This window comes from Roseateles sp. T103 (genome assembly GCF_057219915.1).
In genome coordinates this window covers 1-57,671 of the sequence record NZ_JBXVVS010000003.1, presented here as the reverse complement: position 1 = coordinate 57,671, position 57,671 = coordinate 1, and the positions used below count along the sequence as shown (strand labels likewise).

Sequence of the window (57,671 nt, the reverse complement as noted above, 5' to 3'; positions counted from 1 at the left end):
AGCGAGCGGCAGGCGCCGATCATCACGTGCGCGAAATCCTGGCACACGCCGTGGCGCGCTGCCAGCGCCTCCAGCGCGCGCGTCGTCACATTGGTGCTGGCCGGCTGGTAGCGGAACTCCTTGTGGATCAGCGCCATCAGCGCCAGCGCCCCATCGGCCAACGGACGCCCCGGCGTGAAGGCGCGGCGTCCGAAGGCGGCCAGTGCGGCGGCACGCGGCGCCAGCGGCGACGAGAGGCTGAACTCCACCGCCTCGCTGCGCACCTCGCCGGCGTGGTAGCGCAGCGCATCGGCCACCTCCTCCCAGGGCGGGCTGCCTTTCGGGTCTATCGTCGGCGGCGTCGCCAGCCCCACCGCGAAGCTGCTGCGCACCGCCAGCTGCTCGTGCACGCGGGTGTGGCTGAACACCAGCCGCGCATTGCCCCAGGCGTCCTGGCTGAACTGGCCCGCCTCGGCCAGCGCCGTGGCCCAGCCGTCGGGCTCGGGCGTGATGCTCAAGCGCCAGTCACGCAGCGTCTGCCAGGGCGTCTCGCGCGGTGCCAGGCAGGCCACATGGTGGGCCAGCTCCACCGGCGTGTCGTAGTCGTAGATGGTGTCGTGCTGCACATGCAGCCAGCGCAGCGCCTCGGCCTTGACCGTCGGACCCGGCTTGACCGCGCTCATTGCCACACCATGCGGTCGGCGCTGCCCACATGGGCGAAGAGCCGGCGGTCAAGTTCGACCGACAGCGCCTGCGCCTGCTCGCTGCAGCCCTGCAGCAGCGTCACCAGCTCGCCATAGCGGCCCTCGGCATCGGGCGTGCACAGGCTGGCCAGCGGCCAGCGTTCGGGCTCGGGCAGCGAGGCGGCCACGCGCGCGGTCCACTCGGGATCGTGGCGCGACAGCTTGACGAAGCGGCCCGCCATCGTGCGCGCCACCCAGGCCAGCGAGCGCGGGTTGTCGGTGTCGTGCACCAGCAGATGCAGCAACGGCGGCAGCTCGCGGCGCGCCTGGAACTTGGCGCGGTAGGTCATCGTCGAATCGAACAGGCCCAGCAGCAGCGCGAAGCCCTCCTCGCTGTGCTGCACACCGTGCTCGAAGGCCAGCGCCAGTGCGCCGGCCAGGAAGTCCAGCCGCTCGATCTGCCGGCCCACGCTGAGCAGGCGCCAGCCGTCGTCGCGCGTCATGCGGTCGGTCTGCGCGCCGGTGATCGCCGCCAGCTGCGTGGCCACGCGCGACAGCGTGTCCAGCACGTGTCGGCGCGCCTCGGTGCCGGCGCCTTCCAGCACCGGCTGCAGGCGCAGGCGGAACTGGTCGCCGGCCTCGTGGATCAGCTTCCAGTGCTCGGCCGAGAGCCGCTCGCGCAGGCTGGCCGCGCAGTTCTGCAAGGCCTGCAGATTGAAGCCCACGCTGTAGGCGCCGAAGGCATCGCCCAGCGCATGCACCAGCGCGCGCTCGAACACGCGCGGCGCCTGCTCGGCCGAGGGCACGGCCTCGCCGACCAGACCATGCTGGCGCGCCAGCGCATCCAGCAGACCCAGCACGCCTTCGCCGCCGGCCTCGCCGCGCGCCGCAGCGCCCAGCGCCTCCAGCGTCAGCTGCGCCAGGCGCACGGTGTTCTCGGCGCGCTCGCTGTAGCGGCCCAGCCAGAACAGGTTCTCCGCCGCACGGCTGGTCACGGTCCAGTGCGCGCCGGTCAGGTCGGCCGCGGTCAGCGGCTTGGGCAGCAGGCTGGTGCTGTCCACCTCGCCTTCGGTGCGCACCCAGGTGTCGACGCTGGCGCTGCCGCGGCGCATCGAGACCCAGGCATGGTCGCTGCCTTCGCGGCCGCTGGCCACGCGGGTCAGTCCGCCGGGCAGCACGTTCCAGCCGCCGTCGCCATCGGCGATCGCAAAGACGCGCAGCACCGCCGCACGCGGCTCGAGCTGGCCATGGCGCCACACCGGCGTCTCCGACGGGCGCTGGCGCGTCTGCAAGGTGTAGGCGCCGGGATCGGCGGCGATGCGCTCCAGCAGCTGCGCACGCGCAGGAGCCGACAGGCCCTTGACCGCCACCGGCGCAAAGTCCGGCGTCGTCGCGCTGGGCGGGAAGGTCGGCGAGACCACGTACTGCTCCAGCTCGTCGAGCCGCTCGCGCCACACCGCTTCCTCGCCACACCACCAGGCGGTGGCCGCGGGCAGCAGCAGCTCCTCGCCGAGCAGCGCCTCGGCCACGCCGGGCCAGAAGGCGGTCAGGCCCGGGCTCTCCAGCCAGCCCGCGCCGGGTGCATTGGCCAGCACCACCTGGCCGGCGCGCAGCGCCTGCAGCAGGCCCGGCACGCCCTGCGTGGAGTCAGGGCGCAGCTCCAGCGGGTCCAGCGCGTCGTCGTCGACGCGGCGCAACAGCACATGCACGCGCTCCAGGCCGCGCAAGGTCTTCAGGAAGACGCGGTCGCCGCGCACCGTCAGGTCGCCACCCTCGACCAGGCTGATGCCCAGATAGCGCGCCAGGAAGGCGTGCTCGAAATAGGTGTCGTCGCGCGGCCCCGGCGTCAGCAGCGCGACGCGCGCGCCCTCGCGTTCCTCGGCCGGCACCAGGCGCAGCAGACCCTGCAGCAGGCGCTGGTAGCTGGCCGCCAGGCGCTGCACCTTCAACGCGCGGAAGGCTTCGGGGAACTGCTGCCCGACGAGCATGCGGTTCTCCAGCACATAGCCCAGACCGGCCGGCGACTGCGTGCGCTGGCCCACCAGCCACCACAGGCCGTCGGCACAGCGCGCCAGGTCCATCGCCACCACATGCAGATGCACGCCGCCGGGCGGCACGCAGCCGTGCATCGGCCGCAGGTACTGCGGATGCGCCAGCACCAGCGAGGGCGGCAGCAGGCCGGCGTCGAGCAGATGGCGCTTGCCGTAGACATCGGCCAGCGTGGCATTGAGCAGGCGCGCCCGCTGCGCGACGCCGCGCTCGATCTGCGTCCATTCGCCGGCGTCGACCAGCATCGGCAGCAGCTCCAGCGGCCACAGCCGTTCGCCATGGGAAGCGGCGCTGCTGTGCAGGTTGTAGCTGGCGCCGTCCTCCTGCAGGCGGCGGTGCAGCTGGGCCGAGCGCGCCGCCAGGTCCTGCCAGCCGGCCGCGCCGTTGGCGGCGAAGAACTGCTGCCACTGCGGCGCCAGGCCCTGGGTGCGCGGCAGCGGATTGAGCGCGCCGCGCAGCTCGTCATAGTGGCCGTCGCGGCCACGCAGCGCGGCCGCTGCAGCCAGCTGCAGCAGGTCTTGGGGATCCTCGGGCAGCAGGCTGGGCTGCACGGGACCGGAGGCATTCAGCACGGACATCCCCGCATCATCGCCGACGCCGCCCCGCACGCGCATCCGGCCTCACCGGCCCACACGGCGCAGGTCCAGCGTGAAGGGGAACTCCAGGCTGCGCTGCGGCTCGGCCGCGACCACACGGCCTGGCGTGTGCGCCAACAGCGTGAAGCGCGCCAGGCGGCGGCTCTCGGCCTCGTAGGCATTGACCGGGAAGGTGGCGTAGTTGCGCCCGCCCGGATGCGCCACGTGGTAGCGCGCGCCGCCCAGCGAGCGCTGCATCCAGGTATCGACCAGGTCGAAGGTCAGCGGCGCATGCACGCCGATGCTGGGGTGCAGGGCCGACGGCGGATTCCAGGCGCGGAAGCGCACGCCGGCCACGTACTCGCCGACGCGGCCGGTCGGCTGCAGCGGCAGCGTCACGCCATTGACGGTGATGCGATGGCGCGGGTCCACCAGGCCACTGACGCGCACCTCGACGCGCTCCAGCGACGAATCCACATAGCGCACCGTGCCGCCCGCAGCGCCCTCCTCGCCCATCACATGCCAGGGCTCCAGCGCATTGCGCAGCGTCACATGCACGCCAGCCACCGCGAACTCGCCGACCTTGGGGAAGCGGAACTCGAAATGCGGCGCGAACCAGCCGGGGTCGAAGGCATAGCCGGCCTGCGCCATTTCCAGCAGCACGTCGGCGAAGTCCATCTGCACGAAGCAGGGCAGCATGTAGCGGTCGTGCAGGCCGGTGTCCCAGCGCACCAGCGGCGCGCGATAGGGCTGGGTCCAGAAGCGCGCCACCAGCGCGCGCAGCAGCAGCTGCTGCACGATGCTCATGCGCGCATGCGGCGGCATCTCGAAGGCGCGCAGCTCCAGCAGGCCCAGGCGGCCGGTGCTGCTGTCGGGCGAGTAGAGCTTGTCGATGCAGAACTCGCTGCGATGCGTGTTGCCGGTGACATCCACCAGGATGTTGCGCAGCGAACGGTCGACCAGCCAGGGCGGCATGAAGAACTCGCCCCCACGCTCGCCTTCCGGCGAGCTGCCCCCCGAGGGGGCGCTCGCGCCTTGGGACGGCCCGGCGGCGCTCGTGCCGTACACGCCCTTGCTGCGCGCTATCTCGCCCAGCGCGATCTCCAGCTCGCGCAGCTGGTCGTTGCGCGCCTCGTCCACCCGCGGCGCCTGGCTGGTCGGGCCGATGAAGAGGCCCGAGAACAAATAGCTCAAGGAGGGATGGTTGTGCCAGTAGGCCAGCAGCGAGGCCAGCAGGTCGGGTCGGCGCAGGAAGGGGCTGTCCGCCGGCGTCGCGCCGCCGAGCACGAAGTGGTTGCCGCCGCCGGTGCCGGTGTGGCGGCCGTCGAGCATGAATTTCTCGCTGGACAGGCGCGACTGCCAGGCCGCGTCGTAGAGGAACTCGGTGTGCTGCACCAGCTCCTTCCAGTCGTGCGCCGGATGGATGTTGACTTCGATGACGCCGGGATCGGGCGTGACCTGCAGCAGCTTCAGGCGCGGGTCGCGCGGCGGCGGATAGCCTTCGAGCACGATCTTCACACCGAGCTCGGCCGCGGTGGCTTCGACTGCGGCGAGCAGCTCCAGGTAATGCTCCAGCTGCTGCAGCGGCGGCATGAAGACATAGAGCACGCCGCTGGCGCTGCCCACGGCCTCGGCCTTCGGGCCATTGGCGCGCCGCGGATCGCGCGCCTCCACGCACAGCGCGGTGCGCGTGATCCAGTGCGCGCTCTGGAAGCGCTCGGGGCGCTGCTCCAAGGGCAGGCCCTCGCCGGTGCCAGTGCCGGTGCCGCTGTTCTGCAGCGCCACCGTGCCGCCTTCGGCGAAGCCGCCGCCGGCCGCATGGGCCTGGTAGCCGGGCGCCGCATGGGCCGCCTCGCCGGGGCGCTGCAGCAGCAGCCGCGTTTCGGCCGGCAGCGCGTCGCGCGGCGCGAACGGGTCCTGTTCGATGTGATACGGGTAGTCGGAGCCGCTCACCCAGGGCAGCGAGTCCAGCGGCAGGCGGTAGCCCATCGGCGAGTCGCCGGGGAACAGGTACATGCGCTCGTCGCGGAAGAACCAGGGGCCGGTGACCCAGGGCGTGCCGCCCAGGGCCGGACCATCGCCACGGCGTATCGGCAGCACATAGCCGACCTCGTGGGCCAGGCCCTGCTCGAACACGCGGCGCAGCCGGCTGCGTTCCATCTCGTCGTCCAGCCGCGACTCGAAGGGATCGACGTTGACCGGCAGCCGGCGCTCGCGCCACAGGTAGTACCAGGTGTCTTCGAAGCCGGGGCGCACGAACTGCGTGTCCAGGCCCAGGCGCTGCGTCAGCGCGGCGATGAAGCGCTTGGCGTCGGCGCTGGTGTAGGCATGGCCTTCGCGCTCGTCGGCGAACAGGCTCGGGTCTTGCCAGCAGGGCTTGCCGTCGGTACGCCAGTAGATCGACAGCGCCCAGCGCGGCAGCTGCTCGCCCGGGTACCACTTGCCCTGCCCGAAATGCAGGAAGCCGCCCTGGCCGTATTCGTCGCGCAGGCGCTGCACCAGCTCCTGCGCGTAGATGCGCTTGGTCGGGCCCAGCGCGTCGGTGTTCCACTCGGCGCCGTCACGGTCATCCACCGAGACGAAGGTGGGCTCGCCGCCCATGGTCAGGCGCACGTCGCCGGCGACGAGATCGGCATCGACCTTGTCGCCGAGCTTCAGCACCTCGGCCCACTGCTGCTCGGTATAGGGCTTGGTGACGCGCGGCGATTCCCAGATGCGCGTGACGCCCATCTCGTGGCCGAACTCGACCTCGCACTCGTCCACCGCACCGCTGATCGGCGCGGCGCTGGAAGGCTGCGGCGTGCAGGCCAGCGGGATATGGCCTTCGCCGGCCAGCAGGCCCGAGGTCGGGTCCAGGCCTATCCAGCCGGCGCCGGGCAGGAAGACCTCGCACCAGGCATGCAGGTCCGTGAAGTCCACCTCGGTGCCGCTGGGGCCGTCCAGCGCCTTCTGGTCCGGCGCCAGCTGGATCAGGTAGCCGGAGACGAAGCGCGCCGCCAGGCCCAGATGGCGCAGCAGCTGCACCAGCAGCCAGCCGGTGTCGCGGCAGGAACCGGAGCCCTTTTCCAGCGTCTGCTCGGGCGTCTGCACGCCGGGCTCCAGGCGGATCAGGTAGGAGATGTCGCCCTGCAGGCGCTGGTTGATACCGACGAGGAAATCGATCGTCGCCACCGGCTCGCGCCGCACCGTGGCCAGATAGGCCGCGAAGCGCGGCGTCAGCGCCTCCTTGACCAGATAGGGCGCGAGTTCGGCCTGCTGTGCCTCTTCATAGGCGAAGGGGAACTTCTGCGCATGCGGCTCGAGGAAGAAGTCAAACGGGTTGTAGACCGCCATCTCGGCGACCAGGTCCACGGTGACGGTGAACTCGGTGGTCTTCTCCGGGAAGACCAGGCGCGCCAGGTAGTTGGAGAACGGGTCTTGCTGCCAGTTGATGAAGTGCTGCGCGGGCTCGACCGTCAGCGAATACGACAGGATCGGCGTGCGGCAGTGCGGCGCCGGACGCAGGCGCACGACCTGCGGCGACAGCGCAACGCGGCGGTCGTAGCGGTAGCGGGTGACATGCTTGAGCGCGACGTGGATGGACACGGTCTGGCCTCGCTTGTTTTCTTGTTTCAGTGCACGGGCACGAGGAAGTCGCGGCTGATGTCCAGGCCCAGCTGGCCGACGCGGCTGAGGAAGCGGTCCAGGTACTCGTGCAGGCCGCCGGCGAGGATCTCGTCGATGCTGGCGTAGCTGAGCTCGGCGCTGAGCCGGCCGGCCTGGCGCAGCGTCTCGCCCGACTGCTCGTTGGCGACGCGGCGCAGGTTCTCGACCACGCGCTGCATCGAGTGCGCCAGCGAGCGCGGCATCGCGCTGCGCAGGATCAAGAGCTCGGCCACCTTGTCCGGCTGGATCACATTGCTGTAGACCTTGCGGTAGATCTCGAAGCCGGAGACCGAGCGCAGCAGCGCCGACCAGTGATAGAAGTCCTGCGCGCTGCCGCCGCTGTCCGGGGTGTAGAACTTCACGTCCAGCAGCCGCGCGGTGTTGTCGGCGCGCTCGAGGAAGGAACCGATGCGCAGGAAGTTGAAAGCCTCGTCCTGCAGCATCGTGCCGACGGTGACGCCGCGCGACAGGTGCGAGCGGAACTTGACCCACTCGAACAGCGCCGCCGGGTCGCGATCGAGCAGGCCGTCAGCCAACAGGCGCTGGAACTCCAGCCAGGTCTGGTTGCTGGTCTCCCAGACCTCGGTGGTCAGCGCGCCGCGCACCGCGCGGGCGTTCTCGCGCGCGGCGCGCAGGCAGTTGTAGATCGACGAGGGGTTGCGCTCGTCGCGCACGACGAACTCGATCACGCGGCGCGCGTCGATGCGGCCGTAGCGCGACTCGTAGTCGGGCGTCAGCTCGGAGATCGACAGCAGGCTGCGCCAGCTCTGCTCGGCGACGGCGGCCTGCTGGGGCATCAGCGAGGTCTGGTAGTTGACGTCGAGCATGCGCGCGGTGTTCTCGGCGCGTTCGATGTAGCGCGAGAGCCAGAACAGATGGTCAGCGGTACGTGAAAGCATGGCGGGCAGCCTCGTTCGGGGATCGTCTTCGGTGCGGGCGGTGGGGTGGTGCGACGGCAGTGCTCAGTCTTCGAGCACCCAGGTGTCCTTGGTGCCGCCGCCCTGGCTGCTGTTCACCACCAGCGAGCCTTCCTTGAGCGCGACGCGGGTCAGCCCGCCGGGCACCATGCGCACCTCGCTGCCCGAGAGCACGAAGGGCCGCAGGTCGATGTGGCGCGGCGCCAGGCCCGACTCGACATAGGTGGGACAGGTGGACAGGCTCAGCGTCGGCTGCGCGATGTAGTTGTCCGGCCGCGCGATCAGCTGCGCGCGGAAGTCCTCGACTTCCTGCTTGCTCGCCGCCGGGCCGACCAGCATGCCGTAGCCGCCGGCGCCGTGCACCTCCTTGACGACCAGCTCGTCCAGGTGCGCCAGCACATGCGGGAGCTCGTCCGGATTGCGGCACTGCCAGGTCGGCACGTTGTGCAGGATGGGCGTCTCGCCGAGATAGAACTCGACCATCTTCGGCACATAGGGGTAGATGGACTTGTCGTCGGCGATGCCGGTGCCCACCGCATTGGACAGCGTGACGTTGCCGGCCTTGTAGGCCTCCAGCAGGCCGGCGCAGCCCAGCACCGAGTCCGGGCGGAACACCGTGGGGTCGAGGAAGTCGTCGTCGATGCGGCGGTAGATCACGTCCACGCGCCGCGGCCCGCGCGTCGTGCGCATGTAGACGAAGCCGCCGTCAACGAACAGGTCCTGGCCCTCGACCAGCTCGACGCCCATCTGCTGCGCGAGGAAGGCGTGCTCGAAGTAGGCCGAGTTGTACATGCCCGGCGTCAGCACGACGACGGTGGGCTCGGACGCTCCCTGCGGCGCGACGCTGCGCAATGTATCCAGCAGCAGGTCGGGGTAATGCGCCACCGGCGCGATGCGGTGCTGCGCGAAGAGCTCGGGGAAGAGCCGCATCATCATCTTGCGGTTCTCCAGCATGTAGCTCACGCCCGAGGGCACGCGCAGGTTGTCCTCCAGCACGTAGTAGCGGCCGCTGCCGTCGGGCTGGGCGGCACGCACGATGTCCACGCCGGCGATGTGCGAGTAGATGTCCTTGGGCACGCTGACGCCGCGCATCTGCGGGCGGAACTGCGCATTGCCCAGGATCTGCTCGGCCGGCACGATGCCGGCGCGCAGGATCTCCTGCTCGTGATAGATGTCGTGGATGAAGCGGTTCAGCGCGGTGACGCGCTGGCGCAGCCCGGCTTCGAGCTCGCGCCATTCGTGGGCCGGGATGACCCGCGGCACCAGGTCGAAGGGAATCAGCCGCTCGGTGCCCTCGCCGCCGCCGTTGTTGCCGTATACGGCGAAGGTGATGCCGACGCGGCGGAAGATCAGCTCGGCCTCCTCGCGCCGGGCCTTCATCGCCGCCTCGGGCTGCTGCGCCAGCCAGGCGGCGTAGTCGCGGTAGTGCTCGCGCACCGGCTGCATTCCGGTACCGCCGCTCTGGGCGAGATGCATTTCATCGAAGCGGGACAGCATGTTTGGCTCCTTTGCACCAGAGCACTGCAATAACTGCACCAGCCTGGGCGACTACCAGACAAGCCGCCCGCGCACCAAACCAAGGCGCAACGCGCGGGCGGCGCACCAGGCCGGGGCTACGCCCGCGCGGAGGACCTCGCTTCAGCGGCCGCCACTCGCCGTGCCCAGCACCACGCCTCGCTCGCCCAGCAGCCAGACGGTGGACTTGTCGATCACGGCCAGGGCCTTGATGGCATGTGCCGTGGGCACCGGCTGACGGCGCCAGGTCTGGCCACCGTCCTGCGTCGCCAGCACCGTGCCATATAGGCCGACGATCCAGCCGTTCGAGGCATCGGCAAAGGCGATGGCAAAAAGGTGATCGGTGGTGCCGCTCGCAACCGCTGTCCAGCTGGCGCCACCATCGCTGCTGCGCCGAATGGTCCCAAAGTGGCTGACCACCCAAAGCGTGCCTGCATTGCTCGTCACCGCGTTGAACTCCCTGACCCCCGAAACGGCAGTGCAGCGTCCCCAACTCGCACCACCATCGCTGCTGAGTGCAATGCATTCTCCCGAATCTGTCCAGGACACCGCGAGGCCGTGCGAAGCATCGCTGAAGTAGAGTTGCTTGACACCGAAGCCGGCACTGCCAATGGTGGTCCAGCTTGCGCCACCATCGCTGCTGGCAAGCACGCGATTACCCGAGCTGCTGACGGACCAGCCGCGCGATTCGTCCAGAAAGAAATGGGCCTTTTCAAGGATGCCGCCCTTCAGCAGAGCCCACGTCCGGCCGCCATCGTCGCTGCGGTAGAGGTCATAGGCACTGCCGTTCCAATCGGTCACCCAGCCACGCTTAGCCGACGCTGAGGCGATCGCTTGCGGCGACTTGAAACCAGCGCTCGTGTTCGCCACCCAGGTCTTGCCACCATCTTCAGTGCCCAGCAAGCCCGAGCTGGATACCGCCACGCCGCGCCGGCCATCGACAAACCAGGCACCGCTGAAATCCGGTAAGGCCACCACTGGTGCGCGCAACAGCGTCCAGGTCTTGCCCGCATCGTCGCTCCGATAGAGCCCGCCGCCGTTGCGCTTCTGCAGCCAGCTGGCATCGTTGATGCGCGCCAGTGGTCCGTCGAACTGCAGGCGCTGGTCATCGCTGAGCTTGCCGACCCAGTTCAAGCCGCCGTCCATGCTGTAGAAATAGCGCTCTGGCACGGCCGACAGCAGCGGCGGCTGCCACAGCCCCAGCGTATCCGCATGACGGCCGACAAAGAACAGGTTGCGCTCCCACTTTATAGGCAACGAGACCGCTTCCCAAGGCGCTCCGGGTTGCCGAGCGCGAAGCACCTGCTGCTGCGAATCCAGCTTTGCCTCGGCGATGGCCTGCCCGTCGGCGAACAGCCAGAACCGGTCAGAGTCGTCGTAGTAGCTGCGCGCCTGCTCATAGCTTGAGTCATAGCTCGAGCGCAGGCGCGCATCGACGGCGTAGGCCGTCCAGCTCAAGCCTCCATCGAGGCTGGCGCAGGCCCGCCGCGTGACGAGGTTTGGATCTTCCGCAACCCGTTCATAACCGAGCAGCAGCAGGCGCTGCTCACCATAGACCTGCAGGCTCCTATAGGGCAGCCAGCCGTTGCGACAGGCCGCGGGAAGAGCAGGCAGGCTCTGGTAGCTCAGCCCCAGGTCCGTGGACAGCTCCACTGAGGCGACGCCGAGGCGCCACAGACGCGAAGAAGAACGGATTAGGCCAACGCGGCGCCCATCCTCCTGGAGGTAGATGGTCGCGCCGCCGCTGTAGCTGCTCGGCTGCCATGTCGCGCCGCCATCCGTGCTGATCTGCGCTTCGGTATCGCCGTCGGTGGCCAACAGGCCGGCCGTGCCAAGCACATACACCGCATAGGAGGGACGGCCCTCGCTTGGGCTTTGCGGCAGGGAGGCCAGGCTCTGGAAGCTCGCACCGCCGTCCCGCGTGCGCAGCGGTACCAAGCCCTCGCCCGACACGAAGCGAAATACCATTACCCATCCGTTGCTGGCATCGGAAAAACTGAGTTCTTCAAGCGCCATCTGCAATCCCGGAAGCGTGCGCTGCCAACTCGCACCGCCATCAAGCGTCTTCACGACATCGCCGCTGGCCGTGACGGCAAAGCCTCGCTGGCTGTCGATGAAGGAGAAGGCCGAAAGCTCCTGCTCATCCAGCGTGGGCTTGAGCTTGCACCAGCCGCCCGCAGCGCCAGAGGTGCAGGCCGCGCCATACAGATGCGACCAGTTGGCCACGCTGAGTTGCAGCTGTGCCTGACGGCTGAGGCCGGCGGCATTGCTGACCTTCAGCTGCACCTGATAGCTGCCCGCCTTGGTGTACAGATGCTTGGGCGCTGCTTCGGTGCTGGTCGTGCCGTCGCCGAAATTCCATTCAAAGCTCAGGCCGGCGAGCGCGGCTGCGCTGCTGCTGAACTGCACTTCGCTGGCCAGGCCCGCGTCGGCCGGTGCTGACACCGTCAGCGTCTCGGGGATCGGTGTCGCCGGCGCGGCATCGCTGCTGCTGCCGCCGCCACAAGCCGTCAGCAGGGCACCTGCCATGCAGAGCACAACGCTAAGGTGTCTGACATTCATCTCTGCACCCTCCCTTGGGTTTGCTGCTTGTCTGTGCTGTTTCATCTGCAGGAACGAACGCAGCATACTAGCGATTCAGCTACGCGCACCGGAGCCGTCCCGCGCTCGGCCACGCATGGGCGGGGCAAAATCCCGCCCATGCCTGAGGCCACGCCTGCCCCACCCAAGCCCAGCAAATCCGCGCCGCAAAAGGCGATGGAAAAGCTCGGCCTGCTGCGCGACATCGACCTGGCGCTGCACATTCCGCTGCGCTACGAGGACGAGACCCGGCTCACGCCGATCGCCGCCGGACGCGATGGCGAGACGGTGCAGTGCGAAGGCCTGGTCAGCGAATGCCGCGTCGAGCTGCGTGGCCGCCGCCAGCTGATCGTGCGGATCGAAGATGACAGCGATGTGCTGATCCTGCGCTTCCTGCACTTCTACCCGTCGCAGCAGAAGGCGATGGCGCTGGGCAAGCGGCTGCGCGTGCGCGGCGAGATCCGCCATGGCTTCTTCGGCCGCGAGATGGTCCACCCGCAGGTGAAGGCGGTGGACGAGGACACGCCGCTGGCGCAGAGCCTGACGCCGGTCTATCCGGCCAGCGCCGGCCTGCCGCAGGCCTATCTGCGCAAGGCCATCGCGTCGGCAATGAAGCGTGCGCCGCTGGACGAGCTGCTGCCCGCCGGCACCGTGCCGCGGACGCTGCCGCCGCTGCGCGAGGCGCTGGAGTTCTTGCACCACCCTCCCCCCAGCGCCAGTCTGGCCACGCTGGAGGACCACAGCCACCCGGCCTGGCAGCGGCTGAAGTTCGAGGAGCTGCTGGCCCAACAGCTCAGCCAGCTGCAGGCGCAGCGCGAGCGCGCGCGACTGGTGGCGCCGGCGCTGCGCGGCACGCGTGGCGGCCTGCACGAGCGGCTGCTGGCGGCCCTGCCCTTTGCCTTGACCGGCGCGCAGCAGCGCGTGGTCGAGGAGATCGCGCAAGACCTGGCCCTGCCGCAACCGATGCACCGCCTGCTGCAGGGCGATGTGGGCTCGGGCAAGACCGTGGTGGCGGCGCTGGCCGCGGCGGTGTGCATGGATGCCGGCTGGCAGTGCGCGCTGATGGCGCCCACCGAGATCCTGGCCGAGCAGCATTTCCGCAAGCTGGTGCAGTGGCTGGAGCCGCTGGGCATCAAGGTCGCCTGGCTGACCGGTTCGGTGAAGGGCCGTGCGCGCCAGCAGATGCTGGACGCGGTGGCCGACGGCAGCGCCGGCCTGGTGGTGGGCACGCATGCGGTGATCGAGGACAAGGTGCAGTTCAAGCAGCTGGGCCTGGCCATCGTCGACGAGCAGCACCGCTTCGGCGTCGCGCAGCGGCTGGCCTTGCGCAAGAAGCTCGAGGCGCAGGCCTCGCGCGGCCGCGGCCAAAGCATGGAGCCGCACATGCTGATGATGAGCGCGACGCCGATCCCACGGACCTTGGCGATGACCTACTTCGCCGACCTCGCCGTCTCCACCATCGACGAGCTGCCGCCCGGCCGCAGCCCCATCGTCACCAAGGTGTTCGCCGACACGAAACGGCTGGAGGTGATCGCCAAGATCGCCGACGCGGTTGAGCAGGGTCGCCAGGTCTACTGGGTCTGCCCGCTGATCGAGGAATCAGAGACCCTCGACCTGAAGAACGCGACCGAGACCCATGCGGAGCTCAGCGCCGCGCTGGCCGGCCATGGCGTGGGCCTGCTGCACGGCCGCATGCCGCCCGCCGAGAAGGCCGCGGTGATGGCCGAGTTCAGCGCCAATCGCCTGAGCGTGCTGGTCGCGACCACGGTGATCGAGGTGGGCGTGGACGTGCCCAATGCCAGCCTGATGGTGATCGAGCATGCCGAGCGCTTCGGCCTCAGCCAGCTGCACCAGCTGCGCGGGCGCGTCGGTCGCGGGGCGGTGGCCAGCGTCTGCGTGCTGCTCTACACCGGCCCGCTGTCGATCACCGGCAAGGACCGGCTGCGCGCGATGGCCGAGACCACCGACGGCTTCGAGATCGCGCGCCGCGACCTGGACATCCGCGGCCCAGGCGAGTTCATGGGCGCGCGCCAGAGCGGCGCCGAGCTGCTGCGTTTTGCCGACCTGCAGGAAGACGCGCCGCTGCTGAAGGCCGCGCGCGCGCTGGCGCCGCAGCTGCTCGACGAACACCCGGCCGCCGCGCAGGCCCAGGTGGCGCGCTGGCTGGGCAGCAAGGTGGAGTTCCTGAAAGCGTGAGCCGGACAGACGGCAAGGCCTGCGCCTTGACGGCTGCCTGCGAACGAGTGCCGAGTCTTCGAGGCACGCCGGCTGCAAGCCTGGGCCGGACAGACGGCAAGGCCTGCGCCTTGACGGCTGCCTGCGAACGGGTGCCGAGTCCTCGAGGCACGCGGGCTGCAAGCCTGAGCCGGACAGACGGCAAGACCTGCGGCTTGATGCCCTGCCAGCAGGTTCCGGCCGCGCTATGCTTGCGCCATGCAGTACCCGCCACGCTTGGTGATCACGATGATCGCTTGCTGTGCAAGTGCCTGTGCCGCTGCGCAGGCTCAGGCGACTCGCTGGCGCATGTGCCTGCCCGACAACACGCTGCCCCCGCTGTTCACCAACGACGCGACAAGACCCGGCAGCTCGGAGCGCTTGCTGATCGACGCCGCGAAGCTGGCCGGTCTGGCACTGGAGTTCAGTTATGCGCCGCCGGCACGGTGTCTTGCAGCGGTCGAGCGCGGCGAGGTGGAAGCCATCCTGGCGCTGCCGACCCTGCGCAATTTCCAGTCGCTGCGTTTCCCCGGCGGTGGCAGTGCCGAGGTGGCATCGGTCGACGAAAGCCGCCATCTGTTCCGCGTGCGATTCCTGCTGCTCACCCAGCCCGACAGCAAGCTGCGCTGGAATGGCCGCGACTTCAGCGGCGCGGACCCCAAGACACTGACCTTCGGCACACGCCGTGCATTCAGCGCGTCCATCGAGCTGCTGCGCGCGCACGGCCTCACGGTTGACGATGGCGCTGCCACGCTGCGCCAAGTCCTGGAGATGCTGCAGCGCAGGCGCTTCGATGTCGCCGTCGCCATGGACCATGAGCTGCGCCGCGAGCTGGGCCAGAGTCGCCCCGACTGGATGCAGGTGATAGACACGCCTCTGATCAACAACGCGGTCTACGCCGTACCCAGCCTCAAGGCCTGGCAGGAGCATCAGCCGCGCGTCGAGGCCTGGTGGGAGGCGATCGCTAGGCTGCGCGACCAGTCGGCCTATCAGTACTGAGTTTCCACCGGCTGCTCTGGGGCCGGACGCAGTTCACTTCAGCCTTTGCACCCAGTAGATCAGCACCTCCTGGCGCGGCCGGATGTCGCTGGCGCTGAAGCGATAGGTCGGCGTGGTGTTGATCGCATCCAGCGTGTTCAGGCCCGAGATGACGCGGCCGAACACCGCGTAGCCTGGCTCGGCGCTGCTCTTGTAGTCCAGACCCGGGTTGTCCAGCACGTTGATAAAGAACTGCGTGCTCGAGCTGTTGGGGCTGCGGCCGCGGGCCATCGCGATGGTGCCGCGCCGGTTCGACAGTCCGTTGTTGCTTTCCAGCGGTATTGGCGCGTAGGGCACGGGCTTCAGGTAGTGGCCGCTGGTGTAGCCCCCGCCCTGGATGACGAAGTCGCGATCGACATGGTGGAACAGGGTGTTGCGGTAGTGCCCGTCGGCGACCAGGTTGAGAAAGGCGGCAACGGTCGCGGGCGCGTAACCCAGGTCATAGAGCTCGAAGACCATCTCGCCGCTGCTGGTCAGCATGCACACGCTGGGCCAGCTGCTCTGCGCCGCGGCGCTCAAGCCGGTGATGCTGCAGCTGTTCGTCGGCGGGTGGGGAAAGGGGTTCGGCGTCGGCCAGGGGCCGTCGTCGTAGTAGGCGTGCTCGTCGCCGCCGCCGCAGGCGCTCAGCGCGAGCGCCGTTGCCAGCATGGACAGAAGCTTGGGCAGGGACCGCATCAGGAACTCTCCAGAGTGCATGTCCAGGCAACGTCGGCCCATGCAACGCAGAGGACGGCCCGGCCGGACGACATGCAACAAAACGTCACACGCGCCGGCCGCCAGCCGACCCAGGCTTCAGAGCTCGATGTTGTCGATCAGCCGCGTCGTGCCCAGCTTCGCCGCGCCCAGCACCACCAGCGGCTGGTCATCGCCAGGCGCGCCGAGGTCGCGCTGGCGGCGCAGCACCATGTAGTCCGGTGCCCAGCCGGCATCGCGCATGGCCTGCATGGCCGCGGCCTCGATGGCGGCGACATCGCGCTCGCCAGCCTGCCAGCGCGCGATCATTTCCTTGAGGGTGCTTGAGAGGCGCAGCGCCTCGGCCTTCTGCTCGGCGCTGAGGTAGCCGTTGCGCGAGGACAGCGCCAGCCCCTGCTCGCTGCGCGAGGTCTCGCCGCCGATGATCTGCACCGGCAGCGCCATCTGCGCGACCATGCGGCGTATCACCATCAGCTGCTGGTAGTCCTTCTTGCCGAAGGCAGCCAGCGTGGGCTGCACGATGTTGAAGAGCTTGTGCACCACGGTGCAGACGCCGGTGAAGAAGCCGGGGCGGAAATGGCCTTCGAGGATGTCGGCCAGCTCGGTGGGCGGCATCACCTTGTAGCCCTGCGGCTCGGGGTAGAGCTCGGCCTCGCTGGGCGCGAAGACGTAGTCGCAGCCGGCGCCGTCGAGCAGCGCACAGTCGCGCTCCAGCGTGCGCGGGTAGGTGTCGAAGTCCTCGTGCGGCGCGAACTGCAGCCGGTTGACGAAGATGCTGGCGACCACCGGGCCGCCGCCGAACTGGGAACCCATCGCCGCCTTGGCCTGGCGCACCAGCGACAGGTGGCCCTCGTGCAGATTGCCCATCGTCGGCACGAAGCCGCGCGGGCCGTTACCCAGCGCCTGCCGAAGCTCGGCGATGGTGTGGAAGACTTTCATCGTTGTCGTACTTCTCAGAATCCGTGGATCTCGTTGACCGGGAAGGTCTTGGCTTTGACCTCGGCCACATAGCGGCCGACCGCCTCCTGCACCGAAGCGGCGCCGGCCATGAAGTTCTTGACGAAGCGCGGCTTGCGCCCCGGCGTGATGTCCAGCATGTCGTGCAGCACCAGCACCTGGCCCGAGGTGCCCACGCCAGCGCCGATGCCGATCACCGGCACCGGCGAGGCGGCGGTGATCTCTTCAGCCAGCGCGGCCGGCACCATTTCATAAAGCAGCATCGCTGCGCCGGCGGCTATCAGTTCCTGCGTCTCGCGCTTCATGCGCGCGGCGCCGGCCTCGTCGCGCCCCTGCACCTTGAAGCCGCCCAGCGCATTGACCGTCTGCGGCGTGAAGCCCAGATGCGCGCAGACCGGGATGCCGCGCTCGGTGATGAAGCGCACCGTCTCCGGCGTCCAGCCACCGCCTTCGAGCTTGACCATGTGCGCGCCGGCCTTGACCAGCGCAGCCGCGCTCTTCCAGGCCTCTTCCTTGCTGGCGTGGTAGCTGTCGAAGGGCAGGTCGGCGATGACCCAGGCGGTCTTCACGCCACGGCGCACGCAGGTGGTGTGGTAGACCATGTCGTCCAGGCTCACCGGCGCGGTGGAACCGCGTCCCTGCAGCACATTGCCCAGCGAATCGCCGATCAGCAGGATGTCCACGCCGGCAGCGTCCAGCAAGCTGGCGAAGGCCGCGTCGTAGCAGGTCAGCATGGCGATCTTCTCGCCCTTGGCATGCATGTCCAGCAGGCGGGGCAGGCTCACGGGTTTGCGCTCTGTGCTCATGGTCTGCGTCGGTGGTGTTGTCTCAGGCGCCGCAGTGTAGCCGTGCGATCCCCGATCACGCATAGCCGCGAACGCGGTAGGCTTGCTCCCCCAGGAGGCAGCCAGAACATGACACTGACCGAGTTGCGCTACATCGTTGCCGTTGCCCGCGAGCGGCATTTCGGCCGTGCCGCCGAGGCCTGCTTTGTTTCGCAGCCCACGCTCAGCGTCGCGATCAAGAAGCTCGAGGAAGAGCTGGACGTGAAGATCTTCGAGCGCGGCGCCAGCGAGGTGTCGGTAACGCCGCTGGGCGAGGAGATCGTGCGTCAGGCGCAGTCGGTGATCGAGCAGGCCAGCGCGATCAAGGAGATCGCCAAGCGCGGCAAGGACCCGCTGGCCGGCGCGCTGCGTCTGGGCATCATCTACACCATCGGCCCCTATCTGCTGCCCGAGCTGGTCAAGGGCGTCATCGAGCACTACCCGCAGATGCCGCTGATGCTGCAGGAGAACTTCACCGTCAAGCTGCTGGAGATGCTGCGCACCGGCGAGCTGGACTGCGCCATCATGGCCGAGCCCTTCCCCGACACCGGCCTGGCGATCGCGCCGCTGTACGACGAGCCCTTCGTCGTGGCCGTGCCGGCCAACCACCCCTTCGCCGAGCGCCAGGAGATCACCGCGCAGGAGCTCAAGAGCGAGACCATGCTGCTGCTGGGCACCGGCCACTGCTTCCGCGACCATGTGCTGGAGGTCTGCCCGGAGTTCGCGCGCTTCTCCAGCGACGCCGAGGGCATACGCAAGAGCTTCGAGGGCAGCTCGCTGGAGACCATCAAGCACATGGTGGCCTCGGGCATGGGCGTCACCGTGGTGCCGGCGCTGTCGGTGCCCAAGCAGCCGCAGCCGCATCTGCGCTTCATCCCCTTCGCCCCGCCGGCGCCGACGCGCCGTGTGGTGCTGGCCTGGCGGCGCACCTTCACGCGCTACGAGGCGATCGCCGCGCTGCGCAACGCGATCTACGACTGCCCGCTGGAGGGCGTCAAGCGCCTGTCCTGATCCGGCCCCCGGCCTGGCCGCGGCCTTTGGCTATCGCGGCGCTGAATCCTTTCAACTGGACCGCCACGGCGACGCCGTCAAGAATGCTCGCCAATGCCGCCTCACACCCGGCATGCAAGGAGAGTCATCATGAAAGTCATGCAACGCGGCCGCCGTGTCCTCGGCTTGGCCCTGGTCGCCGCCGGCACGGCGCTCAATGTGCAGCACCTGAACGACTGGATGCGCTACAGCAGCATCTGAAGCGTCCGGCCGGCTCAGATCAAGGCCGACCGCGCCACGCTTGGCTACAGTCGGAAGTCCCGACCACAAGAGGATGTTTGCCATGAGCAAGAAGAAAGCCCAGCGCCCGGCCATCGCGATCGCCGCGGCGACGCAGAGCATCAATATCGGTATCGGCGACAAGGATCGCGCCGCGATCGCGCAGGGTCTGTCCAGGCTGCTGGCCGACACCTACACGCTGTACCTGACCACGCACAACTTCCACTGGAACGTCTCGGGTCCGATGTTCAATTCGCTGCATGCGATGTTCATGACCCAGTACACCGAGCTGTGGAACGCCGTCGACCCGATCGCCGAGCGCATCCGTTCGCTGGGCCATGCGGCGCCGGGCTCGTATGCGCAGTTCGCCAAGCTGAGCTCGCTGCCGGACGCACCGGCCACGCCCCCCAAGGCGCTGGAGATGGTGCGCATCCTCGTCGCCGGCCATGAAGGCGCGGCGCGCACTGCGCGCAGCCTCTTCGCGCTGGTGGACAAAGCCGACGACCAGCCCACGGCCGACCTGCTGACCCAGCGCCTGGACATCCACGAGAAGACCGCGTGGATGCTGCGCAGCCTGCTGGAGGAATGAAAGGGCGGCGCCGGGCCGCGGCCCGGCCCCAAAGGCCAGCCGCGGCGATAATCGCGGGTTCGCTCCACGCCCGCCCGCCATGTCCACCGAAACCTCGTCCCGCATCGCCACGGAAGTGCGCCGCCGCCGCACTTTCGCCATCATTTCGCACCCCGACGCGGGCAAGACCACGCTGACCGAGAAGCTGCTGCTGTTCTCCGGCGCGATCCAGATCGCCGGTTCGGTGAAGGCGCGCAAGGCCAGCCGCCATGCGACCTCGGACTGGATGGAGATCGAAAAGCAGCGCGGCATCTCGGTCGCCTCCTCGGTGATGCAGATGGAGTACCGCGACTGCGTCATCAATCTGCTCGACACCCCGGGCCACCAGGACTTCTCCGAAGACACCTACCGCGTGCTGACCGCGGTGGACGCGGCGCTGATGGTGATCGACGCGGGCAACGGCGTGGAGCCGCAGACCCGCCGTCTGCTGCAGGTCTGCCGCGCGCGCAACACGCCCATCCTCACCTTCGTCAACAAGATGGACCGCGAGGTGCAGGAGCCGCTGGCGCTGATGGACGAGATCGAGCGCGAGCTGGGCATGACCGTCGTGCCCTTCACCTGGCCGGTGGGCATGGGCAAGGCCTTCCACGGCGTGATGGACCTGCGCCAAGAGCGTATGCGCGTGTTCGCACCGGGCGAGGACCGCGTCGCCGGCACCGAGGAGGTGCTGGACGGGCTGGACAACCCGGCCTATGCCGAGCGCTTCGGCCTGCAGTACGAGAACGCGCAGGGCGAGATCGAGCTGGTGCGCGAGGCCGCGCCCGAGTTCAGCCTGGAGGAGTTCCTCGCCGGCCGCCAGACGCCGATGTTCTTCGGCTCGGCGGTCAACAACTTCGGCGTGCAGGAGGTGCTGGACGCGCTGGTCGAGCTGGCGCCGGCACCGGGCGATCGCGCCGCGCTGCAGCGCGTGGTCGAACCCGAGGAGCCCAAGTTCAGCGGCGTCGTGTTCAAGATCCAGGCCAATATGGACCCGGCGCACCGCGACCGCATCGCCTTCGTGCGCGTGGCCTCGGGCCACTTCGAGCGCGGCATGCGGCTGAAAGTGGTGCGCAGCGGCAAGGAGCTGCGCCCCAACACCGTGGTGAGCTTCCTGTCGCAACGCCGCGAGCTGCTCGACGAGGCCTTTGCCGGCGACATCATCGGCATCCCCAACCACGGCGTGCTGCAGCTGGGCGACACCATCACCGAAGGCGAGGCGCTGCAGTACACCGGCCTGCCCTTCTTCGCGCCGGAAATGTTCCGCTCGGTCGAGGTGGCCGATCCGCTGAAGACCAAGCAGCTGCGCGAGGGCCTGCGCCAGCTCGGCGAGGAAGGCGCCATCCAGGTCTTCCGCCCCGAGGCCGGCAGCGTGCTGCTGCTCGGCGCGGTGGGCCAGCTGCAGTTCGAGGTGGTGGCGCACCGCCTGGAGCATGAATACGGCGTGAAGGCGCGCGTCACCGGCGCGCGCTACAACGTGGCGCGCTGGGTCACCTGCGACGAGGCCGACGGCGGCGAGAAGGAGCTGCGCCGCTTCATCGACCACAACGCCCACCGCGTGGCCTGGGACGCGGTGAACGCGCCGACCGTGCTGCTCGAATACGCCGGCGAGCTGCGCGCGATGCAGGAGAACTGGCCCAAGATCAAGTTCCACGCGCTGCGCGAGCACGCTGGCCTGGTGTTCCAGCAAAGGATGGACGGCTGAAGGCTCAGGCCGGATCGCCCATTCGGACCCACGCAAGGAAGACGAATGGTCGAGATTGTCATCTTTGCCGTGCTGCTGCTGATCTGCTGCGTGCTGGCCCTGCTCCTGATCGTCCAGCGGCACGCCAGAGTCAACGAGAGCGCGCGCGCCTGGCGAGCGGGCCACGAGCAAGGCTTGGCTCTGGGCAAGGCGGCGTCCGCCCAGCTCGTGCAGCGCGTCCGGGCCTACGAACAGTTGCTGCATGGCCATCAAGGCGGCGTGGGCAGGCACCTGGCTGACACGCGCGAGATGGCCGACTTGATCCGCCGGCGGGCGCCGGGCCTGCTGAAGGAGTCCAGCGGACTGGCCCAACAACTGCAGGGCAACGACGACTTTCTCAGCCAATTGCTGGACGCCTACGTGACGGCGGAGCTGGACGCCAACGGCGCGCAGTCGCGGGCTGCGGCGCGCTGGCCGGCCGGCATCTATGCAGACATCTTCGAGGCCGCGGGCCTGCCGGCACCGGGCGCCGTGAAGGGCAAGTACGTCGTGATCTCGCTGGAGGCCGGCATCGTGGTCATCCGAGGCACCGCCCTGCATGGCTGTGTCGGCAAGATCAACCTCGCCCGACGCGACCTCGAGCGGTTCTTCAACGATCTGTCCGCCCCGCCACGCAGCCTGGCCGACGATGTCGCCGGAGGACTCGTTTGCCGTGGCTTGTACCGCGTCGACGTCAAAGACTCTCCCCAGCAAGGGCAGTTGGTGATCGAGGTGAACTCGCCGTCCAGCGGACGCCTGCACCTCGGCGATCCGCCGACCGAACTGGACGCCCTGCAGGAGTTGCGAATGCTCAAGCGGCCCGTCCAGAAACTGCTGGAGGAAGAGGCAAATTCACCGGCCCGCAAGGCGGCGGCTGCGCGAGCCCGCATCCTGCGCCGCGATGCATTGCAGGGCCATGTGCCCGAAGACGGCCTGTGTCCGGCCTGCGAGGGCGACGTGACGATGCGGCTGCGGCTGGGCGACAAGCCCACCTGTTGCCCACTGTGCAGCACACCGTGGTCTGACTGAGGGACTGTGCAGGGCAGCGGGCGCCTCACAAGCGCCCTGACGCAGCCTCAGTCGAACACCGACTTCAGCACCTCGGCGACGATCAGCGTGCCCACCGCCACCAGCACGAGGTCGGTGCCGCAGACCTGCCATTCGTAGCCGGGGCGCTGCGGCAGCTGCCGCAGCAGCGCGGCGGGCGCGGCCTTCTTGGCGATGCCGGGTGGCAGCGGCTTGCCGCGCGCCAGGTTCTTGCGGATGCCCGGCGGCAGCGGCTTGTAGCCGGTGAAGCCGCCTTGCACCGCGTAGCTGCGCGCCTGCTCGACGCTGATGCCGATCGATACGTGCACGCCCGCACCGTCATCGCCATGGGCCTCGCCCTTGCCATGCTTGCTGCCCTTGCCCTGTCCCTTGCCCTCGGGTGGCTGGGCCCGGCCCGGCAGGGACAGTCCGGCAAGAGCGGCGCTGATGCACAGCAGCGGGATGGCCCGCTGCAACAGGGTTCGACGCTCCGGCTTCATGGACTTCTCCTGTGCTTGTCAAGCTTGCAGACCGGTAAAGCATAGCCGGGCCGCGAGAGCACCCTTCGTTGGGCGCCGCATAGCGCAGCAGCGCGAGCCGCAGCCTGCGCCGCCGACTGTCTGAAGCCTGGCCACTGCCTGGCTTTCGGACAGGCACAGGCCAGCACCCTGTCTGACTTCAAGACGCTCGCCCGGCGCCGGTGCAGCGGATTGCAGCGACCACGCCCCTTGCACTCATGGTTTGCACCAGGGCAGTGCCGCGAGGCACGGCATTTGCACCTCTGCGTCTGCAGCCGACGCCTCGCGTCCGGCCGGCAACGCCCAGAACGGGCATCCAAGACACAGAACATGGAGACGATGCATGAGCCGCAAACCCACGCCCCATCCGCTGAGCCTGGCCCTGGCCGCCGCCCTTGCCCTGCCAGGAGTGGCCAGCGCACAGAGTGCTGCCCCGAAGAGCCAGGCTGAGGCCGATGCGACCAGCAAGGATGTCACCGCGCTGGAGACCGTCACCGTCACCGCGCGCCGCCGCGAGGAAAGCCTGCGCGACGTGCCGGTGGCCGTCACCGCGATGAGCGAGCAGCGCCTGGAGGCGCTCAATGTGCGCAATCTCGGCGACCTGCAGAGCCAGGTGCCCAGCCTCACCGCCTACGCCTCGCGCGGCAGCAACAGCACGCTGACCACCTTCATCCGCGGCGTCGGCCAGGCCGATCCGCTGTGGGGCGTCGATCCCGGCGTGGGCCTCTATCTCGACGATGTCTACATCGCCCGTCCGCAGGGCGCGCTGCTGGAGGTCTTCGACACCGAGCGCATCGAGGTGCTGCGCGGCCCGCAGGGCACGCTGTACGGCAAGAACACCATCGGCGGCGCGATCAAGTACGTCTCGCGCAAGCTGGGCACGAAAACCGAAGGCTCGGCCTCGCTGGGCCTGGGCAACCACGGCCAGGTGAACGCGCGCCTGGCGCTGGGCGGCGCCAGCGGCGACGGCCAATGGCGCGGCCGCGTCGCGGTGGCCAGCCTGCAGCACGACGGTTATGGCAAGAACCTCGCCGACGGCAGCGATGTCTCCGACCAGGACACCCAGGCGGCCCGCGTGCAGCTCGGCTTCTTCCCGACCGGCACGCCCATCACCGTGCAACTCAGTGCCGACAGCACGCGTGACGGCTCGAACATGCGCGGCTTCCAGCGCCTCGGGCCCAATCTCTGGGATGCGACGCGCGCGCCGCTGAGCACCAGCCGCTACGACATCAACACCGGCATGGCGAACGCCAACAAGACCGACAGCAGCGGCTATGCACTGAGCGCCACCTGGCAGCTCAGCGAGGCCTGGGCCGCCAAGTACATCCATGCCTGGCGCGAGAGCGACACTGTCACCGCGATCGATTTCGACGGCCTGCCGGCCAAGATCGCCGACGTGCGCGCCAGCTACAAGGACCACTCGCGCAGCAACGAGCTGCAGTTCAGCTTCGACGGCGGCGGCAGCCATTCCGGCGTGCTGGGCCTGTACCACTTCGACGGCCAGGCCGGCGGCAGCGTGGCCAGCACCTTCATCGCCGGCACGCCCTTCCAGTCCTTCGGCATCACCGGCGGCACGGTCTACACCAAGGGCCGTGCCGCCTATGGCGACTGGAGCTGGCGCCTGACGCCGCAACTGGGCGTCAGCGCGGGCCTGCGCTACACGCAGGAGAGCAAGCGCGCCGTGGTGCTGAACCAGGCCTATGCCAACGACAGCTTCACGACGCCGATCGCCACGCTGTCCAACTTCGACAAGAGCCTGGAGGTCAGCAACACCGCGCCCAAGCTGGCGCTGGACATCAAGATCAGCCCGACCACCACGCTGTATGCCAGCGCCTCGCGCGGCTTCAAGTCCGGCGGCTACAACGTGCGTGCCAACGTCGCCGCGGTGCCGGATTCGTCCAAGCCCTTCAAGGACGAGGTGCTCGACTCCTACGAGCTGGGCATGAAGACGGTGCTGGATCAGGGCCGCCTGGAGGTGAATGCTGCGCTGTTCCACAACAACTACAAGAATGTGCAGCTCTCGGTGTTCAGCTCCTACACGATGCCCAACGGGCAGCAGGGCTTCTTCGGCGACTTCACCAACGCCGGCCGCGCCACCATCGACGGCGCGGAGTTCGAGTTCCTCTGGCGCCCGGCAGCGGCCTGGACGCTCAGCGGCTATCTGGCGCTGCTCGATGCGCGTTTCAAGGAGTACTTCGACCGCGGCGTCAACGTCGCGGCGCAGAAGAAGTTCTCCAACACGCCGGACGCGCAAGGTGCGCTCAACATCGAGCACCGCGCCAACGCGCCCTTCGGCGGCGTGCTGCGCACGCGCTTTGGCGTGAGCGCGCGCAGCAAGGTCTACCCGACCACCGACCTCAGCGAGGCCATCGCACAGGGCGGCCATGCGCTGTTCTCCGCCGGCCTGATCTGGGAGCGCGACCGCCATCTGAGCTTCGCGCTGCAGGGCAGCAACCTGGGCGACAAGGACTACCGCAGCGACGGCTACAACATCCCGGCCCTCGGCATCCTGACCGGCTACTACGGCGCGCCGCGCCAGGTCACTGCCAGCGTCAGCTATCGCTTCTGAGCAAGGACTCTCGGCGCCTGCAAGCGGCCCGGCTGAGCCGGTTCGGCCCGGGCGGGCCCGCTGGCGCCTGCCCGGTTGGCGCTGCTACATTCGTTCGGCTCCTGTCACCCGCTGTACGACCGATGCCCGCTGTCGCCCTGATTCCCGAATTGCCCTTCGACACCGATGGCGCGCTGCGCATGGCGGCGCAGTCGCTGTTCGACGCGCTCGCCCAGGCGGCCGAGGGCATGATGGTGGTCGACCGCCAGCACCGCATCGTCTGGATCAGCGAGGGCTACAAACGCTTCCTGCCGGCCCTGGGTTTCGGCAGCGAGACCGAGTTCGTCGGCCGCCCGGTCGAGCAGGTCGTGCCCAACACGCTGATGGCCGAGGTCATCGAGACCGGCCGGCCCATGCTGGTGGACCTGCTCACCAACAAGGCCGGCACCTTCCTGGTCAGCCGCCTGCCGCTGCGCAACGACGCCGGCGTCGTCGTCGGCGCGCTGGGCCTGGTGCTGCTGGACCACCCCGAAACCAATATGCAGCCGCTGATCTCCAAGTTCGGCCGGCTGCAGCGCGAGCTCGACGAGGCACGCCGCGAACTCGCCGCCGAGCAGGTGAAGAACCGCCGGCCCAAGTACACCATCGCCAGCTTTGTCGGCGCCAGCCCGGCGGCGATGGAACTCAAGCGCCAGGCGCGCCGCGTTGCGCAGACCGACTCCACCGTGCTGTTGCTCGGCGAGACCGGCACCGGCAAGGAGCTGCTCGCCCATGCGATCCATGCGGCCTCGCAGCGCGCGCACAAGCCGCTGGTCAGCGTCAATATCGCCGCCGTGCCGGAGACCTTGCTGGAGGCGGAGTTCTTCGGCGTCGCGCCCGGTGCCTACACCGGCGCCGACCGGCGCGGGCGCGACGGCAAGTTCCGCATCGCCGACGGCGGCACGCTGTTCCTCGACGAGATCGGCGACATGCCACTGACGCTGCAGAGCAAGCTGCTGCGCGTGCTGCAGGAGCAGGAGGTCGAGCCGCTGGGCAGCAACACCGTCGTGCCGGTGGACGTGCGCGTGATCGCCGCCACCAGCCGCGATCTGGCCGCGATGGTCGCGCGCGGCGAGTTCCGCGCCGACCTGTACTACCGACTGAACGTGCTGCCGATACGCGTGCCGCCGCTGCGTGAACGCAGCGAGGACATCGAGGCGCTGGCCGAGGCGCTGATGGAAGACATCGCGCGGCGCAGCGGCATGCTGCCCAAGCTGCTCAGCCCCGGTGCGCTGGACTGGCTGGCTCGCCAGCCCTGGCCGGGCAATATCCGCGAACTGCGCAACACGCTGGAGCAAGCCTGCCTGATGAGCGACGAGCTGCAACTCACCGAGGGCAGCTTCTGCGGCGCTGCGGCCGCGCCCGCTCCGATCGAGACAGCCCGACCGGTAGCTGCTGCCACACCTGGCTCAGCGGCGGACGGCGACGTCAGCCAGATACGCCCACTGCCCGAGCGCGTGGAGGCCCTGGAGCGCGAGGCCATCGCCCAGGCGCTGCAGCTCACCGACGGCAACCGCATGGCGGCAGCGCGCCTGCTGCAGATCTCGCGGGCCTCGCTGTACGAGCGACTGACGCGCTGGCCGGATCTGGCCAAAACCTAGACCACGCGGCTGCAGTGGCCACCGGCAAGATGTGCTGCACGAGACCGTCGGCGTGTTCAGGATCCAGCCAGCCTGAAGTCCGGTCGACTGCCTGTATTTCAGACAACGACTGAAATCCGGACACCCGAACGATCAGCACCGGCCCGCTCTGACGCGGGCCGGTGTCGTTTTTGGCCCGTGCACCGGGCGAGAACGCGGGTTTTCACCAGGATGGTGCGCCTGGGCACGGCGCTTGCGTCATGCTCGCTGCGATCGCGCCCACCTTCGAGGCGCCTCACCTCAGGAGACAAGCACCATGACGACGACGACGACCCGGCGAAGCCTCGCCCTGGGCACGCTGGCTGCAGCCGCTCTGACCGCCCTCGCCCTGCCCACCTCGGCGCTGGCCCAGGGCAAGGAGATCCGCATCGCCCACGTCTACAGCAAGACCGGCCCGCTGGAAGCCTATGGCAAGCAGACGGCCACCGGCTTCATGATGGGCCTGGAGTACGCCACCGGCGGCACGATGACCGTGGCCGGCAAGAAGCTGGTCGTCATCGAGAAGGACGACCAGGGCAAGCCCGACGTGGGCAAGAGCCTGCTGGCCACCGCCTATGGCGACGACAAGGCCGACATCGCCGTCGGCCCGACCTCCTCGGGCGTGGCGCTGGCGATGCTGCCGGTGGCCGAGGAGTACAAGAAGATCCTGCTGGTTGAGCCCGCGGTGGCCGATTCGATCACTGGCGACAAGTGGAACAAGTACATCTTCCGCACCGGACGCAACTCCTCTCAGGACGCGATCTCCAACGCGGTGGCGCTGGACAAGCAAGGCACGGTGATCGCCACGCTGGCGCAGGACTATGCCTTCGGCCGCGACGGCGTGAAGGCCTTCAAGGACGCGATCAAGAAGGCCAAGATCGTCCATGAGGAATACCTGCCGACGACGACCACCGACTTCACCGCCGGCGCGCAGCGCCTGATCGACAAGCTCAAGGACCAGCCGGGCCGCAAGGTGATCTTCATCATCTGGGCCGGTGCGGGCAATCCGTTCAAGATCGCGGACCTGGACTTGAAGCGTTATGGCATCGAGATCGCCACCGGCGGCAACATCCTGCCGGCGATGGCCGCCTACAAGCAGTTCCCCGGCATGGAAGGCGCGACCTACTACTACTTCGGCATCCCGAAGAACCCGGTCAACGAGTGGCTGGTGGCCAACCACTACCGCCAGTTCAAGAACCCGCCGGACTTCTTCACCGCCGGCGGCATGAGCGCAGCGATCGCGGTGGTCGAGGCGCTGAAGAAGACCAATGGCGACACCTCGACGAACAAGCTGATCAAGGCCATGGAGGGCATGAGCTTCGAGACGCCCAAGGGCAAGATGACCTTCCGCGCGGAAGACCATCAGGCGATGCAGTCCATGTATCACTTCAAGATCAAGGTGGATCCGGCGTTCCCCTGGGGGGTGCCGGAGCTGGTGCGCGAGATCAAGCCTGAGGAAATGGCCGTTCCCATCCGCAACAAGCGTTGATCGCTCGGCTACTGCGCGAACGAAAGCCGTCGTTGCGGGTCCTTCCGCGAATCCTCACGTACAGGAAGTACGTTCCGGTTCGCGGATCCCCCCGCGCCTAGTCTTACGTCCGCTCGCTACGCCTCGGGCTCTGGCAGCCCCCTTGTTCCTGCGTTCGTCCTATCGCTCCGGCGGAGCTTCTCGTGCTCGAAACCAAAGACCTCACCATCCGCTTCGGCGGCCACGTGGCGGTGGACCGCGTGTCCTGCGCCTTTGAACCCGGCACGCTGACGGCCATCGTCGGGCCGAATGGCGCGGGCAAGACGACCTACTTCAACCTGATCTCGGGCCAGCTGCGCGCGAGCGGGGGTCAGGTCTTGCTCGATGGCGAGGACATCACGCGCCTGCCGACACCGCTGCGCACGCGGCGCGGCCTGGGCCGGGCTTTCCAGCTGACGCAGCTGTTCCCGCACCTCACGGTGCTGGAGAACGTGCGCCTGGCGGTGCAGGCGCGGCGGGGCGTGGGGCTGCGCATGTTCTCGGTCTGGCTGCATCACAAGGCACTGCTCGACGAGGCCATGCACATCGTCGAGCGCGTGCGGCTGAGCGACCGCGCGCAGGCGATTGCCGCCTCGCTGCCGCATGGCGACCAGCGCAAGCTGGAAGTGGCGATGCTGATCGCGCTGGACCCCAAGGTCTATATGTTCGACGAGCCCACCGCCGGCATGAGCGTGGACGAGGTGCCGGTGATCCTGGACCTGATCCGCGAGCTGAAGGCCAAACGCGAGCACACCATCCTGCTGGTCGAGCACAAGATGGACGTGGTGCGCGAGCTGGCCGACCGCATCATCGTGCTGCACAACGGCCAGCTCGTCGCCGACGGCGAGCCCGCCACGGTGATCGCCTCCAAGGTCGTGCAGGACGCCTACCTGGGCACGGCCCTCGCCGACGAAGAAGAAGAGAAAGCCGCCGCATGAGCGCCACCAAGAATCTGCTGCAGCTGCAAGGCGTGCACACGCATATCGGCGCTTATCACATCCTCCACGGCGTGGACCTGGCCGTGCCCGAGGGCCAGCTGACCATGCTGCTGGGCCGCAACGGCGCCGGCAAGACCACCACGCTGCGAACCATCATGGGCCTGTGGGCGGCCAGCCAGGGCCAGGTGCTGTTCGACGGCCAGCCCATCCACGGCACACCCACGCCCGAGATCGCGCAACGCTGTGGCATCGCCTATGTGCCCGAGAGCATGGGCATCTTCACCGACCTGACCGTCGCGGAGAACATGCTGCTCGCCGCGCGCGGCGCCCGCGCGATGAAGGACCTGGACACGCAGCGCCTGGAATGGCTGTTCGGCCTGTTCCCGGCGCTGAGGAAGTTCTGGCTCTACCCGGCCGGCAAGCTCAGCGGTGGCCAGAAGCAGATGCTGGCGATCGCCCGCGCGATGATCGAGCCGCGCCGCCTGCTGCTGATCGACGAGCCCAGCAAGGGCCTGGCGCCGGCCATCATCAACAACCTGGTCGAGGCGCTGCGCGAGCTCAAGCGCAGCAGCCAGACCACCATCCTGCTGGTCGAGCAGAACTTCATGATGGCCAAGGCCCTGGGCGAGCATGTCGCGGTGATGGACGACGGCCGCGTCGTCCACGCCGGCGCGATGCGCGAGCTGGCCGAGGACGAGGCCTTGCAGCAGCGCCTCCTCGGCCTGAGCCTGGCAACACATCAATGAGGCCCGCGATGAACGCCACCACGACCCCCACTGCGGCCGCACCGGCCGCCGCCGCCATCCCCAAGGCGCAGTTCGACTACATACCGCTGCTGCTGCTCGCGGCGCTGCCGCTGGCTGCACTGCCGCTGATGGGCAATACCAGCAGCTGGGCCACGCTGACGCTGGCCGGCCTGGCCATGGGCCTGATCATCTTCATCATCGCCTCGGGCCTGACCCTGGTCTTCGGCCTGATGGACGTGATGAACTTCGGCCACGGCGTGTTCATCGCGCTGGGCGCCTTCATGACCACCTCGGTGCTGGGCGCGATGGGCGGCTTCACCGAGACCGCCAGCCTGGGCGCCAATCTGTTCGCGGTCGGCATCGCCTGCCTGGTCGGCATGGCGGTGGCCGGCGCGGTGGGCCTGGTGTTCGAGCGCGTGCTGGTGCGGCCCGCCTACGGCCTGCACCTCAAGCAGATCCTGATCACCATGGGCGGCATGATCATCGGCGAGGAGCTGCTCAAGGTGATCTGGGGCGCGCAGATGGTGCCGCTGCCGCTACCCGAAGGACTGCGCGGCTCGCTGCTGCTGGGCGGCGATGTGGCGATCGAGAAGTTCCGCCTGCTCGCCGTGGTGCTGGGCCTGGCGGTGCTGCTCGCGCTGCTGTGGCTGCTCAACAAGACCAAGCTGGGCCTCTTGATCCGCGCCGGCGTGCAGGACCGCGAGATGGTCGAGAGCCTGGGCTACCGCATCCGCCGCCTCTTCGTCGGCGTGTTCGCCGGCGGCTCGGCGCTGGCCGGCCTGGGCGGCGTGATGTGGGGCCTGTACCAGCAGGGCGTCACGCCGCAGATCGGCGCGCAGGTCAATGTGCTGATCTTCATCGTCATCATCATCGGCGGCCTGGGCTCGACGCTGGGCTGCTTCGTCGGCGCGCTGCTGGTGGGCCTGATGGCCAACTACACCGGCTTCCTCGCGCCCAAGGTGGCGCTGTTCTCCAACATCGGCCTGATGGTCGCCATCCTGATGTGGCGGCCGCAAGGGCTCTACCCAGTAGGCCAGCGCTGATCATGATCGACGCCCTCAAGTCCATCCTCTCGCACGACCTGCCGCGCAGCCGCGTGCTGGCGCTGCTGCTGGTGCTCACCGTCGCCGGCCTGGCGCTGACGCCCTTCATCTTTCCCGGCACCAAGGCGCTGAACGTCGCCGCCAAGGTGCTGATCTTCATCGTGCTGGTGGCCAGCTACGACCTGTTGCTGGGCTATACCGGCATCGTCTCCTTCGCGCACACCATGTTCTTCGGCATCGGCGCCTACGGCATCGCGATCGCATCGACGCGCATGGGCCCGGGCTGGGAAGCGGTGGCCACCGGCCTGGCCATCTCGCTGGCACTGTCGCTCGCGCTCTCGCTGGTGATCGGCCTGTTCTCGCTGCGCGTGAAGGCGATCTTCTTCGCGATGATCACGCTGGCCGTGGCCTCGGCCTTCCTGACGCTGGCCTCGCAACTCTCCGAGCTGACCGGCGGCGAGGACGGCCTGACCTTCAAGGTGCCCGAGGCGCTGTCGCCCGCCACCGAGTACTTCGAGGACCCGGTACTGGGCGCGATGATCGACGGCCGCTTCCTCAGCTACTACCTGCTCTTCTTCGCAGTGCTGCTGCTGGTGCTGCTGATGCTGCGCATCGTCAATTCGCCCTTCGGCCGCGTGCTGCAGGCGATCCGCGAGAACGAGTTCCGCGCCGAGGCGATCGGCTACCGCACCGTGGTCTATCGCACGCTGTCCAACGTGCTGGCCGCGCTCTTCGCCACACTGGCCGGCGCGCTGCTCGCGCTGTGGCTGCGCTACACCGGGCCGGACACCTCGATGTCCTTCGAGATCATGCTGGACATCCTGCTGATCGTCGTGATCGGCGGCATGGGCACGATCTACGGCGCGGTGATCGGCAGCGCGCTGTTCGTGCTGGCGCAGAACTATCTGCAGGACCTGATGCGCCTCGGTGAGGGCGCCGTCGCCGGCATCCCGGTCGTCTCGCAGCTGGTCTCGCCCGACCGCTGGCTGCTCTGGCTGGGCGTGCTCTTCGTGCTCTCGGTCTACCACTTCCCCACCGGCATCGTCGGCCGCCTGCGCCTCGCGGCGCTGACGCGCCGACTGCGCGGCCGCTGATTCAGGCCTCACCGGAGTTCTCGCGATGAGCACTTCCTCCCTCTCCCTTCCTCCTTCCTCGTTCACCTCGAACTACCTGCGCTGCGAAGGCCGCGAGCTGCACTACACCGAGTGGGGCCACGGCCATGACGAGGTCGTCATCGCCTGGCATGGCCTGGCGCGCACCGGCCGCGACATGGACGAGCTGGCCGAGCACCTCTCGCGCCGCTATCGCGTGATCTGCCCCGACACCATAGGCCGGGGCCTCTCGCAGTGGAGCCCGCTGCCCGACGAGGAGTACTGCCTGGACTTCTATGTGCGCCTGGCCACTTCGCTGGTCGACCAGCTGGGGCTCAAGACCTTCCATTGGGTCGGCACCTCGATGGGCGGCGCCATCGGCACCGTGGCCGCCGCCACCACGCTGCGCGGCCGCATCCGTCGCCTGGTGCTCAACGACAACGGCCCCGAGCTGGCCGCGCCGGCGCTGGAGCGCATCCGCAGCTATGCCGGCAACCCGGCGGCCTTTGCCACCGTCAGCGAGCTGGAGCAGTACTTCCGCACCGTCTACAAGCCCTATGGCTGGCTCAGCGACGCGCAGTGGCGCCGCCTGACCGAGACCTCGGTGCGCCGCCTGCCCGATGGCCGCGTCACGCCGCACTACGACCCGGCGATGGTGCGCCAGTTCATCACCCGCCCCGACGACTACCTGCGCTGGGCCGAGTGGGACACGCTGGCGCTGCCGGTGCTGTGCCTGCGCGGCGAGGACTCCGACCTGCTGCTCGCCGAGACCGCCGAGGCGATGCGCAGCCGCGGCCCGGCCGCGGTGGTGGTGACGATTCCCGACTGCGGCCATGCGCCGGCGCTGAACACGCCGGAGCAGCTGGGCCTGGTGGAGCGCTTCCTCACCGCCGGCTGAGCATTCCTGCCGGTATTGGGACAGGCTTTGTTGCGTCCGGCCGCGCAAGCCGGTCGATCGGCCCCCCAGCGACCGCCGGTCGGCACTACAGTTGGCAACCCTTCTGTCGTGCGCCATGAACGAAGCTCCCAGTTCAGAGGTCAGCTACCGCGAGCTTGACGCCTACCGCCGCTACTTCAGCCGTCTGGTGCTGATCATCGTGGTGGGCTGCGCCGTGACGCTCGGCGGCATGCAGCTGGCGGAGCCGGACTGGACGCTGCGCAAGAGCCTGGCCCTCGCGATCGCCGTCGTCAGCCTGTTCAGCCATTGGCTGATGCAGCGTTCGCTGCGCCTGGGTGCGGCACTGGCGCTGGGCAGCGTCTGGCTGTTCGCGACCATAGGCACGGTGAGCTATGCCGGCATTCACAGCGCCAATCTGCTGATCTATGCCTTCGTCATCGTGGCCGCGGGCTGGATCCTCGGGCGCCGCTGGCTGATCGGCATCGCCGCAGCCAGCGTGTTGCTGCTGCTGGCGCTGGGATTTGCCGAGCTGGCCGGCCTGCATGCGCCGACGCCGCGTGCCTCGGTGCTGGTGGTGGGTGGCACCGTGGTCGGCTCGCTGATCGCGATCGCCTTCCTGACGCTGAAGGCCTATGAGAGCTTCCGCGACGAGCGCGACCACGGCCAGGCACTGTCGGCCCAGATGATCGAGCGCAACGCCGAGCTGGCGCAGCGCGAGGCCGACCTGAAGATGATCATCGACCATGTGCCGGCGGCGCTGGCCTCCTTCGATGCCCAGTCGCGGCTGCGCTTCGGCAACCGGCGCTACGCAGACCTGTTCGGAGCCAAGCCGGAAGAGCTCGTCGGCCGCCATATCGGCAGCTATGTGCCGGAGCCGGCGATGCAGGCACTGTGGCCCGCCTGGCAGCGCAGCCTGGCCGGCGAGACCAGCCACTACCGGCGCATCAACGTCCATCCGCTCACGCAGGAGACGCGCATCATCGACGTCGAGCTGGTGCCACAGCTCCATGCCGGCCAGGTGCAAGGTCTGTTCGCGCTGGTCATCGACGTGACTGACAAGGTGGCTGCCGAGCAGCACATCCGCGAGCTCAACGAAAGCCTGGAGCAGCGCGTGAAGGACCGCACCCAGGCGCTGGAAACCGCGATGCAAAGGCTGCAGACCCTGCAGGACGAGCTGGCGCGCAGCGAGAGCAGGGCCACGCTGAACACGCTGGTGGCCAGCATCTCCCACGAGCTGAGCACGCCGCTGAACAACGCGCAGGTGGCGGCCGAGGTTCTGCAGGGCGAGGCCGACAGCCTGCAGGCGCGCATGGCCGCCAACCAGCTCAGACGCTCAGAAATGGAAGCGAGCCTCGCCTCGCTGGCCGAGAGCAGCCGCCTCACCCTGCGCAACCTGCAACGCGCCACCGAGCTGCTGTCGGCCTTCCGGGACATCGCCAACAAGCAGGCCAGCGAGCAGCTGAAGGAGTTCGATCTGGCCGAGCTGCTGGGCGAGATCATGCAGACGCTGGCGCCCACACTGCGGCGACAGCCGCACCGCGTGGAGCTCGATGTGCCTGCCGGGCTGCTGATGAACAGCCGGCCCGGGCCGGTCAGCCAGATCGCGATCAACCTGATCAACAACGCCATGCTGCACGCCTTCCGGCCTGGCCAGGCGGGCTGCCTGCGCATCAGTGCCGAACGCGCTGGCGACCAGCTGGTGCTGCGCTTCGCGGACGACGGCGTGGGCATGAGCGCCGAGGTGCTGGCGCACCTGTTCGAACCCTTCTTCACCACCCGCGAAGGCCAGGGCGGCACCGGGCTCGGGCTGAGCATCGTCGAGCATCTGGTGCACAAGGTGCTGGGCGGCCGGATCAGCGTGCGCTCGACGCCGGGCCAGGGCAGCTGCTTCGAGATCGAGCTGCCCCTGGTGCTGGCCGAGGCGGGCAGCCCGCCCGGCCGCTGAGCCGGCTCAGGGCGCGCGCAGCAGCCGCACCGGCAGCGCCGTGCTCTTGGGCATGTCGCCGCGGCCTTCACCGCTGGAGAGCATCAGCGCCCAGCCGAACAGCGCCGCCTCGCCGCTGGCGCGTCCGCCCGCGTCGCCGCGCATCACATTGCCGTAGTTGTACGGGTTGCGGTTGCGCTCGGCATGCAGATTGGCGGTGCCCGTCCAGTACCAGTCGTCAGGCGCGCCGGGAAACAGGCGCGGGTCCAGGCCCGGCACCCTGGCGCTGCGGTCGGCCAGGCGGCGCAGCTCGGGCAGGCGCGGCAGCCGCCAGGCCAAGCCCTCGGCCTTGGCCCGTCGCGCCGCGGCCGCGACCGCCTGCGCATGCGTGAAGCGCTGCGCCTGGCCGGCGCAGCGGCGGCCGTCCCACTGCATGCCCTCGACGCAGCGCGACCACAACAGGCCGGTGCTCGTGTCCAGCACCGCCTGGCCATCCTCGCTGACCTTCAGCAGCGGCATTGCGGCCACCGGCTCGGCAGGCAGCGCCGCGCCGGCGGCCAGCAGCAGCCCCGCCGGCAGCAGGGCCAGCATGGCGCGGCGCCTCATCAATCGGTCACGAAACCCTGCCATGTCGTCGTCACGTAGTCGAGGAAGGCCGGCCCCAGTCCCTGGGCCTGCAGATAGGCACGGCTCACCGGCCGCGGCACCGCGGCGAAGTCCGCATCGGCCAGCGCGCGGCGCGCGAAGTCGGCATGCAGCATCGCACCGCGGCCGATCAGCACGAAGTCAGCGCCGGCTTCGAGGCAGCGCTGCGCCGTCGCGGCATCCATGATCTTGCCGGCCACGCCCAGGCGCGTCGCGCCACGCGGCAGCGCGGCGAAATGCGCGATCAGCGAGCGGTCCTGGAAGGCCTCATCGTTGGGCAGCTTGAACACGTCCCACAGCGACATGTCCAGATAGTCCAGCCGGCCTTCGGCGAACACGCGCTGCGCCAGCGCCAAGGCCTCGCCGAAGGGAATGCCGAAGCGCTCCGGCGACAGCCGCAGCCCCAGCTGGAACTGCGGCCGGCAGCGCCGGCGTATGCCATCGATGATCTCGAAGATCACGCGGCAGCGGTTCTCGAAGCTGCCGCCGTAGCGGTCCTGGCGCTGCTGGTTGTGCTGCGGGTCGAGGAACTGCGCGAGCAGATAGCCGTGCGCGCCGTGGATCTCCACGCCGTCGAAGCCGGCACGCTCGGCGCGCAGCGCGGCGAGCACGAAGTCCTCGACCAGCTGCTCCACCTCGGCGGTGCTCATCATGCGCGCGCCGGTCTCGGCATCGTCCCAGGGCGCCACCGGGCGCTGGCCGGTCAGGCGCGGATCGGCACGCCGGCCCGAGTGCTGGATCTGCACCGCGGTGACGACGCCGCCGGGCGCCTGCAGGCCCTGGGCCAGGCGCGTGAGCCCGGGCAGATGCGCGTCCGACCAGATGCCCAGCTGCCCCGGAAAGCCCTGACCGAGCGCCTGCACATGGGCCGCGCAGCTCATCACCAGCGCAAAGCCGCCCTGGGCGCGCATGGTCAGCCAGCGGTACTCGTCCTCGCCCAGCGTGCCATCGGCATGGCTTTGCCAGTTGGTCAGCGGGGCCAGCGCGATGCGGTGCTTCAGCGCCGGGCCATGGGCCAGGCGCAATGGCTCGTCGAGCCGAGGGGGAACGGTGTCAGGCAGCATGCCCCGCATCCTAGTGGCTGAACGGGCCCGGGGACCTCAGCGCTGCGCCACCTGCAGCGGCGACCAGCCCAGACCGTCCGGCTCCAGCCCGACGCGCATCACGCGCAGCAGCGCGCCGCTGTCGACCTCGAACTCCGCCACCTGGTCGGCATTGGCCTGCGCCACATAGACCCGGCGGCCGCTGCCGTCGGTCACCACGCCGATGGGCACGGTCGAGCGGCCGAACATCGCGCCCAGCAGGCGGCCGGCGGTGACCACCTCGCCGCCGGGCAGCGCCAGGCGGCGTTCCAGCTGACGGCGGCTGCGGTCGAAGACCAGCAGCGCGTCGTCGCGCGGCACGCTGACGAAGGCCCGGCGGCCCTGGGGATCGAACTGCACCCGGATCGGAAATCCGGGTGCCGGCAGGCTGGCCAGCACCTGCAGGCCCTGCGCATCGATCACGCTGAGTGTGTCCGCGGCGCGGTTGCTGACCCAGACCTCGCGCCCGTCCGGGCTGATGTCCACGCCCTCGGCGCCCAGCCCGGTGTCGATGTGGCGCAGCACCGTGCCGGCCTGCAGGTCGAGCACGCTCAGGTTGTTGGACCCGATATTGGCCACATAGGCCCGTGTGCCGCCCGGCAGGGCCGCGACCATGTGCGAAACCTTCTGGCCGGTGACGATGGCCTGCTCCACCCGGCGCGACTGCACATCGACCACCAGCAGGCTGGCCTGCGACTCCGCCGTCACCAGCACCCGCCGCGCATCGATGAAGCGCAGGCCATGCGGCCGCTGGTAGGGCGCCAGCGACACCTGGTGCGAAACCCGGCCCGCCGCGATGTCGATCACGCTGAGGCTGCCGCCGGGCGAGGCCTGCCCGTACTCCGCCACCACCGCCAGACGACCGTCGGGCGAGATCGCCACCTCGTGCGGCCCCTCGCCGACCGCCAGTCGCGCGGCTTCGCGGCCGCTGGCCAGGTCGATCAGGGCCACGCTGGCCTGCGCCTTGTGCAGCACGAGCAGCGTGCCGGCCGGTGCGAGCCGGGTCGACGTGGCGGCACAGCCGCCCAGTCCGGCAGCAAGAAACATCAGGCACAGCAGGGACAGCAGACGGCGGGACAGCATCGGCATGGCGGGCAGAAAGCGGGCTGCGCCGGCGGCGCGTTCGGCGCATTGTCCGGCGCCGGCCGCGGGCCGCCGTGCTGCCACAATGAAGACCGCACATGAGCACCGCGAATTCCACCCCTCCTCCCACGCGCCTGTCGCTGTACCTGAACCTGATCCGCTGGGATCGCCCCGCCGGCTGGCTGCTGCTGCTGTGGCCCACCCTGTCGGCGCTGTGGATCGCCTCGGACGGCTGGCCGGGCTGGCATCTGCTGGCGGTGTTCGTGCTCGGCACCATCCTGATGCGCTCGGCCGGCTGCTGCGTCAACGACGTGGCCGACCGCGAGTTCGACCGCCATGTGAAGCGCACCGCGCAGCGCCCGGTGACCAGCGGCGCGGTCGGCGTGAAGGAAGCGCTGGGCGTCGGCGCCGTGCTGGCGCTGGCGGCCTTCGGCCTGGTGCTCAGCACCAATGCGCCGACCATCCTGCTTTCCTTCGCGGCGCTGGCCGTGGCGCTGGTCTACCCCTACGCCAAGCGCGTCGTCGCGATGCCGCAGGCGGTGCTCGGCGTGGCCTTTTCCTTCGGCATCCCGATGGCCTTCTCGGCGGCGCTGGGCGGCACCGAGTGGAGCCTGGCCGCGATCGATGCCGCGGTGCCGCTGACGGCCTGGGCGCTGCTGCTGTCCAACATCTTCTGGGTGCTGGCCTACGACACCGAGTACGCGATGGTCGACCGCGACGACGACATCCGCATCGGCATCAAGACCTCGGCGCTGACGCTGGGCCGCTTCGACGTGGCCGGCGTGATCGCCTTCTACCTGATCTACCTGGCCAGCTGGACCTGGCTGGGCCTGCGCCTGGGCCTGGGCCGCTGGTTCCTGCTCGGCATCGCCGCCGCGCTGGCCCAGGTGGCGTGGCACTACCTGCTGATCAAGGACCGCAGCCGCGACGGCTGCTTCAAGGCCTTCCGCGAGAACCACTGGCTGGGCTTCGCGGTGTTTGCCGGCACGGTGGTGGATCTCGCGCTGCGCTGATCAATCAGCGCAGCGGCTTCGGCAGCCAAGTCGCCGTCATACCGGCGAGGGCGAGGGCCAGCGCCACGCAGGCGCCGCTGGGCGCATCCAGCAGCCAGGAGAGCGTCAGCCCGACGGCGCACGCCAGGCCGGTGGCGGCCAGCGCCTGCGACCCGTGGCGGCCAGCCCGCAGCCACAGCGCAGGCGCGATCAGCGCCGCGAAAACCACGAACAGGCCCAGCACCGGCACCACCAGGCTGGCCACCAGCGCAAACACCGGGTAGAAGAAGCGGTTGCCCGACAGCCAGCGTCGCAGTGCCAGCACACCCAGCGCACAGCCCGCCAGCAGCGCCACCTGCGCCCAGTCCGCCCACAGCACATCGGCCGCCAGCAGCTGTGACAGGTGCTCGCGCCCATGCGAATCGACACGCGCCGCCAGCAGCGCCAGGCTGGCAGACGCCACGTAGACCAGCCCGATCAGCGCCTCGCGCTGCGCCGGCCAGTGGCGCGCCAGCGCCGCCACCAGCGCCGCACTGAGCAGCGCCCCCGCCATCGCACTGGCCTGGGTGCCCAGCCAACCGGGATGGTCGTAGAAGGCCGTCGCCACGAGCGCTGCTGCTGCCGCCGCCTGGGCCACCGCCAGATCGATGAACACCACGCCGCGCTGCAGCACCTGATGGCCCAGCGGCATCAGCGCGCTCAGGCCGAACACTAGCGCCAGCGCCGGCGCCAGGAACCACGCGTCGAGCAGAGCGCCTGTCATCGGCTCTTGGCCAGCGTCGTGACGAGGGCGTTCACGATCTGGTCCATCCACTGCCCCAACGCATCCGGCGCCGTCTCGTCCTCGACCGTGGCGGGCAGGATGAGAACCGGCAGGCTGCTGCCGAACTGCCCGGACAGCCAACGCCCTGGCCGCGAGTCCTGGTAGCTGTTGATCACCACCGCTGCTGCCGGCTGGGCGCGCAAGGTGTCCAGCAATCGCTGCAGATGCACAGGCGTCGGCGCCATACCCGGCTTGGGCTCCAGATCCACCACCTGCTGCACCCCCAGCCAGCGCCACAGATAGGCAAAGCTGCTGTGCTGCGCCGCCACGCGCTGGCCCTTGATCGGCGCGGCGCGACGCTCCCATTCGCTGATGCGCTGGCGCCACTGCGCCTGGAAGGCCGCATGGCGCTGCGCAATGGCTGCGGCCTGTGCGGGCTGCAGCTGCTGCAGCGTGTCACTCCAGGCCTGCGCGACTTCCAGCATGCGGCGCGGGTCGGTGTGGAAGTGCGGATTGCCCTGCTCATGCACATCGCCCGCCCAGGGCGTGCCGATGACACCGGGCTGCGCATCGATCAGGCTGACATGATCGGCCGCGAAGAACATCGCTGCCGAGCTGTTGCTGACCTTGGCATTGCCGGCGCGCTGCTGCAGCACTGGCAGCCAGCCGCTCTCCAGCGCCGCGCCGCTGCAGATGGCCGCATCGCTGGCGCGCAGCTGCGCGATCAGCGCCGGCCGGGCCTCGATGTGGTGCGGGTCCTGCTTGGCATGCGTGGCCACATGCAGGCGGGCCGTCGGCAGCAGCACGCGGGTCAGTGCGGCCCACTCCGGCTCGCAGGCGAAGACGGTGAACGGGGTCTGCGCCTGGGCCTGCAGGCTCGCCCCAAGCAGCAGGGCCAGGCCGATCCGCTCAATAGCTGTGCGCACCGTGGGCTCCAAAGGCCAACACGTACTGCAGCTGCACCGAACGTTTGGCCGGGTTCTCGAACTCGACCGCGTCGCGCTGGCTTGTGTACTGCAGCCGCACGGACTGCATATGCGTGGGCTTCCAGGCCAGCATCAGGCTGCGCTCACGCAGCAGGCCGCTGTGGAAGTGCTCGCCATGGGGCATGCGCACACGCAGCCAATCGGCCCGCGCGCCGACTTCCCAGCTGGGGTTGAAGCGCCACACGGCGGCCAGCGCATTTGCCTCCTGCTTGTCGCTGGAACGGGCGTAGCGGTTCAGCCCGCTGATCTGCGCCGCCTCGAAGCTCAGGCGCAGCTGCTGCTCGCGGTTGTTGCCATCGGGTGCCCACTTCCAGGTGCCGTCGACCATCCAGGTCTTGCGGCCGGTGAACTGGGCGCCATGGTGGTGATGGTGATGCTCATGTTCGTCGGCGCCTTCCTCATGCTCATGCGCGTCTTCGAGCGCGGCTTCCCTGCGGTTGCGCAGGTGCGAGAGGCCGAGCTGCCAGCTGTGCGAACGATTCAGGTCCGCGCCCATCTTCGCCACCAGCGTGGCAGCGCCGACACGTCCCGGCTCATCGGCCGCTTCGGCCACCAGCTTCTTGCCGCGGAAGACCTCGGCGCCCAGCATCAGGTAGAAGGGCGTCGACGCGGTCCAGTTCAGACGCAGGCCGTCGTCGTTCCAGTGGCCGCCCAGAAAGGCGCGGTACAGCAGCGGACGCTCGGTGAAATCGTCCGCATGCGAGTGCTGCTGGTTGAGATAGCCGATCTGCGAGGCGAAGCGACCCGCGCGCGCCTGCAGGCCGGCGGGCAGCGTGACGGTCTCCAGCCAGAACTCCTCAATGGACTTCTCCAGCTTGCCATCGTGTGTCTCCAGCATGGCCACCGCCTGGCCGCGCAGATGCTTGCCCAAGGGCCCGCTGACGCTCAGATCGCTGTGCCCGAGCTGCAGGCCCTTGTCGCGTGCGCCCAGCTCCAGCGCGCGGCTCGTGTAGGTGGTGTCGAGCACCGCACCGAACTGCCAGCCGGCCGCGGGCTTGGGCGCGGGCGCGCGTTCCTGCGCCAGCGCGGCGCCGCCCGACAGCAAGCTGGCTGTGGCGACGAGGGAATGGATTGCGTTCTTCATGTCTGCTTGATCTCAGTGGTGACAGCGTCTCAGCGCGTGATGCCCAGCCAGGCCAGGCCGGAGGGCACGAAGTCGAGGTTGCGGCGCGACTTCACCGCGCCGGTGCTGCTGTCCACCACCACCAGCTGGCGTGCCTGCGGGTCGGTGATGTAGAGCTCATCCTTGGCGCCGTTGGCCACGATGGCCGGCCACGGTGCGGCGGTCGGCATGCTCGGGATGACGCCAGTCACCCGGGCCAGCGGCGACCAGGCCTTGTTCTGATGCTGGCTGAGGATCAGCGTGCCCTGGTCATCGAGCAGCGCGAAGCGCGTGCCGCTGCGATCGAACCCGTGCGCCCGGCGGACGCGGCCATCCGTCCAACCCTGCGGCGTGAAGCTGCTGACGGTGCCGGCATCGCCGTCCACCGCATAGAAGCGCGTCGTCACCACGCCCGGCGCGGCGCCTTCGGTGGCCACGCCGATGAAGTGCCCGCCCAGGCGCGCATGGCCGGCGATGGTGCCGACGCGCAGCGGCGTCAACAGCTTCTGCCCGTCGCTGACCGCCGTGGCGCTCAGGTGCTTGACCAGCAGCATGCCGTCCAGGCATCCCGCCACGGTGTAGGCCCCGGCGCTGAAGCTGCCGTGCATGCCGTTGCAGCGCGTCGGAACTTGCCGGTCGAGCCGGTAGGTCGCTCCTTCGCGCTGATACAGGTTCAGATGGGTCGGCAGGGCGTCCGGCGCGTCCGCAGCCCGACTCACCACCAGCAGCTTGTTGTCGACCGGCTCGCCCAGGCCGTGGATGGGGCCGCTGAGGTCCAGGGCCGCCAGCGTGCCGCCGCTGGCGATCGAGGCATCGCTGATCAGACGCACGCCGGCGTTCTTGGCGGGCGTGGCCGTGCTGTCGCCGTCCATGAAGAACGCCGCCTGCTTGCCGGCCTGCAGGTCGTAGTGGGTCGGGCGCGAGCCGCTGAGTTTCCAGGCGACGGGCTTCGACGCCTGCTTGTAGTCATGCAGGTGATCGCCATGGTCTTCCTGCCAGATGCCCGCATCGACAAACTGCACCTGGTCCTGCAGGCGCTGCATCGCCACCGCATAGCGGCCATTCGGGCTGGCGTAGATCGCCGACGGCACGTTGTCCAGCACATGGCTGGCCTCGGTGGTGCCTGAGTCCAGATCGAACAGACGCAGCGTCTTGGCATTGTTCTCGGTCAGGGCCAGCCGGCCTGCCGTGTCGATCGTGGTGTTCTCGTGCTTGTCCGGCGCTTCATCGCTGTCGACGCCGCCGCCGCAGGCGGCCAGCAGCGCCGATGCCAGCAAGGCGCTCAGCAGGGTGACGTGGCTGCGACGAGGCAGGGGGATCGATGGGTTCTTGTTTGCTTGCATTGGCTTCTCCTCTTTGGGTTCCTCTGTTGTTCGTACAAGGCCGGCCGTCAGCTGGCCGACTCGGTGCCCGTCCACTTCGGGAACGGGTCCGGCAAGGCGGACCAGTGCCTGGGGCCCTTGCGTGTCTCGGTGAAATTCAGATGCATGGCCTTCCAGGCCTGCTCGATGGCGCTGCGGTCCATGGCACGGCCGATGAACACCACCTCGTTCATGCGGTCGCCATGGGGTTCGCGCCAGTTGGCTTCGATCGCGCTGCGCTCAGGCGTGCCCGGCTCGGGCCAGCGTTCGCGGGCGGCAGCCGCCCACCAGCGCCCCATCGGCTCATGGGTGGCCACCTGGCCGGCGCGGCTGTAGGCCAGCACCCATTCCGGCTGGCTGGCCAGCCAGACATAGCCCTTGGCCCGCAGCAGGCCGGGCAGCGGCATTTCCATGAAGTCGGCAAAGCGCTGCGGATGCAGAGGCTCGCGGCTGCTCAGCACAAAGCTGCTGATGCCGTAGGCCTCGGTCTCGGGCAGGTGATCGCCCTCCAAGGCGCGGGCCCAGCCCGCCTGCTCGCTGGCCTGCTCGATATCGAAGCGGCCGGTGCCCAGCACGCGCTCCAGCGGCACCTGGCCCTTGACGGCTTCGACCACATCCGCGCGCGGGTTCAGTGACTTCAGCAGGCCCATCAGCTCCAGCCGGCGCTCGGCGCTGACCAGGTCCATCTTGTTGAGCACGATCACGTCGGCAAACTCGATCTGCTCCGTGAGCAGGCCGGCCAGGCTGCGGTTGTCCTCATCGGCCGCGACCTCGCCACGCTGCGCCAGCAGGTCGCGGCTGCCAAAGTCGGCCAGCAGGTTGAGGCCGTCGACCACGGTGACCATGGTGTCGATGCGCGCCACATCGTTCAGCGACTGGCCCTGCTCATCGGCGAAGTCAAAGGTGGCCGCCACCGGCATGGGCTCGCCGATGCCGGTGCTCTCGATCAGCAGGTAGTCGAAGCGACCTTCGGCGGCCAGGCGCCGCACCTCCAGCAGCAGGTCCTCGCGCAAGGTGCAGCAGATGCAGCCATTGCTCATCTCGACCATCTTTTCCTCGGTGCGCGACAGGGCCGCGCCCGCCTTCTCGCTGCCCTTGGCCAGCAAGGACGCGTCGATGTTGACCTCGCTCATGTCGTTGACGATCACGGCCACGCGCAAGCCGTCCCGGTTCGCCAGCACATGGTTCAGCAAGCTGGTCTTGCCCGCGCCCAGGAAGCCCGACAGCACGGTGACCGGGAGCGGCCGCTTTGCGGCGGTCAGGGAGGTTTCGGCATCATTTCTCATTTGCTAATGATATTGCATTCTTATTAAGAATGACGACAGCCCTCCCCGGATAATCCGCGGCCATGGAACGTTCAACCCGTCAGCGCACCGCGATCCGAGCCGCCGTCGACCGCGCAGGCCGGCCCCTGCTGGCGCAGGAGATCCTCGAGTCTTCGCAGGAAGAAGTGCCGGGCATGTCGCTGGCCACGGTCTATCGCAACCTGAAGAGCCTGGTCGAGAGCGCGGAGCTGCAGGTGGTGCAGCTGCCGGGCGACAACCCGCGCTACGAGGCAGTGCACGGTCACCACCACCACTTCCAGTGCACCCATTGCCAGCGCGTGTTCGACATCCACGCCTGCCCCGGCAACCTCAACCGGCTGGCGCCCGCAGGCTTCGAGGTCGAGCACCACGAGCTGACGCTCTACGGCCGCTGCCCCGACTGCAAGCAGGGGTCTTAGCGCGCTCGCGCCGACAGGCGCTCAAGCCCCAAGTTCGCGGTGCAACCAGGCGCGGGCCAGCGTCCAGTCGCGCTTGACGGTGGCCAGCGAGATGCCCAGCACCTCGGCGATTTCCTCGTTCTCCAGCCCGCCGAAGAAGCGCAGCTCCACGACCTTGGCGGCGCGCGGATCCTGCTGCTCCAGCGCCAGCAGCGCCTCGTGCACCGCCACCAGATCGCGGTCGGGTGACTGCGACAGGCCTTCCAGGCCCGACAGCGTCAGCGGCACCAGCTCGGCGTCGCGCTTCTCGGCGCGGCGCGCCATTGCATGGTTGACGAGGATGCGCCGCATCATCAGCGAGGCCACGGCAAGGAAATGCCCGCGGTTGCGCCACTGCGTGCGGTTCTGCTCGGCCATGCGGAACCAGGCCTCGTGCGACAGCGCGGTGGCCGACAGCGTGTGACCGGCGTCCTCGCGGCGCAGATGCGAGCGCGCCATGCGCCGCAGCTCGTCGTAGAGCAGCGCGAAGAGCTGGTTGCCGAGTTCGGCCGCGGCGTCGCCATCCTGCTGCTGTTGCTGCGCGCTGAGCCAGCGGGTCAGTTCGTCCAGTTCGGGCAGCAGCGGCATCGAAGCCGCAGCGCAAGCGCCGGGGCTGGCGGTGGGTCGGGCGGCGTCGTCGCTCACGGTCGGCGGTCCTCGGTTCTAGGGGGATGCCGGACGGCGTGAGCTCTTCGCGCCGGTCTCCATGCGTAGGCAAGCAGGCACTCCACATACCTGGTCCGCCTTCACCTCCTGGAGATCGACATCATGCGCACCCGCTTCCGCAGCCACGGCACACCGGCACGTCGCCGCCTCACGTCTCATCATCCCCTGCATCTGTCGCAGCTCGCGATCGTAATCGGCAGCCTGGCCCTCGGCGGCTGCGGCGGCGGCGACAGTCCGGCAGAAACCACACCGACACCATCGCAGGCGCCTGCTCCTGCTCCTGCTCCTGCTCCTGCTCCTGCGCCGGCACCCGCACCCGCACCCGCACCCGCACCCGCTCCGGCTCCGAGCCCTGCCCCATCGCCCGCCCCGTCTCCTGCACCCGCTCCGGCACCGTCGCCAGCACCCGTCCCGTCCGCCTGCGGCACGCAGAAGGAACTCACGCTGGCCGCGCTCGCCAGCTATGCGGGCAGTTACGCCGTCACCGTCTACGACAGCAACTTCAACGCGCAAGGCACCGGCACGCTGCTGCTGTCCAGCGGCGGCGGCCTGCAGTTCACGCCGGGCAGCGGCCTCACCGGCTCCAGCGCGGCCACCGCCACCGTCAACGCGGTGTGCGAGAACACCGACAGCGCCGGCAAACCCATAGGCGTGGTGGCCAAGATCGACAGCCAGCGCCACATCGACTTCTTCGCGCCGCCCTTCAACGGGCTCTACACCTCGGGCTCCGACATCGGCAGCGCCATCGGCAGCGGCCGCTACATGCAGGGCCGGACCGCGCCCAGCGGAGCCGGCGTGCCCGCGCCGGCGCCTTCGCCGGCCCCGGCACCCGTGCCGGCACCAGGCGGCAGCGGCAGCGAATGCGCACCGCTGGTGGCCAAGGCCGGCGACTCGGTCACCTACCGCCAGAGCTCCACGTCCGCCGGCTCCTCGCCCTACACGGTGCGCTACGACTTCGCCTCGGGCAGCTACAAGGGCAGCCCGGCGGTGGTCGGCAGCGTCACCGTCAGCGGCGCCAGCGCGGCGACGGCCGGCGTCGGCACGATCTACCTCGACCCGACCACCGGCGCGGCGCTGGGCCAGGACGCACCCGCAGCGGGCGCCAGCGACACCGTGACCAGCTACGACCCGCCGGACTGGCAGCAGCGCCTGGCCAATGCCGGCATCGCCGGCGGCAGCAGCGGCAAGATCGCGGTGACCGCCACCATCACCGGCAAGAGCGTCACCGATGCCTTCGCGTCGCTGGGCGGCGCCACCGGCCTGGTGATCAAGTACGAGTTCAGCGTGGCGCGCGATGCCAACGAGACGGTCAGCGTCGCCGCCGGCAGCTTCGCCAATGCCTGCAAGTTCCGTGTCGACTTCGCGGTCACCGACTTCCAGGTGCAGGGTCCGGCCGCGGCCAGCCCGCTGCTCGGTGCTCTGCTGCCGACGCTGAGGTCCGCCTTCGTCTATCCGACGCAGGTGACGCTGTGGACCAGCAATGCCGTGCCCTTCATGCTGCCCAAGAGCGTGACCGTGTCGACGCTGCCGGCACCCACCGGCGCGGTGACGACGACGCAGGAGCTGGTCTCGCTGACCAAGGCGCCGCGCTGACGCGCCGGCACGAACGGGGGGGCACCACGCTCCCCCGTTTCGGCGACACGGATCCGCCGCGGGCCGGGGCGATGCCCATAGGCAAGACCTGGCCCCATCGGCACACTTGACCCGCGATGAGCTCATCACCCACCGACCAGGATCCGACCCACTGGGCGCGCGTGCGCGCGCTGTTCGACGCCGCACTGGCGCTGCCCGCCGCCGAGCGCAGCGCGCATGTGCGCGCCAGCGGCGAGAGCGCCGACATCGTCGCCGAGGTGCTCTCGCTGCTCGCCCACAGCACCGGCGGCCAGAGCTTCGACCCCGAGTTCATGGCCGCGCCGGCGGAACTGCCTCCATCGGATCTGGCCCCCAGCGAGGCGCAGCCCGGCTTGCGCCTGGGCGCCTGGGAGCTGGTCGAGCCGCTCGGCGTGGGCGGCATGGGCGAGGTCTGGCGCGCCCGCCGTGCCGACGGCGCCTACGAGGGCTACGCGGCGCTGAAGCTGCTCAAGCGCGGCATGGATTCGGCCGCGGTGCTGCAGCGCTTCGCGCAGGAGCGCCAGGCGCTGGCGCGGCTGGCGCATCCGCATATCGCGCGGCTCTTCGATGCGGGCCTGAGCCCGCAGGGCCTGCCCTTCTTCGTGATGGAGCTGGTCGAGGGCCAGGCCATCGACCGCGCCTGTGCCGCGCTGACGCTGGAGCAGCGCCTGCAGCTCTTCCTGCAACTGGCCGACGCGGTCGCGCATGCGCACCGCCATCTGCTGGTGCACCGCGATCTGAAGCCCGGCAATGTGCTGGTCGACACCGAGGGCCAGGTCAAGCTGCTGGACTTCGGCATCGCCAAGGCGCTGGACCCGTTCGAGGATGGCGCCAGCGCTGCCGAGCAGACGCTGGGCGGCCAGCGGCCCTACACGCCGCACTACGCCAGCCCCGAGCAGATCCGCGGCGAGCCGGTCTCCACCGCCACCGACATCTATTCGCTGGGCGTGCTGCTCTACCTGCTGCTGACCGGCCAGCGCCCCTATGGCCGCAGTGCCACGACGCCGCAGGAAGCGGCGCAGGCCGTGCTCAGCGAAGCGCCGAGCCGCCCCTCCAGCCTGAGCCCGGCCGGCGAAGAGGACCCCTGGTGGCTGGCCAACCGCCAGCGCCTGCAGGGCGACCTGGACAACATCCTGCTCAAGACCCTGCAGAAGGCGCCGGCCGAGCGCTATGCCAGCGTCGATGCGCTGGCCGCCGATGTGCGCGCCTTCCTCGCCGGCCAGCCGGTCAGCGCGCACCCGCCGTCGCGCCTGTACCTGGCGGGCAAGTTCCTGCGCCGCCACCGCCTGCCTGCCGGGCTGGCGGCGCTGGCGCTGCTCAGCCTGCTCGGCGGCCTGGGCGCCACCGCCTGGCAGGCGCACCAGGCACGGCTGGCGCGCGACGCCGCGCAGGCCCAGCTCGCGGCGGTGAAGACCATCACCCGCGAGCTGGTGTTCCGCTACGGCGACACCACCACCACGCTTCCCGGCGGCCCCAAGGCGCAGGAGGCCATGCTCAAGCAGACGCTGGCGCAGCTGGATGAGCTGGCGCGCAGCCTGCCCGACGATGCGGACCTGCAGGCGCTGCTCGCGTCCACGCTGGGCCGCCTGGCCGAGCTGCAGGGCAACCAGACCCATGCCGCGCCCGAGCGTGCCGACGAGGCCCGCGCCACCGTGGCGCGCGCGCTGGCGCTGGCCGAACCGTTGTGGCCGGCGCATGCCGGCGACTGGCGCTATGCCGTCTGGCATGTGCGCACGCTGGCCGTCCATGCGCAGCTGGAGCGGCTGCGCAACGACCCCGCGGCCGGCGTGCAGGCGCTGCAGCGCGCCGTCGAGCGTGCCGATCTCGCACTGAAGACGCCGCATGGCGCCGAAGGCCGTGCACACCTGCTGGCCGCGCGTGCCGGCGCGCTGCTGGTGATGGCGCAGCTGCATGACCAGATCACCGTGGCCAGCCTCAACAAGCCGCTGGAAGCGCTGCAGCTCTACGAGCGCGCCGAGGCCGACCACCGCGCGATGCTCGAGGACAAGGCGATGCTGGCCGAGCTGGCGCGCACCGAAGTGCCCGGCGACCCGTCCACCGAGGCCTACCTGACCCACCAGATCGGCACCATCCGCGGCGGCCGCGCGCTGGTGCAGCTGCGCCTGGAAGACCTCGATGCGATGCGCCGCGAGGCCGAAGCCGCGCTGCAGATGCGCCGCGCCAATGTGGCGCGCGAGCCGCGCAATATCGCCTGGCGCGACGGGCTGATGGTCGAGGCCAACACGCTGGCGATCGCGCTGATCCGCCTGGGCGAGGCGCGTGCCGCGCTGGAGACGGCGCAGCTCAGCTGGGACACCGCCGCCGAGCTGGCGCGCGAGCAGGGGCCGCAGAGCAAGTGGGCCGGCGTGCCGCCCTTCCTGGCGCCGCAGCTGGGCCGCGCGCTGGCGCTCAACGGCGAGCATGCGCGGGCGATTGCCGTCTTCGACCAGGGCATCGCGCTGTGGAGCGGCGCGCTGGCCAAGGGCCCTAACGCCAATGCGCAGCGGCGCAAGGCCTGGCTGGAGATCCAGCGCGCGCGTTCGATGCTTGCACTAGGCCAGCAGCGGGAGGCGACGGCCCTGCTCGACGCCGCGCTGCAGGCGCTGGACCCCTTGCGCCACGATGCCGCCCAGGGCCGCGACGCGCTGCTGGCACTGGCCGAGGGTCAGGTCTTGCGAGCCCGGCTGCGTCAGCCAGAGCAGGCCGCGGCGCACGTCGCGGCACGCCAGGCACTGCTGGCCGCGGCCGCCATCCGGCCACTGGGCGCAGACCATCGCGCCCTGCTCGAGCAGCTGGGCGGCGACAAGCCCTGAGCCGGCGGCGGCGACAGCGCCGCTGGACGGCCGGGGCTGCAGATCGCATCGAGCCGATGCCTCGGCTCAAGCCCGTTTGCCGTGTGATCCCTCACGCGCCGAACCCGACCTCTAAGGTATGCTGCCCCTTCGAATTCAGGTGCGCCCCATGAGCAGTACAGGACCATCAGCCCTGCCTTCAGACAGCGACGACGAGTTGCTGCTGATTGACGAAGACGATTCCGCGCAGGAGCCACCGCAGCGTCTCGCGGCCTGGAAGGTGCTGATCGTCGATGACGATCCGGAGGTCCACCAGGCGACCAACTTCGCGCTGCGCGATGTGACCATCCTCGACCGCCCGCTGCAGCTGCTCCACGCCCATTCGGGTGCCGAGGCGCTGGAGATGCTCAGGCATGAGCAGGATGTGGCGGTGGTGCTGCTGGACGTGGTGATGGAGACCGTCACCGCCGGCCTGGACATCGTCGGCACCATCAGAGAGGACCTGGCGCTGCGCGACGCGCGCATCATCCTGCGCACCGGACAGCCCGGCTATGCGCCGGACGAGCAGACGGTGGTGCACTTCGACATCAACGACTACCGCACCAAGAGCGAGCTCACGCGCGGCAAGCTGTTCGTCGCGCTGTTCACCGCCATCCGCACCTACGACCAGCTGCGCCGCGCCGCCGAGCAGCAGCGCTTCCTGCAGGAGACGCTGGACGTCAGCAGCACGCTGCTGGACAAGCGCGGTGTCAGCGACTACGCCGCCGCGCTGATCGACGAGTTGCAGAAGCCCTTCCATGCCGAGCTGAGCGGCTTCGTCGCTCTGGCCAGCGACTCGCCCGAAGCCTTGCGGCAGGCCAAGGTGCTGGTGGCCGGCCAGGGCTTCGAGGACAAGCTGGGCAAGACCGTGGGCGAGTTCGCCGACAGCGAGCTGCTGCCGCATCTGGAGCGCTGCGCGCTGTCCAAGTCCATCGTCGTCGAGGCCGATGCCGTCACGGTCTGGGTCGCGCTGGAGCGCAGCCAAGGCCTGCTGATGTATGCGCGCTCGAACGACCCGCTGATCCCGGCACAGCTGCAGCTGCTGCAGGTGCTGCATCGCCACCTGGACCTCAGCGCGGCCAAGGTCTTCCTCACCGAGCGTCTGCACGGCCTGGCCTACTTCGACCGGCTGGTCGGCCTCCCGAACCGCAGCGCGCTGGTCGAGAAGATCGATTCCCGCTCCCCGGCGGATTCGAGCGCGGGCTGGGTGGTCGGCGTGATCGACATCGACCGCTTCGGCGAGATCAACGACATGTTCGGCCATGCGCATGGCGATCTGCTGCTGTGCGCGATGGCGCGGCGCCTAAGCGAGCGCCTGGGCGGCAGCTGCTTTATCGCGCGCATCGGCCCGGACATCTTCGGCCTGCTCTGCCCGGCGGCCGCGCTGGACGTGGGCCAGCTCAACAGCCTGGCGAACGAGCCCTTCGAGCTGGAAGGCAAGCCGCTGCGCATCACCGTCTCCATCGGTCTGGCCAGTGCCGCAGGCCCGGGCGACAGCGGCGAGGTGCTGCTGAAGAACGCCACGCTGGCGCTGAAGCGGGCCAAGGCCCAGGGTGCCGGTCAGCTGCTCTGGTACGGGGCCGAGCTGGAAGCCAGCACCCGCGAGCACATGAGCCTGCTGCAGGCCTTCACCGAGGCGCCGCGGCTGGGCCAGCTCTATATGGCCTATCAGCCGCAGTGGTCGCTGCACAGCGGCGAGATCGTCGGCTTCGAGGCGCTGATGCGCTGGCGCACCGCCGACGGCCGTCACGTGTCGCCGGATGCCTTCATCCCGGTGGCGGAGAGCTCCGGGCTGATCGTCGAGACCGGGCGCTGGGCGCTGATCACGGCCTTGCAGGCGGTGGGACAGCTGCGCCGCGCCGGCCTGCAGGGCTTTCACATGGCGGTCAATGTCTCGGTGATGCAGTTCCAGGCGCCTGGCTTCGTGGAAATGGTGCAGCAGGCCCTGCAGCAGACCGGGGTCGGCGCCGACGCGCTGGAGCTGGAGATCACCGAGTCGGTGGCCATGGCCGGCGCACAGCAGGTGCTGCAGATCCTGGACGCGCTCAAGGCCATGGGCGTGACCATCGCGATCGACGACTTCGGCACCGGCTACTCCTCGCTGAGCTATCTGCACCAGCTGCCGGCCGACCGGCTCAAGATCGACCGCGCCTTCGTCTCCAGCCTGGGCAGCGGCCAGCGCAGCGCGCAGATCGCCGAGATGGTGCTGCCGCTGGGCCGCCAGATCGGCATGAAGGTGCTGGCCGAGGGCGTGGAGACCCTGGAGCAGGCGCGCATGCTGGCCGGCCTGGGCTGCGACGAGGCCCAGGGCTATCTGTTCGCCAAGCCGATGCCGCTGAGCGAGCTGCTGGAATGGCTGAAGTTCCGCCCGACGATGGAGAAGCTGCGATGAAGCGTCTTGCCGCAGGCCTGCTCGGACCTGTCGCTCTGGCCGCGCTGCTGGCAGGGTGCAGCGGCGAGCAGGGCCCGGTGCGCATCGGCTACCTGGGCGGCTTGTCCGGTCGGGTCGCCGATCTCGGCGAGTCCGGGCGCAACGGCGTGATGCTGGCGGTCGAAGAGGCCAATGCGCAGGGGGGCATCAAGGGGCGCCAGGTGCTGGTCGAGTATGCCGACGACGCCCAGGACCCGGCCCGGGCCAAGGCGGCCATCCAGGATCTGCAGCAGAAGAAGGTGCAGCTGCTGATCGGGCCGATGACCAGTTCCATCGCCCTGGCCGTGCTGCCCGACATCGAGGCCGCCCAGCTGCCGATGATCAGCCCCACCGTCACCGCGACCAGCCTGGCGGGCAGGGACGACATGCTGTTCCGTGTCGCGCCGTCGGTGAAGAGCTACTCCGACCAGATGGCGCGCATGGACTACCAGGCCGGTGCGCGCCGCGTGGCCATCGTGCTGGACCTGAGCAACAGCGCCTTCAGCCAGGACTGGGCGCTGCAGTACGGCGAGGCGATCAAGCGCCTGGGCGGCGAAGTCGTTGCCCAGCAGTCCTTCACCTCGGGCGACGACGCCGGCTACAGCCGCGCCATCGATGCGCTGCCGGCCCAAGGCTTCGACACGCTGATGCTGGTGGCCAGCGCCGTGGACACGGTGCGCCTGATCCAGACCGCGCGCAACCGCGGGCTGTCGCCGCGCTTCAGCGCTTCATCCTGGGCCGGCACCGAGGCGCTGATCCAGCTCGGCGGCAAGGCCGTCGAAGGCATGTTCAGTGCGCAGCTCTTCGACCGCGACAACAGCAGCCCCGAGTACCTGCGTTTCGCGCAGCGCTATCGCGAGCGCTTCAAGCAGGAGCCGGGCTTCGCCAGCGTCGGCGCCTACGACGCCACGCGTGCCGCGCTGGACGCCTTGTCGCGATCCTCCGGCAAGGGGGGCATCGCGCTGAAGCAGGCGCTGCTCGAAGGCGGCCCCTATGCGGGCTTGCAGGAGCGCTGGCGCTTCGATGCCCATGGCGACACCCAGCGCGCGGTGCGCGTGGCCGAGGTGCGCGACGGCCGCTTCCAGGTGCGTGACTGAAGCAAGGGGAGCGATGCGCAGCCTCAGTTTGCGTAGCTGGTGGACGCTGCTGCTGCTGCTCTTGGTCAGCGGCATGTTTGCGGTGGTCGGTGGTCTGGTGCTGCTGTACCGGCTGCCGCAGGTCGAGCAGCGCAATCGCGACCTGCTGGACGAGCGCGTGCAGGGCGCCGTCTATCAGCTCGAGCAGTACACCCGGATGGTCGAAGATCAGCTGCGCGCCTTCGCCGACGCGTCCACACAGCTCGACGTACGCGGGCAGCAGGGGCTTGCCCAGTCGGTGGCGCGACATTCGCACCTCTACAACGCGATCTACGTGCTCGATCGCGAGCAGCGCGTCGAGGTGCTCGCACTGCCCAACGATCAGGGCCGGCCGCTGTTGGAACAGCTGCGCGGCACCGATCTGTCCGCCAACCCGCTGGTGCGCGCGCTGCAGGCCCCGGCGCCCGGGGCAGGCCCGGTCCTGGTGTGGAGCGACGAATACCTGTCGGTGATCTCCGGCCGCAATACGGTCGCGCTCGGCATGGCCCTGCAGGGTCGCAGCTTCATCCTGGAGCTGTCGGCGCAGCAGCTGCTGGCAAGCATCAGCCGACGCGGCCCGTCTTCCCCGGTGGACTCCGAGTTGCTGGTCGTCGACCAGCGCGGTCGTCAGCTCGCGTCTCTGGACAGCGATGCCGAACGCCAGCTGCTGCACGACTTCAGTGGCAGCGCCAGCTTCCAGGCGGCCCTCGGCGGCCGGCCGCTGCCGGCCAAGGAGTCCGGCGCCGATGGCCAGGAGCGCAGCTACGCCGGGAAGCGATCGGACAAGCTGGGCTGGGTGCTGATGGCCAGCAGTCCCAGAGGCATGGCCGAGTATCACTACCGCGTGACGGTGCTGCTGGTCCTCGCCGGTTTGATTGCCGGGCCGCTGCTGGCCCTGATCGCCGCCCCGCTGGCGGCAGCCGCGATGGCGCGGCCGCTGACGCGCCTGCAGCGCCAGGCGCGCGCCATCGCCGCCGGCGAGCGCGAGCTGCCGGCCATGAAGCGCTCCGGCATCACCGAGCTGCAGCAGCTCTCCGAGGACATCGGCCTGATGGTGGTGCAGCTGCAGTCTCGCGAAGCCGATGCGCGCCGCGCGGCCGAGCGGCTCAGCGCCACGCTGGAGTCGACCCCCAGCATCGCCATCCAGTGGTTCGACCGCGACGCCCGCTTCCTGTACTGGAACGAGGCCTCCACCCGCATGTACGGCTACAGCGCCGCCGAGGCGGTGGGCTTCTCGATCCACGAGAGGAAGCTCTACCTGAAGGACGAGGCGCAGGTGCAGGCACTCGCCTCGGTGGTCGAGGGCATCGTCGAGACCGGCAAGCCCTTCGGGCCGGCAGAGTTCACGCTGCGCCACAAGGACGGGCGGGACCTGGTCATCCTGGCCTCGCTGTTTGCCATCCCCGCAGAGGATGGCGGCCGTCTGGTCGTCTGCATGGACGTGGATGTCAGCGAGCACCGGCAGGCTCTGGACGCGCTGGCCGCCAGCGAAAGCAAGCTGGAGCTGATCTTCAATGCCTCCCCGTCGGCCATTTCGGTGGCGGCGCCGGATGCCGACGGGGAGTTTCGCTTCACCGCAGTCAATGACGCCTGGGAACAGCTGTTCAAGCGCCGCCGCGACAGGGTGCTAGGCAGGAGCGCCGCCGAACTCGGCTGGTGGGTGAACGAGAGCGAGCGGCGCCAGATGCTCGAACATGTGAAGGCCCAGCCCGGTCTGTACACCCGCGAGGCCGAGCTGCGGGATGGCGAGGGACAGGCGCGGCTGTGCCGCATCTCCGCACAGACCGTCTCGGTGGCTGGCTCCATCCTGCTGCTGGCAGCGGCCGAGGACATCACCGAACAGCGCCGGGCCGAAGACCAGATCCGCAAGCTCAACCTCGAACTCGAGGACCGCGTGGTCGAGCGCACCGAAGCGCTGTCGGCCGCCAATGCCGAGCTGGCGGCAAACCTGGAGGCGCTGCGCCAGGCACAGCAGCAGCTGGTGCAGGCCGAGAAGCTCTCCGCGCTGGGCCGGCTCGTTGCCGGCGTGGCCCATGAGCTGAACACGCCGATAGGCAACAGCCTGATGGCCGTCTCCAGCCTGCGCGACCAGGTGGCCCACATCAATGGCGCGCTCGCATCCGGAGGACTGCGACGCTCGACGCTGGACAGCTTCATCACCCATGTCAGCGAAGGCACGGACATCGCCCAGCGCAATCTGGGCCGGGCGGCCGAGCTGGTTGCCAGTTTCAAGCAGGTGGCCGTCGACCAGACCACCTCGCAGCGGCGCAGCTTCGCACTGGATGCCGCCATCGAAGAGATCCTGCTGACGCTCAACCCCATGCTGAAGCGCAGCTCGCACAAGCTCAGCTGCGACATCGACCAAGGCATCGAACTGGACAGCTATCCGGGACCACTGGCCCAGGTGATCACCAACCTGGTCGCCAACGCGCTGCTCCATGCCTTCGAGGGGCGCGAGACCGGCGGACAGATCACGCTGCGCGCCCGCAGGCTCGGCACGCAGCCGCTGGTGATGCTGGAAGTCAGCGATGACGGCGTCGGCATCCCCGCCGAAGCGATGGGTCGCATCTTCGACCCCTTCTTCACCACGCGCATGGGCCGCGGCGGCACAGGCCTGGGCCTGCACATCGTGCACAACCTGGTGACGCAGCTGATGGGCGGTCAGATCAAGGTGCGCAGCGCGCCGGGCCAGGGCACGGTGTTCGAGCTGCTGCTGCCGCTGCAGGCGCCCGCCGCGCAGGTGGCGTAGCGCAGCGCGGTCCTCGGCCGCTCAGCCACCCAAGGCAGCAGCGATGCTGCGCAGCAGCCTTGCCAGCTGCGCCGTGTCGAACCAGCGCAGCACCACCACCGCGTCCAGCGCCGGCTCCACCCACACCACATGCCCGCCAGCGCCCATCATGAAGAAGGCCTCGGGCGAGGCGCCGGCGAAGGCCTTGCCATCGCGGTTCAGCCACACCAGACGGCCATAGAACGGTGCGATCGCGCAGGGCGTGCGCATCTTCGCGATCCACTCGCGCGGCAGGATCTGTTGCCGCCCGGCATGCAGGCCGCCATCGAGCAGCAGCTGCGCGATGCGCGCCTGGTCGCGCGCAGAGATCGACACACCGCCGCCCCAGTGCGTGCCGCCGGGCACCGATTGCACCCGGCGCCCATCAGGCAACGTCAGCCAGGCCTCGTCATAGCCGCGCCAGGCAAAGCCCGCGCCGCCGCCCAGCGGCGCGAGGATCTCGTCCAGAAAGACCTCGGGCAGCGGCCGGCCGAACAGATGCAGCAGCGCCAGCGCGAGCTGGTTGATGCGCACATCGTTGTATTCCCAGTACGTGCCCGGCGCCTGCAGCGGCCGCGCGCCGCCCTTGGGTCCGCCGGCCGGCCGCGGGTCATTGGCCACCTTGCGCCAGCGGTCGGCCTGGTCCGACAGGCCGAAGCAATCGCCCTCCCACTCGCTGGTCTGCTCCAGCAGCATCGCCCAGGTGATGCCGCGGTTGTGCGGCGTGTCGTCGAAGCCTATGCCCGGCAGCCGCGCCGCCACCGGCTCATGCTCGTCAGGCAGCAGGCCGTCGCGCTGCGCGATGCCGGCCAGCAGCGCCAGATACGTCTTGGCCACGCTGAAGGTCAGGTCGGCCCGCTCCGGCTCGCCCCAGGCCGCCAGCTCGCGGCCGTGCTGCCAGATCACCCCGCCCTGCGGCCCGCGCTCATGCACCGGCCCGCGCAACACATTCCACGGCGGCGGATCGTCGTGATGCACGCCGAAGGGCTGCTGGCCCGGCCCCGGCGCCGCATGCGGGTCGCGCGGCCAGGGGGTTTCGTGGGCCTGGGCGAAGGCGATGGCCTGGTCGAGCGTGAGCGGTGCGGAGATTGGGTCGGGCATGCGGCAAGTCCGGGAGGGGAACTGGCGCGATTGTGGGGGGAGGCGGGGCTGGCTGTTGTCTGCCCGGTGCGGATATCGGCATCGCCGAATTGACCACCACAAGGCAGTCGCTCAACTTTGAGGCGGATCCGCGAGCGGCGGCCTGCTGGCACGAGTTGAATCGCCCCGGGTTTCCTAGACACCCGTGAGCCGGTGGGAATGGCGTCGTTCGAACTCTACCGGCGAAGTGTCGCCGGCAGTGCCGTGGCGCCGC

General features: G+C 69.4%; 42 protein-coding genes (1 of these 42 running past the window's edge). 22 read left to right on the top strand and 20 right to left on the bottom strand.

Going from position 1 to position 57,671, the window contains the following annotated elements:
• The 6 genes from AC2EBS_RS10485 to AC2EBS_RS10460 form a co-directional block, all read right to left on the bottom strand.
• On the bottom strand, positions 1–662 hold the 5' portion of the coding sequence (locus AC2EBS_RS10485; protein ID WP_484728368.1) for a transglutaminase family protein. 301 nt of this gene lie to the left of the window's left edge; 662 of the gene's 963 nt are visible here — the first part of the coding sequence; its start codon is at positions 660–662; its stop codon lies beyond the left edge, outside the window.
• Positions 659–3,289, bottom strand: a complete 2,631-nt coding sequence (locus AC2EBS_RS10480) for a circularly permuted type 2 ATP-grasp protein (RefSeq protein ID WP_484728367.1) — start codon at positions 3,287–3,289, stop codon at positions 659–661. Before AC2EBS_RS10480 ends, AC2EBS_RS10485 begins: the two co-directional genes overlap by 4 nt.
• Before the next feature lie 42 nt (positions 3,290–3,331).
• Positions 3,332–6,871, bottom strand: coding sequence for a transglutaminase family protein (locus tag AC2EBS_RS10475; RefSeq protein WP_484728366.1), 3,540 nt, complete (start codon positions 6,869–6,871; stop codon positions 3,332–3,334).
• A 26-nt stretch (positions 6,872–6,897) separates the two neighbouring features.
• Positions 6,898–7,830 carry an alpha-E domain-containing protein gene (locus tag AC2EBS_RS10470; protein WP_484728365.1) on the bottom strand — a complete coding sequence of 311 codons (933 nt, stop codon included), beginning with the start codon at positions 7,828–7,830 and terminating at the stop codon, positions 6,898–6,900.
• Between the two features lie 63 nt (positions 7,831–7,893).
• Entirely contained in the window at positions 7,894–9,345 is a 1,452-nt protein-coding gene (locus AC2EBS_RS10465) for a circularly permuted type 2 ATP-grasp protein (protein ID WP_484728364.1), read from the bottom strand.
• 141 nt (positions 9,346–9,486) lie between these two features.
• On the bottom strand, positions 9,487–11,991 hold the full coding sequence (locus tag AC2EBS_RS10460) for a YCF48-related protein (RefSeq protein ID WP_484728363.1): 2,505 nt from the start codon (positions 11,989–11,991) through the stop codon (positions 9,487–9,489).
• Between the two features lie 72 nt (positions 11,992–12,063).
• Between AC2EBS_RS10460 and recG the strand changes: the two genes are divergently transcribed.
• Entirely contained in the window at positions 12,064–14,139 is a 2,076-nt protein-coding gene (gene recG / locus AC2EBS_RS10455; RefSeq protein ID WP_484728362.1) for an ATP-dependent DNA helicase RecG, read from the top strand.
• Positions 14,140–14,466: 327 nt separating this feature from the next.
• Positions 14,467–15,156: a hypothetical protein gene (locus AC2EBS_RS10450; RefSeq protein ID WP_484728361.1), complete on the top strand. Its 690-nt coding sequence runs from the start codon at positions 14,467–14,469 to the stop codon at positions 15,154–15,156.
• Between the two features lie 33 nt (positions 15,157–15,189).
• Here the strand turns inward: AC2EBS_RS10450 and AC2EBS_RS10445 are convergent, their stop codons facing one another.
• The 3 genes from AC2EBS_RS10445 to panB form a co-directional block, all read right to left on the bottom strand.
• On the bottom strand, positions 15,190–15,870 hold the full coding sequence (locus AC2EBS_RS10445) for a peptidylprolyl isomerase (RefSeq protein ID WP_484728360.1): 681 nt from the start codon (positions 15,868–15,870) through the stop codon (positions 15,190–15,192).
• Positions 15,871–15,987: 117 nt separating this feature from the next.
• A complete protein-coding gene (panC, locus tag AC2EBS_RS10440; RefSeq protein ID WP_484728359.1) occupies positions 15,988–16,827 on the bottom strand; it encodes a pantoate--beta-alanine ligase in 840 nt (279 codons plus the stop codon).
• Positions 16,828–16,841: 14 nt separating this feature from the next.
• Positions 16,842–17,651: a 3-methyl-2-oxobutanoate hydroxymethyltransferase gene (gene panB / locus AC2EBS_RS10435; protein ID WP_484728358.1), complete on the bottom strand. Its 810-nt coding sequence runs from the start codon at positions 17,649–17,651 to the stop codon at positions 16,842–16,844.
• 108 nt (positions 17,652–17,759) lie between these two features.
• Between panB and AC2EBS_RS10430 the strand changes: the two genes are divergently transcribed.
• The 4 genes from AC2EBS_RS10430 to AC2EBS_RS10415 all read left to right on the top strand — a co-directional run bounded on the left by AC2EBS_RS10430 (position 17,760) and on the right by AC2EBS_RS10415 (position 22,294).
• The gene (locus AC2EBS_RS10430; protein ID WP_484728357.1) at positions 17,760–18,680 is read left to right on the top strand and encodes a hydrogen peroxide-inducible genes activator; all 921 of its coding nucleotides are present in this window, start codon (positions 17,760–17,762) and stop codon (positions 18,678–18,680) included.
• A 322-nt stretch (positions 18,681–19,002) separates the two neighbouring features.
• On the top strand, positions 19,003–19,527 hold the full coding sequence (locus tag AC2EBS_RS10425; protein ID WP_484728356.1) for a Dps family protein: 525 nt from the start codon (positions 19,003–19,005) through the stop codon (positions 19,525–19,527).
• Positions 19,528–19,606: 79 nt separating this feature from the next.
• Positions 19,607–21,247 (top strand): peptide chain release factor 3, encoded by a 1,641-nt coding sequence (locus AC2EBS_RS10420; RefSeq protein WP_484728355.1) that lies wholly within the window; start codon positions 19,607–19,609, stop codon positions 21,245–21,247.
• 45 nt (positions 21,248–21,292) lie between these two features.
• A complete protein-coding gene (locus AC2EBS_RS10415; RefSeq protein ID WP_484728354.1) occupies positions 21,293–22,294 on the top strand; it encodes a hypothetical protein in 1,002 nt (333 codons plus the stop codon).
• A 47-nt stretch (positions 22,295–22,341) separates the two neighbouring features.
• Here the strand turns inward: AC2EBS_RS10415 and AC2EBS_RS10410 are convergent, their stop codons facing one another.
• On the bottom strand, positions 22,342–22,791 hold the full coding sequence (locus tag AC2EBS_RS10410; protein ID WP_484728353.1) for an anti-virulence regulator CigR family protein: 450 nt from the start codon (positions 22,789–22,791) through the stop codon (positions 22,342–22,344).
• Between the two features lie 361 nt (positions 22,792–23,152).
• Between AC2EBS_RS10410 and AC2EBS_RS10405 the strand changes: the two genes are divergently transcribed.
• The 9 genes from AC2EBS_RS10405 (at position 23,153) to AC2EBS_RS10365 (ending at position 35,183) form a co-directional block, all read left to right on the top strand.
• Positions 23,153–25,378, top strand: a complete 2,226-nt coding sequence (locus tag AC2EBS_RS10405) for a TonB-dependent receptor (RefSeq protein ID WP_484728352.1) — start codon at positions 23,153–23,155, stop codon at positions 25,376–25,378.
• 122 nt (positions 25,379–25,500) lie between these two features.
• Positions 25,501–26,997, top strand: a complete 1,497-nt coding sequence (locus tag AC2EBS_RS10400) for a sigma-54 interaction domain-containing protein (RefSeq protein ID WP_484728351.1) — start codon at positions 25,501–25,503, stop codon at positions 26,995–26,997.
• 295 nt (positions 26,998–27,292) lie between these two features.
• On the top strand, positions 27,293–28,504 hold the full coding sequence (locus AC2EBS_RS10395) for a substrate-binding domain-containing protein (RefSeq protein WP_484728350.1): 1,212 nt from the start codon (positions 27,293–27,295) through the stop codon (positions 28,502–28,504).
• Positions 28,505–28,686: 182 nt separating this feature from the next.
• Positions 28,687–29,460 carry an ABC transporter ATP-binding protein gene (locus tag AC2EBS_RS10390; protein WP_484728349.1) on the top strand — a complete coding sequence of 258 codons (774 nt, stop codon included), beginning with the start codon at positions 28,687–28,689 and terminating at the stop codon, positions 29,458–29,460.
• On the top strand, positions 29,457–30,206 hold the full coding sequence (locus AC2EBS_RS10385) for an ABC transporter ATP-binding protein (RefSeq protein WP_484728348.1): 750 nt from the start codon (positions 29,457–29,459) through the stop codon (positions 30,204–30,206). The genes AC2EBS_RS10390 and AC2EBS_RS10385 overlap by 4 nt, the downstream gene beginning before the upstream one ends.
• A gap of 8 nt (positions 30,207–30,214) precedes the next feature.
• A complete protein-coding gene (locus tag AC2EBS_RS10380; protein ID WP_484728347.1) occupies positions 30,215–31,249 on the top strand; it encodes a branched-chain amino acid ABC transporter permease in 1,035 nt (344 codons plus the stop codon).
• A gap of 2 nt (positions 31,250–31,251) precedes the next feature.
• Complete coding sequence (locus AC2EBS_RS10375; RefSeq protein ID WP_484728346.1) at positions 31,252–32,343, top strand: branched-chain amino acid ABC transporter permease; 1,092 nt, start codon at positions 31,252–31,254, stop codon at positions 32,341–32,343.
• A gap of 25 nt (positions 32,344–32,368) precedes the next feature.
• Positions 32,369–33,238, top strand: coding sequence for an alpha/beta fold hydrolase (locus AC2EBS_RS10370; RefSeq protein ID WP_484728345.1), 870 nt, complete (start codon positions 32,369–32,371; stop codon positions 33,236–33,238).
• Between the two features lie 115 nt (positions 33,239–33,353).
• Positions 33,354–35,183 carry a sensor histidine kinase gene (locus AC2EBS_RS10365; protein ID WP_484728344.1) on the top strand — a complete coding sequence of 610 codons (1,830 nt, stop codon included), beginning with the start codon at positions 33,354–33,356 and terminating at the stop codon, positions 35,181–35,183.
• Between the two features lie 6 nt (positions 35,184–35,189).
• Here the strand turns inward: AC2EBS_RS10365 and AC2EBS_RS10360 are convergent, their stop codons facing one another.
• The 3 genes from AC2EBS_RS10360 to AC2EBS_RS10350 are packed head-to-tail and all read right to left on the bottom strand — an operon-like array spanning position 35,190 to position 37,978.
• Positions 35,190–35,753 (bottom strand): Lcl C-terminal domain-containing protein, encoded by a 564-nt coding sequence (locus AC2EBS_RS10360; protein ID WP_484728343.1) that lies wholly within the window; start codon positions 35,751–35,753, stop codon positions 35,190–35,192.
• A gap of 14 nt (positions 35,754–35,767) precedes the next feature.
• A complete protein-coding gene (locus tag AC2EBS_RS10355; RefSeq protein WP_484728342.1) occupies positions 35,768–36,871 on the bottom strand; it encodes an NADH:flavin oxidoreductase in 1,104 nt (367 codons plus the stop codon).
• A 36-nt stretch (positions 36,872–36,907) separates the two neighbouring features.
• Positions 36,908–37,978: a YncE family protein gene (locus AC2EBS_RS10350; RefSeq protein WP_484728341.1), complete on the bottom strand. Its 1,071-nt coding sequence runs from the start codon at positions 37,976–37,978 to the stop codon at positions 36,908–36,910.
• A gap of 92 nt (positions 37,979–38,070) precedes the next feature.
• Here AC2EBS_RS10350 and ubiA point away from each other — a divergent pair, with 92 nt between their 5' ends.
• Complete coding sequence (gene ubiA, locus AC2EBS_RS10345; protein ID WP_484728340.1) at positions 38,071–38,985, top strand: 4-hydroxybenzoate octaprenyltransferase; 915 nt, start codon at positions 38,071–38,073, stop codon at positions 38,983–38,985.
• A 4-nt stretch (positions 38,986–38,989) separates the two neighbouring features.
• On the opposite strand, the gene AC2EBS_RS10340 is transcribed toward ubiA, so the two are convergent.
• The 5 genes from AC2EBS_RS10340 to AC2EBS_RS10320 are packed head-to-tail and all read right to left on the bottom strand — an operon-like array spanning position 38,990 to position 44,462.
• A complete protein-coding gene (locus tag AC2EBS_RS10340) occupies positions 38,990–39,727 on the bottom strand; it encodes a metal ABC transporter permease (RefSeq protein WP_484728339.1) in 738 nt (245 codons plus the stop codon).
• Positions 39,724–40,653 (bottom strand): metal ABC transporter solute-binding protein, Zn/Mn family, encoded by a 930-nt coding sequence (locus tag AC2EBS_RS10335; RefSeq protein ID WP_484728338.1) that lies wholly within the window; start codon positions 40,651–40,653, stop codon positions 39,724–39,726. The genes AC2EBS_RS10340 and AC2EBS_RS10335 overlap by 4 nt, the downstream gene beginning before the upstream one ends.
• Complete coding sequence (locus AC2EBS_RS10330; RefSeq protein ID WP_484728337.1) at positions 40,637–41,797, bottom strand: hypothetical protein; 1,161 nt, start codon at positions 41,795–41,797, stop codon at positions 40,637–40,639. Before AC2EBS_RS10330 ends, AC2EBS_RS10335 begins: the two co-directional genes overlap by 17 nt.
• A 29-nt stretch (positions 41,798–41,826) precedes the next feature.
• Positions 41,827–43,158 (bottom strand): YncE family protein, encoded by a 1,332-nt coding sequence (locus AC2EBS_RS10325; RefSeq protein WP_484728336.1) that lies wholly within the window; start codon positions 43,156–43,158, stop codon positions 41,827–41,829.
• A gap of 47 nt (positions 43,159–43,205) precedes the next feature.
• Positions 43,206–44,462: a GTP-binding protein gene (locus AC2EBS_RS10320; RefSeq protein WP_484728335.1), complete on the bottom strand. Its 1,257-nt coding sequence runs from the start codon at positions 44,460–44,462 to the stop codon at positions 43,206–43,208.
• A gap of 62 nt (positions 44,463–44,524) precedes the next feature.
• Between AC2EBS_RS10320 and AC2EBS_RS10315 the strand changes: the two genes are divergently transcribed.
• Complete coding sequence (locus tag AC2EBS_RS10315) at positions 44,525–44,899, top strand: Fur family transcriptional regulator (protein ID WP_484728334.1); 375 nt, start codon at positions 44,525–44,527, stop codon at positions 44,897–44,899.
• 21 nt (positions 44,900–44,920) lie between these two features.
• Here AC2EBS_RS10315 and AC2EBS_RS10310 read toward each other — a convergent pair whose 3' ends face one another.
• Positions 44,921–45,562 (bottom strand): ECF-type sigma factor, encoded by a 642-nt coding sequence (locus AC2EBS_RS10310; RefSeq protein ID WP_484728333.1) that lies wholly within the window; start codon positions 45,560–45,562, stop codon positions 44,921–44,923.
• Between the two features lie 123 nt (positions 45,563–45,685).
• On the opposite strand from AC2EBS_RS10310, the gene AC2EBS_RS10305 reads away from it, so the two are divergent.
• From AC2EBS_RS10305 to AC2EBS_RS10285, 5 genes are all read left to right on the top strand, one after another.
• A complete protein-coding gene (locus AC2EBS_RS10305; protein ID WP_484728332.1) occupies positions 45,686–47,176 on the top strand; it encodes a hypothetical protein in 1,491 nt (496 codons plus the stop codon).
• A 116-nt stretch (positions 47,177–47,292) separates the two neighbouring features.
• Positions 47,293–50,007: a serine/threonine-protein kinase gene (locus AC2EBS_RS10300; protein ID WP_484728331.1), complete on the top strand. Its 2,715-nt coding sequence runs from the start codon at positions 47,293–47,295 to the stop codon at positions 50,005–50,007.
• Positions 50,008–50,155: 148 nt separating this feature from the next.
• Entirely contained in the window at positions 50,156–52,417 is a 2,262-nt protein-coding gene (locus AC2EBS_RS10295; protein WP_484728330.1) for a GGDEF/EAL domain-containing response regulator, read from the top strand.
• The gene (locus tag AC2EBS_RS10290) at positions 52,414–53,532 is read left to right on the top strand and encodes an ABC transporter substrate-binding protein (RefSeq protein WP_484728329.1); all 1,119 of its coding nucleotides are present in this window, start codon (positions 52,414–52,416) and stop codon (positions 53,530–53,532) included. The genes AC2EBS_RS10295 and AC2EBS_RS10290 overlap by 4 nt, the downstream gene beginning before the upstream one ends.
• 13 nt (positions 53,533–53,545) lie before the next feature.
• Positions 53,546–56,299 (top strand): ATP-binding protein, encoded by a 2,754-nt coding sequence (locus tag AC2EBS_RS10285; RefSeq protein WP_484728328.1) that lies wholly within the window; start codon positions 53,546–53,548, stop codon positions 56,297–56,299.
• A 21-nt stretch (positions 56,300–56,320) separates the two neighbouring features.
• On the opposite strand, the gene AC2EBS_RS10280 is transcribed toward AC2EBS_RS10285, so the two are convergent.
• Positions 56,321–57,418, bottom strand: coding sequence for a serine hydrolase domain-containing protein (locus AC2EBS_RS10280; protein ID WP_484728327.1), 1,098 nt, complete (start codon positions 57,416–57,418; stop codon positions 56,321–56,323).
• Positions 57,419–57,671 lie beyond the last annotated feature (253 nt).

Coding starts and splice junctions, on each gene's coding strand:
- AC2EBS_RS10480 (WP_484728367.1), bottom strand. CDS start 3,289: ATGTCCGTGCTGAATGCCTCCGGTCCCGTGCAGCCCAGCCTGCTGCCC.
- AC2EBS_RS10470 (WP_484728365.1), bottom strand. CDS start 7,830: ATGCTTTCACGTACCGCTGACCATCTGTTCTGGCTCTCGCGCTACATC.
- AC2EBS_RS10465 (WP_484728364.1), bottom strand. CDS start 9,345: ATGCTGTCCCGCTTCGATGAAATGCATCTCGCCCAGAGCGGCGGTACC.
- AC2EBS_RS10460 (WP_484728363.1), bottom strand. CDS start 11,991: ATGCTGCGTTCGTTCCTGCAGATGAAACAGCACAGACAAGCAGCAAAC.
- recG (WP_484728362.1), top strand. CDS start 12,064: ATGCCTGAGGCCACGCCTGCCCCACCCAAGCCCAGCAAATCCGCGCCG.
- AC2EBS_RS10450 (WP_484728361.1), top strand. CDS start 14,467: ATGTGCCTGCCCGACAACACGCTGCCCCCGCTGTTCACCAACGACGCG.
- AC2EBS_RS10445 (WP_484728360.1), bottom strand. CDS start 15,870: ATGCGGTCCCTGCCCAAGCTTCTGTCCATGCTGGCAACGGCGCTCGCG.
- panC (WP_484728359.1), bottom strand. CDS start 16,827: ATGAAAGTCTTCCACACCATCGCCGAGCTTCGGCAGGCGCTGGGTAAC.
- panB (WP_484728358.1), bottom strand. CDS start 17,651: ATGAGCACAGAGCGCAAACCCGTGAGCCTGCCCCGCCTGCTGGACATG.
- AC2EBS_RS10430 (WP_484728357.1), top strand. CDS start 17,760: ATGACACTGACCGAGTTGCGCTACATCGTTGCCGTTGCCCGCGAGCGG.
- AC2EBS_RS10425 (WP_484728356.1), top strand. CDS start 19,003: ATGAGCAAGAAGAAAGCCCAGCGCCCGGCCATCGCGATCGCCGCGGCG.
- AC2EBS_RS10420 (WP_484728355.1), top strand. CDS start 19,607: ATGTCCACCGAAACCTCGTCCCGCATCGCCACGGAAGTGCGCCGCCGC.
- AC2EBS_RS10415 (WP_484728354.1), top strand. CDS start 21,293: ATGGTCGAGATTGTCATCTTTGCCGTGCTGCTGCTGATCTGCTGCGTG.
- AC2EBS_RS10410 (WP_484728353.1), bottom strand. CDS start 22,791: ATGAAGCCGGAGCGTCGAACCCTGTTGCAGCGGGCCATCCCGCTGCTG.
- AC2EBS_RS10405 (WP_484728352.1), top strand. CDS start 23,153: ATGAGCCGCAAACCCACGCCCCATCCGCTGAGCCTGGCCCTGGCCGCC.
- AC2EBS_RS10400 (WP_484728351.1), top strand. CDS start 25,501: ATGCCCGCTGTCGCCCTGATTCCCGAATTGCCCTTCGACACCGATGGC.
- AC2EBS_RS10395 (WP_484728350.1), top strand. CDS start 27,293: ATGACGACGACGACGACCCGGCGAAGCCTCGCCCTGGGCACGCTGGCT.
- AC2EBS_RS10385 (WP_484728348.1), top strand. CDS start 29,457: ATGAGCGCCACCAAGAATCTGCTGCAGCTGCAAGGCGTGCACACGCAT.
- AC2EBS_RS10380 (WP_484728347.1), top strand. CDS start 30,215: ATGAACGCCACCACGACCCCCACTGCGGCCGCACCGGCCGCCGCCGCC.
- AC2EBS_RS10375 (WP_484728346.1), top strand. CDS start 31,252: ATGATCGACGCCCTCAAGTCCATCCTCTCGCACGACCTGCCGCGCAGC.
- AC2EBS_RS10370 (WP_484728345.1), top strand. CDS start 32,369: ATGAGCACTTCCTCCCTCTCCCTTCCTCCTTCCTCGTTCACCTCGAAC.
- AC2EBS_RS10365 (WP_484728344.1), top strand. CDS start 33,354: ATGAACGAAGCTCCCAGTTCAGAGGTCAGCTACCGCGAGCTTGACGCC.
- AC2EBS_RS10360 (WP_484728343.1), bottom strand. CDS start 35,753: ATGCTGGCCCTGCTGCCGGCGGGGCTGCTGCTGGCCGCCGGCGCGGCG.
- AC2EBS_RS10355 (WP_484728342.1), bottom strand. CDS start 36,871: ATGCTGCCTGACACCGTTCCCCCTCGGCTCGACGAGCCATTGCGCCTG.
- AC2EBS_RS10350 (WP_484728341.1), bottom strand. CDS start 37,978: ATGCCGATGCTGTCCCGCCGTCTGCTGTCCCTGCTGTGCCTGATGTTT.
- ubiA (WP_484728340.1), top strand. CDS start 38,071: ATGAGCACCGCGAATTCCACCCCTCCTCCCACGCGCCTGTCGCTGTAC.
- AC2EBS_RS10340 (WP_484728339.1), bottom strand. CDS start 39,727: ATGACAGGCGCTCTGCTCGACGCGTGGTTCCTGGCGCCGGCGCTGGCG.
- AC2EBS_RS10330 (WP_484728337.1), bottom strand. CDS start 41,797: ATGAAGAACGCAATCCATTCCCTCGTCGCCACAGCCAGCTTGCTGTCG.
- AC2EBS_RS10325 (WP_484728336.1), bottom strand. CDS start 43,158: ATGCAAGCAAACAAGAACCCATCGATCCCCCTGCCTCGTCGCAGCCAC.
- AC2EBS_RS10320 (WP_484728335.1), bottom strand. CDS start 44,462: ATGAGAAATGATGCCGAAACCTCCCTGACCGCCGCAAAGCGGCCGCTC.
- AC2EBS_RS10315 (WP_484728334.1), top strand. CDS start 44,525: ATGGAACGTTCAACCCGTCAGCGCACCGCGATCCGAGCCGCCGTCGAC.
- AC2EBS_RS10305 (WP_484728332.1), top strand. CDS start 45,686: ATGCGCACCCGCTTCCGCAGCCACGGCACACCGGCACGTCGCCGCCTC.
- AC2EBS_RS10300 (WP_484728331.1), top strand. CDS start 47,293: ATGAGCTCATCACCCACCGACCAGGATCCGACCCACTGGGCGCGCGTG.
- AC2EBS_RS10295 (WP_484728330.1), top strand. CDS start 50,156: ATGAGCAGTACAGGACCATCAGCCCTGCCTTCAGACAGCGACGACGAG.
- AC2EBS_RS10290 (WP_484728329.1), top strand. CDS start 52,414: ATGAAGCGTCTTGCCGCAGGCCTGCTCGGACCTGTCGCTCTGGCCGCG.
- AC2EBS_RS10285 (WP_484728328.1), top strand. CDS start 53,546: ATGCGCAGCCTCAGTTTGCGTAGCTGGTGGACGCTGCTGCTGCTGCTC.
- AC2EBS_RS10280 (WP_484728327.1), bottom strand. CDS start 57,418: ATGCCCGACCCAATCTCCGCACCGCTCACGCTCGACCAGGCCATCGCC.